General features: G+C 61.9%; 49 protein-coding genes (2 of these 49 only partly in view). 28 read left to right on the forward strand and 21 right to left on the reverse strand.

Going from position 1 to position 57,218, the window contains the following annotated elements:
- On the forward strand, window positions 1–595 hold the 3' portion of the coding sequence (truC, locus tag I6L48_RS09185) for a tRNA pseudouridine(65) synthase TruC (protein ID WP_010673393.1). 185 nt of this gene lie to the left of the window's left edge; only the last 595 of its 780 coding nucleotides appear in the window; its start codon lies off the left edge, out of view; it ends in the stop codon at window positions 593–595.
- 184 nt (window positions 596–779) lie between these two features.
- Window positions 780–1,220 (forward strand): flavodoxin, encoded by a 441-nt coding sequence (locus I6L48_RS09190; RefSeq protein WP_039039423.1) that lies wholly within the window; start codon window positions 780–782, stop codon window positions 1,218–1,220.
- Window positions 1,221–1,291: 71 nt separating this feature from the next.
- Here I6L48_RS09190 and I6L48_RS09195 read toward each other — a convergent pair whose 3' ends face one another.
- The gene (locus I6L48_RS09195) at window positions 1,292–1,432 is read right to left on the reverse strand and encodes a hypothetical protein (RefSeq protein ID WP_010673395.1); all 141 of its coding nucleotides are present in this window, start codon (window positions 1,430–1,432) and stop codon (window positions 1,292–1,294) included.
- A gap of 315 nt (window positions 1,433–1,747) precedes the next feature.
- Between I6L48_RS09195 and I6L48_RS09200 the strand changes: the two genes are divergently transcribed.
- From I6L48_RS09200 to ptsG, 3 genes are all read left to right on the forward strand, one after another.
- Window positions 1,748–3,070 carry a maltoporin gene (locus tag I6L48_RS09200; RefSeq protein WP_119197404.1) on the forward strand — a complete coding sequence of 441 codons (1,323 nt, stop codon included), beginning with the start codon at window positions 1,748–1,750 and terminating at the stop codon, window positions 3,068–3,070.
- A 90-nt stretch (window positions 3,071–3,160) separates the two neighbouring features.
- Window positions 3,161–4,135, forward strand: a complete 975-nt coding sequence (locus I6L48_RS09205; RefSeq protein WP_042015533.1) for a MalM family protein — start codon at window positions 3,161–3,163, stop codon at window positions 4,133–4,135.
- A gap of 430 nt (window positions 4,136–4,565) precedes the next feature.
- Window positions 4,566–5,999 (forward strand): PTS glucose transporter subunit IIBC, encoded by a 1,434-nt coding sequence (gene ptsG, locus I6L48_RS09210; RefSeq protein ID WP_010673398.1) that lies wholly within the window; start codon window positions 4,566–4,568, stop codon window positions 5,997–5,999.
- A gap of 163 nt (window positions 6,000–6,162) precedes the next feature.
- Here the strand turns inward: ptsG and I6L48_RS09215 are convergent, their stop codons facing one another.
- The 4 genes from I6L48_RS09215 to map all read right to left on the reverse strand — a co-directional run bounded on the left by I6L48_RS09215 (window position 6,163) and on the right by map (window position 11,323).
- On the reverse strand, window positions 6,163–6,546 hold the full coding sequence (locus I6L48_RS09215; protein WP_039039426.1) for a DUF3461 family protein: 384 nt from the start codon (window positions 6,544–6,546) through the stop codon (window positions 6,163–6,165).
- A gap of 275 nt (window positions 6,547–6,821) precedes the next feature.
- On the reverse strand, window positions 6,822–7,649 hold the full coding sequence (gene dapD, locus I6L48_RS09220; RefSeq protein ID WP_010673400.1) for a 2,3,4,5-tetrahydropyridine-2,6-dicarboxylate N-succinyltransferase: 828 nt from the start codon (window positions 7,647–7,649) through the stop codon (window positions 6,822–6,824).
- 178 nt (window positions 7,650–7,827) lie between these two features.
- Window positions 7,828–10,470 carry a bifunctional uridylyltransferase/uridylyl-removing protein GlnD gene (gene glnD, locus I6L48_RS09225; protein WP_042015535.1) on the reverse strand — a complete coding sequence of 881 codons (2,643 nt, stop codon included), beginning with the start codon at window positions 10,468–10,470 and terminating at the stop codon, window positions 7,828–7,830.
- Between the two features lie 64 nt (window positions 10,471–10,534).
- Window positions 10,535–11,323: a type I methionyl aminopeptidase gene (gene map, locus I6L48_RS09230; protein ID WP_010673402.1), complete on the reverse strand. Its 789-nt coding sequence runs from the start codon at window positions 11,321–11,323 to the stop codon at window positions 10,535–10,537.
- A 358-nt stretch (window positions 11,324–11,681) separates the two neighbouring features.
- Between map and rpsB the strand changes: the two genes are divergently transcribed.
- From rpsB to accA, 17 genes are all read left to right on the forward strand, one after another.
- On the forward strand, window positions 11,682–12,410 hold the full coding sequence (gene rpsB, locus I6L48_RS09235) for a 30S ribosomal protein S2 (RefSeq protein ID WP_010673403.1): 729 nt from the start codon (window positions 11,682–11,684) through the stop codon (window positions 12,408–12,410).
- A gap of 104 nt (window positions 12,411–12,514) precedes the next feature.
- On the forward strand, window positions 12,515–13,396 hold the full coding sequence (gene tsf / locus I6L48_RS09240) for a translation elongation factor Ts (protein WP_010673404.1): 882 nt from the start codon (window positions 12,515–12,517) through the stop codon (window positions 13,394–13,396).
- Between the two features lie 71 nt (window positions 13,397–13,467).
- Window positions 13,468–14,202 (forward strand): UMP kinase, encoded by a 735-nt coding sequence (gene pyrH, locus I6L48_RS09245; protein ID WP_010673405.1) that lies wholly within the window; start codon window positions 13,468–13,470, stop codon window positions 14,200–14,202.
- A 95-nt stretch (window positions 14,203–14,297) separates the two neighbouring features.
- A complete protein-coding gene (gene frr / locus I6L48_RS09250; protein ID WP_010673406.1) occupies window positions 14,298–14,855 on the forward strand; it encodes a ribosome recycling factor in 558 nt (185 codons plus the stop codon).
- Window positions 14,856–14,927: 72 nt separating this feature from the next.
- Complete coding sequence (gene uppS, locus I6L48_RS09255; RefSeq protein ID WP_039039427.1) at window positions 14,928–15,704, forward strand: polyprenyl diphosphate synthase; 777 nt, start codon at window positions 14,928–14,930, stop codon at window positions 15,702–15,704.
- Between the two features lie 27 nt (window positions 15,705–15,731).
- Window positions 15,732–16,589: a phosphatidate cytidylyltransferase gene (locus I6L48_RS09260; protein ID WP_113069821.1), complete on the forward strand. Its 858-nt coding sequence runs from the start codon at window positions 15,732–15,734 to the stop codon at window positions 16,587–16,589.
- Window positions 16,590–16,656: 67 nt separating this feature from the next.
- A complete protein-coding gene (gene ispC, locus I6L48_RS09265; protein ID WP_041211293.1) occupies window positions 16,657–17,853 on the forward strand; it encodes a 1-deoxy-D-xylulose-5-phosphate reductoisomerase in 1,197 nt (398 codons plus the stop codon).
- A gap of 76 nt (window positions 17,854–17,929) precedes the next feature.
- On the forward strand, window positions 17,930–19,282 hold the full coding sequence (gene rseP, locus I6L48_RS09270; protein ID WP_113069822.1) for a sigma E protease regulator RseP: 1,353 nt from the start codon (window positions 17,930–17,932) through the stop codon (window positions 19,280–19,282).
- A gap of 34 nt (window positions 19,283–19,316) precedes the next feature.
- Complete coding sequence (gene bamA / locus I6L48_RS09275; RefSeq protein WP_029313941.1) at window positions 19,317–21,740, forward strand: outer membrane protein assembly factor BamA; 2,424 nt, start codon at window positions 19,317–19,319, stop codon at window positions 21,738–21,740.
- A 146-nt stretch (window positions 21,741–21,886) separates the two neighbouring features.
- The gene (locus I6L48_RS09280; protein ID WP_029313943.1) at window positions 21,887–22,399 is read left to right on the forward strand and encodes an OmpH family outer membrane protein; all 513 of its coding nucleotides are present in this window, start codon (window positions 21,887–21,889) and stop codon (window positions 22,397–22,399) included.
- A gap of 3 nt (window positions 22,400–22,402) precedes the next feature.
- Entirely contained in the window at window positions 22,403–23,422 is a 1,020-nt protein-coding gene (gene lpxD, locus I6L48_RS09285; protein WP_039039449.1) for a UDP-3-O-(3-hydroxymyristoyl)glucosamine N-acyltransferase, read from the forward strand.
- A gap of 63 nt (window positions 23,423–23,485) precedes the next feature.
- A complete protein-coding gene (gene fabZ, locus I6L48_RS09290; protein WP_223302594.1) occupies window positions 23,486–23,908 on the forward strand; it encodes a 3-hydroxyacyl-ACP dehydratase FabZ in 423 nt (140 codons plus the stop codon).
- A 2-nt stretch (window positions 23,909–23,910) separates the two neighbouring features.
- Entirely contained in the window at window positions 23,911–24,702 is a 792-nt protein-coding gene (gene lpxA / locus I6L48_RS09295) for an acyl-ACP--UDP-N-acetylglucosamine O-acyltransferase (RefSeq protein ID WP_010673415.1), read from the forward strand.
- On the forward strand, window positions 24,695–25,834 hold the full coding sequence (gene lpxB, locus I6L48_RS09300; protein WP_039039432.1) for a lipid-A-disaccharide synthase: 1,140 nt from the start codon (window positions 24,695–24,697) through the stop codon (window positions 25,832–25,834). Before lpxA ends, lpxB begins: the two co-directional genes overlap by 8 nt.
- Window positions 25,835–25,912: 78 nt before the next feature.
- Complete coding sequence (gene rnhB / locus I6L48_RS09305) at window positions 25,913–26,503, forward strand: ribonuclease HII (protein ID WP_039039433.1); 591 nt, start codon at window positions 25,913–25,915, stop codon at window positions 26,501–26,503.
- Between the two features lie 53 nt (window positions 26,504–26,556).
- Window positions 26,557–30,036: a DNA polymerase III subunit alpha gene (gene dnaE, locus I6L48_RS09310; RefSeq protein ID WP_216987993.1), complete on the forward strand. Its 3,480-nt coding sequence runs from the start codon at window positions 26,557–26,559 to the stop codon at window positions 30,034–30,036.
- Window positions 30,037–30,052: 16 nt separating this feature from the next.
- Window positions 30,053–31,003: an acetyl-CoA carboxylase carboxyl transferase subunit alpha gene (gene accA / locus I6L48_RS09315; protein ID WP_010673419.1), complete on the forward strand. Its 951-nt coding sequence runs from the start codon at window positions 30,053–30,055 to the stop codon at window positions 31,001–31,003.
- 80 nt (window positions 31,004–31,083) lie between these two features.
- Here accA and I6L48_RS09320 read toward each other — a convergent pair whose 3' ends face one another.
- Together I6L48_RS09320 and I6L48_RS09325 are read right to left on the reverse strand one after the other, a co-directional pair.
- Entirely contained in the window at window positions 31,084–32,475 is a 1,392-nt protein-coding gene (locus I6L48_RS09320) for an MATE family efflux transporter (protein ID WP_216987994.1), read from the reverse strand.
- Window positions 32,476–32,581: 106 nt separating this feature from the next.
- Window positions 32,582–33,487: a LysR family transcriptional regulator gene (locus tag I6L48_RS09325; RefSeq protein WP_010673421.1), complete on the reverse strand. Its 906-nt coding sequence runs from the start codon at window positions 33,485–33,487 to the stop codon at window positions 32,582–32,584.
- Window positions 33,488–33,983: 496 nt separating this feature from the next.
- Between I6L48_RS09325 and I6L48_RS09330 the strand changes: the two genes are divergently transcribed.
- Both I6L48_RS09330 and yjeH read left to right on the forward strand, forming a co-directional pair.
- Window positions 33,984–35,276, forward strand: a complete 1,293-nt coding sequence (locus I6L48_RS09330) for an HAAAP family serine/threonine permease (RefSeq protein ID WP_029313944.1) — start codon at window positions 33,984–33,986, stop codon at window positions 35,274–35,276.
- Between the two features lie 125 nt (window positions 35,277–35,401).
- Window positions 35,402–36,682 (forward strand): L-methionine/branched-chain amino acid transporter, encoded by a 1,281-nt coding sequence (gene yjeH / locus I6L48_RS09335; RefSeq protein ID WP_029313946.1) that lies wholly within the window; start codon window positions 35,402–35,404, stop codon window positions 36,680–36,682.
- A gap of 43 nt (window positions 36,683–36,725) precedes the next feature.
- On the opposite strand, the gene I6L48_RS09340 is transcribed toward yjeH, so the two are convergent.
- The 4 genes from I6L48_RS09340 to I6L48_RS09355 form a co-directional block, all read right to left on the reverse strand.
- Window positions 36,726–37,262, reverse strand: coding sequence for a GNAT family N-acetyltransferase (locus I6L48_RS09340; protein ID WP_216987995.1), 537 nt, complete (start codon window positions 37,260–37,262; stop codon window positions 36,726–36,728).
- 72 nt (window positions 37,263–37,334) lie between these two features.
- Window positions 37,335–39,062: an ABC-F family ATP-binding cassette domain-containing protein gene (locus I6L48_RS09345; protein WP_216987996.1), complete on the reverse strand. Its 1,728-nt coding sequence runs from the start codon at window positions 39,060–39,062 to the stop codon at window positions 37,335–37,337.
- Window positions 39,063–39,410: 348 nt separating this feature from the next.
- Window positions 39,411–39,848, reverse strand: coding sequence for a PliI family lysozyme inhibitor of I-type lysozyme (locus I6L48_RS09350; protein WP_216987997.1), 438 nt, complete (start codon window positions 39,846–39,848; stop codon window positions 39,411–39,413).
- A 112-nt stretch (window positions 39,849–39,960) separates the two neighbouring features.
- Complete coding sequence (locus tag I6L48_RS09355) at window positions 39,961–41,991, reverse strand: M13 family metallopeptidase (RefSeq protein ID WP_216987998.1); 2,031 nt, start codon at window positions 41,989–41,991, stop codon at window positions 39,961–39,963.
- 129 nt (window positions 41,992–42,120) lie between these two features.
- Between I6L48_RS09355 and tilS the strand changes: the two genes are divergently transcribed.
- Window positions 42,121–43,455, forward strand: a complete 1,335-nt coding sequence (tilS, locus tag I6L48_RS09360; RefSeq protein WP_128342573.1) for a tRNA lysidine(34) synthetase TilS — start codon at window positions 42,121–42,123, stop codon at window positions 43,453–43,455.
- A gap of 42 nt (window positions 43,456–43,497) precedes the next feature.
- Here tilS and I6L48_RS09365 read toward each other — a convergent pair whose 3' ends face one another.
- The gene (locus I6L48_RS09365) at window positions 43,498–44,424 is read right to left on the reverse strand and encodes a GGDEF domain-containing protein (protein ID WP_039039444.1); all 927 of its coding nucleotides are present in this window, start codon (window positions 44,422–44,424) and stop codon (window positions 43,498–43,500) included.
- A 187-nt stretch (window positions 44,425–44,611) separates the two neighbouring features.
- Here I6L48_RS09365 and I6L48_RS09370 point away from each other — a divergent pair, with 187 nt between their 5' ends.
- Window positions 44,612–46,564: a monovalent cation:proton antiporter family protein gene (locus tag I6L48_RS09370; RefSeq protein ID WP_042864254.1), complete on the forward strand. Its 1,953-nt coding sequence runs from the start codon at window positions 44,612–44,614 to the stop codon at window positions 46,562–46,564.
- Between the two features lie 27 nt (window positions 46,565–46,591).
- On the opposite strand, the gene I6L48_RS09375 is transcribed toward I6L48_RS09370, so the two are convergent.
- The 4 genes from I6L48_RS09375 to I6L48_RS09390 all read right to left on the reverse strand — a co-directional run bounded on the left by I6L48_RS09375 (window position 46,592) and on the right by I6L48_RS09390 (window position 50,290).
- Complete coding sequence (locus tag I6L48_RS09375; protein WP_042864253.1) at window positions 46,592–47,752, reverse strand: patatin-like phospholipase family protein; 1,161 nt, start codon at window positions 47,750–47,752, stop codon at window positions 46,592–46,594.
- A 117-nt stretch (window positions 47,753–47,869) separates the two neighbouring features.
- The gene (locus tag I6L48_RS09380; RefSeq protein WP_113069829.1) at window positions 47,870–48,727 is read right to left on the reverse strand and encodes an alpha/beta hydrolase; all 858 of its coding nucleotides are present in this window, start codon (window positions 48,725–48,727) and stop codon (window positions 47,870–47,872) included.
- 72 nt (window positions 48,728–48,799) lie between these two features.
- Window positions 48,800–49,381, reverse strand: coding sequence for a TetR/AcrR family transcriptional regulator (locus tag I6L48_RS09385; protein ID WP_042864251.1), 582 nt, complete (start codon window positions 49,379–49,381; stop codon window positions 48,800–48,802).
- A 264-nt stretch (window positions 49,382–49,645) separates the two neighbouring features.
- Complete coding sequence (locus tag I6L48_RS09390) at window positions 49,646–50,290, reverse strand: response regulator transcription factor (RefSeq protein WP_041214700.1); 645 nt, start codon at window positions 50,288–50,290, stop codon at window positions 49,646–49,648.
- Window positions 50,291–50,448: 158 nt separating this feature from the next.
- On the opposite strand from I6L48_RS09390, the gene I6L48_RS09395 reads away from it, so the two are divergent.
- On the forward strand, window positions 50,449–51,075 hold the full coding sequence (locus I6L48_RS09395) for a glutathione S-transferase (RefSeq protein WP_010673436.1): 627 nt from the start codon (window positions 50,449–50,451) through the stop codon (window positions 51,073–51,075).
- Window positions 51,076–51,138: 63 nt separating this feature from the next.
- Here I6L48_RS09395 and I6L48_RS09400 read toward each other — a convergent pair whose 3' ends face one another.
- The 5 genes from I6L48_RS09400 to I6L48_RS09420 form a co-directional block, all read right to left on the reverse strand.
- The gene (locus I6L48_RS09400; protein ID WP_216987999.1) at window positions 51,139–53,262 is read right to left on the reverse strand and encodes an alpha-amylase; all 2,124 of its coding nucleotides are present in this window, start codon (window positions 53,260–53,262) and stop codon (window positions 51,139–51,141) included.
- A 207-nt stretch (window positions 53,263–53,469) separates the two neighbouring features.
- Window positions 53,470–54,636, reverse strand: a complete 1,167-nt coding sequence (locus I6L48_RS09405; RefSeq protein ID WP_029313951.1) for a membrane protein — start codon at window positions 54,634–54,636, stop codon at window positions 53,470–53,472.
- Window positions 54,636–55,007 carry a GtrA family protein gene (locus I6L48_RS09410; protein WP_010673439.1) on the reverse strand — a complete coding sequence of 124 codons (372 nt, stop codon included), beginning with the start codon at window positions 55,005–55,007 and terminating at the stop codon, window positions 54,636–54,638. Before I6L48_RS09410 ends, I6L48_RS09405 begins: the two co-directional genes overlap by 1 nt.
- Entirely contained in the window at window positions 55,004–56,062 is a 1,059-nt protein-coding gene (locus tag I6L48_RS09415; RefSeq protein ID WP_010673440.1) for a glycosyltransferase family 2 protein, read from the reverse strand. The genes I6L48_RS09410 and I6L48_RS09415 overlap by 4 nt, the downstream gene beginning before the upstream one ends.
- Before the next feature lie 57 nt (window positions 56,063–56,119).
- Window positions 56,120–56,665, reverse strand: coding sequence for a hypothetical protein (locus I6L48_RS09420; protein WP_010673441.1), 546 nt, complete (start codon window positions 56,663–56,665; stop codon window positions 56,120–56,122).
- Window positions 56,666–56,974: 309 nt separating this feature from the next.
- On the opposite strand from I6L48_RS09420, the gene I6L48_RS09425 reads away from it, so the two are divergent.
- A protein-coding gene (locus I6L48_RS09425; protein WP_010673442.1) for an ABC transporter substrate-binding protein crosses the window boundary here: on the forward strand, window positions 56,975–57,218 show its 5' portion. The gene runs 524 nt beyond the window's last position; only the first 244 of its 768 coding nucleotides appear in the window; its start codon is at window positions 56,975–56,977; its stop codon lies beyond the right edge, outside the window.

Genomic DNA, 57,218 nt, shown 5'->3' on the forward strand with positions numbered 1-57,218 from the left:
CGTGCACCGACTGGACAGGCCCACTTCGGGTGTGCTGCTGTTTGCTCTCGATCCTGCCGTGGCCCGTACCCTGACCGAGGCCTTTGCTGCCCGTCAGGTCCACAAGGAGTACCTGGCACTGGTGCGGGGATGGGCCCCCGAAGAGGGGCTCATCGACTATCCGCTCAAGGAGCAGCTGGACAAGATTGCCGATGCCTTCAGCGACCCGGATCGCCCCGCCCAGGAGGCGGTGACCGCGTTTCGTCGTCTGCATCAGGTCGAGCTGCCCTTCGCCGTCTCCAAGAAGCATCCCACCAGTCGCTACAGCCTGGTCCGCCTCTTTCCCAAGACGGGGCGCAAGCACCAGCTGCGCCGCCATCTGGATCACCTGTTCCACCCCATCGTTGGTGATACCACCCACGGGGATGGCCGGCACAACCGGTTCTTTCGCGAGCACTATGGGTGCGACCGCCTGCTGTTGATCGCGCACCGTCTGAGCTTCGAGCATCCGGTGCTCAAGGTGCCGATGCGGATCCAGGCGCCCCTGGGCCCCGAGGTGCTGGGTCTGTTCGCCCGTCTGGGCTGGCCTGCCAGCGAGCAAGACTACGGCGCCTGAGCCTCTTTCCATCTGTTGCCTCTGACCGGGCTGTGGCATGCTGTAGCCCAGGTACGTCAGAGGAATGACTTATGGCTCAACGAGATATCGCCTGCGCAATCGCGTACCCCCCGTCTGTTCAAGGGGGCTCTTCCTACCCATCCCGGTCTTGCCGGGTCCAATATCTGTCCCTGAGGAGTCGCTGATGGCCGAGATCGACATCCTGGTCGGCACCGTCTACGGCTCTGCCATGCTGGTGGCCGAGACCCTCTGTGACCACCTGCAAGCCAATGGCCATGTCTGCCAGATCTTCGATGACGCGGCGTTGACCGACATCGATGCCTCACGCTTTCTGCTCATCGTGACCGCCACCACGGGGCAGGGGGATATACCGCCCAATTTGCAACCCTTTGCCAGTGCCCTGGCCGATCGTGCTCCTTATATGAAGGGATGGCGCTATGCCCTCATCGCCATGGGAGACAGCAGCTATGAACACTTCTGCGGAGCGGGGCGAACGCTGGATGCTCTGTTGCAGGAGCTGGCTGCCGAGCCACTGGTTGTGCGCCTGGAAATCGATGCGACGGTAGAAGATGAGCCTGAAGTGGCAGCGCTGGCCTGGTTGAAAACCTGGGAAAATAGACTGTAGCCAGACCCTTCTCCCCGAGAATAAATTCACCTCCGTGAGTGTGCTGACGGGGGTGTTTTATTTTTGGGGCGTCACGCCTCAGCCCCCAAATATATCCTCTCTTTCGTCCGGTTATTTTTCTCGCCAATGATGATAACCGGTTGGCCATATTCATCATCACCCACGACAAATTGAAAAATTAAAAGTTCCGCATTGAAAGCGATTTCAGTCATGTTTTTGCTACTGCGACACGGATTTATCACTTAACTCTCGTCGCGAATTAATATTTGAAAGCGCTTTCTTTGGTTGTTGTTTTTATTTTTTGTGCTTTTAATGGGTGATTTGAACCAACAAATGCAAATTTATTGATATTTTGTTGCCTTGGTTGTCGGTGGCGTGCGATTTGTCATCGTTTTGTGAATCAGCTCATGTTTGCAGGGAATTTGGGTACATATAATCGACCTCGGTTATCACCAAAACGTTTTTCCGGTGATAAGAACTTGAATATCAGGATCACACTCCTCTCAGCGGGAATAAGGAAAATGAAAATGAAAGCAAAGTGGCTCCCGATCGCTGCAGCAGTAACCGCAGCCCTGGCTTCCCAAGCCGCCTTCGCCGTTGATTTCCACGGCTACTTCCGTTCCGGTGTCGGTGTTTCCGGTGACGGGGACATGGTCAAATACAACGTCAACAAGGTTGGTCGTCTGGGTAACGAAAATGATACCTACGGCGAAGTCCAGCTGGGTCAGGAAGTCTTCAACAAAGATGGCAAGACTTTCTACGTAGACTCCATGTTCGCCATGGCGTCCAACGGCTCCAACGACTGGGAAGGTACCGGCACCGTCTGTAACTTCGATGCCAAGCAGTGCAACGGCGACTCCGACTTCGCCCTGCGTCAGTTCAACGTGCAAGCCAAGGGGCTGCTGGGCTTCGCGCCGGAAGCCACCCTGTGGGCCGGTAAGCGTTTCTACCAACGTCACGACATCCACATCTCTGACTTCTACTACTGGAACATCTCCGGTGCTGGCGCCGGTATCGAAGGCATCCAGGCTGGTCCTGGCAAGCTCTCCCTGGCCTGGGTCCGAAACGACCGCAGCGCGGGTGATGTCTTCGGTCAGTACACCCAGACTGGTGTAGATGGCAACGGTGATCCGGTTTACCAGAAGAACGAAGATCTGAACGTCAACACCCTGGACGTGCGTTATGCCGGCATCCCGCTGTGGCAGGACGGCTCTCTGGAAGTGGGCGCCATGTATGCCCTGGTCAATGAGACCGACGCCCAGAAAGATCTGAAGAACGACAACATGAAGAACGGCGTCATGCTGACCGCCGAACTGACTCAAGGCATCTTCGGTGGCTTCAACAAGACCGTGCTGCAGTACGGTACCGAAGGCTACTCCAAGACCATGGCCTTCTACGGTGACGGTTCTTGGTATGGTGCCGAAGCCAAAGCCGGTGCCGATGGCTACCGTATCATCAACTGGGGCGTCATCCCGATGGGCAACTCCTGGGAGATGGGTCACCAGCTGGTCTACGGGGTAGGCAACGAGATGTGGAACGGCAACGACAAGTACGAAACCATGTCTGTCGTCGCTCGCCCGATGTACAAGTGGGATGACTTCAACAAGACCATCTTCGAAGGCGGCTACTTCCAGGACAAGAGCAAGTCCACTTCCGGTACCACCGACAAAGATGGCGCTTACAAGCTGACCCTGGCTCAGGCCTGGTCTGCCGGCTCCAGCTTCTGGGCCCGTCCGGAAATCCGCGTGTTCGCCACCTACCTGAAGAACACCGAAGACCAGAACGCCTTTGAAGGCAACACCTCCAAAGACACCTATCAGGTTGGCGTACAAGCAGAAGCCTGGTGGTAAGCAATATCTTCAGTTAAGTTAGTCACTGCCCCCTTATGGGGGCAGTTTTGTTTCGCATGATGTGGCAACCGGGTTATGGAGATAAGAAGAATGAAACTGGTAAAGATGTCTATCGCGGCCATGGTTACCGCGCTGCTGGCCGGTTGTTCCGGTAGCATGGTGGTGCCCGTGCAGGAGCACGCCTCCATTCTGAGTAATGCCGATCAGGCCAAGCAGGCGCTCTCCCAGGCAACCAGTTGTTGCACAGGGTTCAACGAATTCAATTATGTCTCCCTGCCGGAAGGCGAGACGCTGCTGGCCATCGACGGCAAGCAGCCCAGTTATCAGTTTGACGAGGGCATGAGCTATTTTGCCGCCTATCGTCTGCCGGCCAATACCGGCAATCTGGCCATCACCCTGGCCTCCCAGGTCAGCAAGACGGTCCTGGTTCCCAAGGTGATCATGCTGGATGCCCAGTTCAAGGTGACTCGCGTGCTGGGTGAGTCGGTCTTTGCCTATCAACCAGCCCACCTGCTCGACAATGACAGGATTGAGGGGCGTGTGTTTGTGGACCGCAGCATGCCGGGCAATCCCGCCACTGAAACCTATATGGTGGTCTATGCGCCGGCCAACGAGACGGCGGGCAGCACCACCATCTTGCACCCCGCCAAGGCCTTTGCCCGTGCCAACGGCACGGTCGAGCCGGATATCAAGGACCCCGTGATCCCCCATTCGCCCTGGGGTCTGGTACAGATAAAGGTCACGGACATGGCCAAGGGACAAGGCCTGGAAGCCGTGTTCAAGCCTGAATACGCCGACAAGGTGGCGATGAGCCAGGCCAAGCCTGCTACCACTGCGGTGGCTGCGACGGCGGCCACCACGGCAGCCGTTGCCGCAGCGCCGAGCAAGCCGGCTCCCGCCATGCTGAGCGAGACCGAGAGCTTCTACAACGCCCAGATCGAGAAAGCGGTGAAGGCCGGTGACATCGACAAGGCGATGCAGCTCGTGAATGAAGCCGAGCGTGCCGGTTCAACCAAGGCGAAATCGGTCTTTATTGATGCAGTGAAACGTTCACAGAAGAACTAAATATCTCGGTTTATTAAAACCGATATTTATTGGAGGCCTCCCTTGTTGGAGGCCTTTTTAATCGGTAGACTGGATAATATAAATCCGCAATAAGTTACATTTAGTTACAGTGAGTATCGCTGGGTATTGTTTGGTTTCTTTGTGATTTATTTTGAAGTGGTTTATTTCTTTTTGCGGCGAAGCTATAACAATACGAAATAATATTCAAGATAGTCCCCTCTCTGCTTATTTATTATCTTGTGATCTCTCCTCCAAATTTATTATTCCCTTGTTTCCGACAGAGGCATTTCCACCCCCGCTGGGTTATATTCTGCTGGTCAAAATAAGCAACCCGGAAAACGCACTTGGCGCAGTGACGAATGAAGCACATCGTTATCAATAAACTGCCCTGAGTCGTTGTCGGAAAAAAAATCCATTCAGGAGCGCACACATGTTAAAAAATGCTTTCTCTAATCTGCAAAAGGTCGGTAAGGCGCTGATGCTGCCCGTATCGGTCTTGCCCGTTGCAGGTATTCTGCTGGGGGTGGGTGCTGCCCACTTCAGCTGGTTGCCGGAAATCGTCTCCCAACTGATGGAGCAGGCCGGTGGTTCCGTATTCGGCCAGATGGCTCTGCTGTTCGCCGTGGGCGTCGCCCTTGGCTTCACCAATAACGACGGTGTGTCCGGCCTGTCCGCCATCGTCGGCTACGGCATCATGACCGCCACCCTGACTGTGATGGCGCCTGTGATGGGTGTCGAGAAGATCGATACCGGTGTGCTGGGTGGTATCCTCGCCGGTGGCGTGGCTGCCTGGGCGTTCAACCGCTTCTACAAGATCCAGCTGCCAGAGTACCTCGGCTTCTTCGCTGGCAAGCGCGCCGTGCCCATCATCACCGGTTTTGTTTCCATCGGTCTGGGTGTCGTGCTCTCCTTCATCTGGCCGCCGATTGGTGGTGCCATCGGTGCCTTCTCCGACTGGGCTGCCAACCAGAACCCGGTCCTGGCCTTCGGTATCTACGGCGTGGTTGAGCGCTCCCTGATCCCGTTCGGTCTGCACCACATCTGGAACGTGCCGTTCTTCTATCAGGCTGGTACCTGCGTCAACGCCGCCGGTGAAACCGTACACGGCATCATGACCTGCTTCCTGACTGCTGATGACGCTTCCCGTGCTGCCGGCAACGGCTTCGGTCAGCTGGCGGGTGGCTACCTGTTCAAGATGTTCGGTCTGCCTGCTGCCGCGTTTGCCATTGCGCACTCCGCCAAGCCGGAAAACCGCGCCAAGATCGTAGGTATCATGGCTTCTGCTGCCCTGACCTCCTTCCTGACCGGTATCACCGAGCCTATCGAATTCTCCTTCCTGTTCGTGGCCCCGGTTCTGTACGCCATCCACGCCCTGCTGGCCGGTCTGGCATACGTGCTGACCAACATGCTGGGTGTCGTTCACGGTCACACCTTCTCCAACGGCTTCATCGACTTCGTGGTGCAATCTCCGCGTGCCGACAACATGCTGCTGCTGGTGGGTCTGGGTCTGGTCTACGCGGTCATCTACTACGTGGTCTTCACCGTGGTCATCCGTGCCATGAACCTGAAAACCCCGGGTCGTGAAGACGAAGCTGCCCAAGAGTCCTCTGCCGGTCAAAGCAAGGACGAGATGTCTGCTGCACTGGTCTCCGCCTTCGGTGGCAAAGAGAACATCGCCTCTCTGGACGCCTGCATCACCCGTCTGCGTGTCGGTGTGAAGGATGTGGCCAAGGTTGACCAGGCTGGTCTGAAGAAGCTGGGTGCCGCCGGTGTGGTGGTGGCGGGTTCCGGTGTACAAGCCATCTTCGGCACCAAGTCCGACAACCTGAAAACTGAAATGGACATCTGGATGAAGAGCAACTGATTGTCGCTCCGATATCCGAGTTCCGAAAAGGGAGGCGCAAGCCTCCCTTTTTGCTGGGTTGCGTTTGGTGGCGGGACATGTGCGGGGGCTTTCCTGACGGCGCCAGCATGGTGTGACCCAATGAAAAAGGCGCCCCTGGGCGCCTTTGCTGCATCAGACCGGCTTAAAGCTTTTCGAGGTCCCGTTCTATCTCGCTGATCTTGTTCTGCACCACCTTTTCCAGATGACGCAAGTCGCGCAGTATTTTCTGCTTGATGTCCGGATCGGCGGAAGGCTGGCCGCCCTGGGTCAGATTGTCCAGCTCATCCACCACGTATTTGAGGTTGGCGTTGATCTCGGTGACATCTTTGTACTCATGGGTCCCTGAGTCGACCAGCATGGTCTTGCGCTGGCGGGGGTATTTGAATTTGACGCTCTTGGCGAAGAATTCACCCTTCTGCTTCTTGAAATAGATCTTGAGGATGTCGTGGTTGGCTTCCTGGCGCAGGGTGTAGCTGTCCACCGAGGTGGGTTCCTGGATCCCCAGGCTCTTGAGATTCTCGTACATCGGGCTTCCTTGGTTTGAAACGATCCTGACCCCTCTATCTTACCCGAGTCCGGACGCCTTGCCTGTGACAGGCGCGCCAAATTCAAATTGGCGTCAAAAGGGTCTTCTTTAATCAACGAGCCAAGGGGGAGGGGTGAACGCCTTGTCAGCACTGCCATAAGCGGTATCGTCTCATGGGGGTGTGCAGTGATGGTGGGGCAGGGGAGTTGGTGCCCACCCATGAGAGCGGGCATGAAAAAGGGCACCAGAGGTGCCCTTGATGACATTGGCGTGGATTACTCGTCGATGGAGCGCAGCAGGGCGTTGATGCCGACCTTGGCGCGGGTCTTGGCATCCACCTTCTTGACGATGACGGCGGCGTAGAGGCTGTACTTGCCACACTTGGAGGGTAGGGAGCCGGAAACGACCACGGAGCCGGCCGGGACGCGGCCGTAGTGGATTTCACCGGTTTCGCGATCATAGATGCGGGTGGACTGGCCGATGAAGACGCCCATGGAGATGACGGAGCCCTCTTCCACGATCACCCCTTCCACCACTTCGGAACGGGCACCGATGAAGCAGTTGTCTTCGATGATGGTCGGGTTGGCCTGCAGTGGCTCCAGTACGCCGCCGATGCCGACGCCGCCGGAGAGGTGCACGTTCTTGCCTATCTGGGCGCAGGAGCCCACGGTGGCCCAGGTGTCGACCATGGTGCCTTCATCGACGAAGGCGCCGATGTTGACGTAGGAGGGCATCAGCACGGTGTTCGGGGCGATGAAGGAGCCTTTGCGCGCAGTCGCGGGCGGCACGACGCGAACACCGGCAGCCTTGAACTGCTCTTCGGTGTAGTTGGAGAACTTTAGGGGAACCTTGTCGTAGTACTGGGCATCGTCGCCCTTGATGATGCCGTTGTCGTTGATGCGGAAGGAGAGCAGCACGGCCTTCTTCAGCCACTGGTGGACGACCCACTCGCCGGCAATCTTCTCGGCAACCCGTGCTTTGCCGGAGTCCAGCAGGTCGATGGCTTCCAGAATGGCGGCCTTGGTGGCGGCATCGACGGAGCCGGGGGTGATGGAGTCACGGCGCTCGAAGGCCGCTTCGATGGTCTGTTGCAACTGGGTCATGACAGGTTTCCTTTATAAAATTCTGTTTGTTGTATCACACTTTTCCAATCGTTTTTAAGGGCTCTCGCCGATTTCTTCAGAATCAGGGCGATTTATTGTACTTGAGTGGTCCAACCATTTGTTCTGATTGAGGAATCAATACGTCAAAAAGCCTCTTTCGAGGCTTCATCCGAGCGTGTCAGGCACTCTCGCCAACGGGTTCCTGGGGGTTGAGCTGATTGACCAGCCTCTCCTCGAGGGCTTGCTGCTCCTCCGGGTTCAGCGGCTCTCCGGCCAGGGTGGTGAGGCTGAAGAAGTCCTCCACCCGCTCACCGATGGTGGTGATCTTGGCGGCATGGAGGGAGAGGCCGCACTGCTGGAACACGGCACCGATACGGGCCAATAGGCCCGGAGTGTCCAGGGCCGTCAGCTCCAGCAGGGTGTGGCGGTTTTCCCCCTTGTGGGGCAGGAAGACCACCCTGGTCGGCACGCTGAACTGGCGGTGGCGTCTGGACAGGGGTTTGCTGCGCAGTACCAGTTTGCCCGGCTCCTGAAGGGCTTTCTCCAGCGCCTTCTTGATGGTGGCGGTACGATTGGGGCTGATGGGCTCGCCGTTCGGTTCCAGCACGATGAAGGTATCGAGCACATAGTCGTTGCGCGAATTCATGATCTGGGCGTCGTGGATGCTGAGGTTCTTCTGATCCAGTGCCGAGGCCACGGTGGCAAAGAGGTTGGGGGTATCGCGACAATAGATGAACACCTCGCTACCGCCCCGTATGGGATGCTTGCCGATGAGCACCAGGGGGGCCGGGTTGTCACCGTGGGCGATGATCTTGCGGCAGTGCCAGGCGATCTGCTCCGGGCTGTGGCGCAGGAAGTAATCGGCCTTGAAGTCGTTCCAGAGGGCGGTGACAGCCTCCTGTGGCACCTCGCGCTGGGTCAGGATCTGCCTGGCCTGGCGCTGGTTTTCACGGATCTTGAGGCGCATGTCCGGCGGGTTTTCCAACCCCTGGCGCAGGGCCTTCTGGGTGGCGAAGTAGAGTTCGCGCAGCAGGGTGCCCTTCCAGTCGTTCCACAGACTGTCGTTGGTGGCACAGATGTCGGCCACGGTCAGGCAATAGAGCAGGTCGAGGTGCAATTCATCCCGCACCTTCTGGGCGAAGTCGGTGACCACATCCGGGTCGTAGATGTCGCGGCGCTGGGCGGTGACCGACATCAGCAGATGATGGCGCACCAGCCAGGCGACCAGTCGGCTCTCGTAGCGATCCAGCCCGTGCAACTGGCAGAATTCCAGCGCATCCACGGCCCCGAGTTCGGAATGATCGCCGCGCCTGCCCTTGGCGATGTCGTGGAAGAGGGCGGCGATGCTGAGCAGCTCGGGCTTGCGCAACTGGGTGAACACCTCGTGGCAGAGCGGGTGAGTCTGGCGGCTGGCCGGATTCGGGAAGCGATGGATGTTCTGCAGCAGCCTGTGGGTATGTTCGTCCACCGTGTAGGCGTGGAACATGTCGAACTGCATCTGGCCGACGATGAGGTTCCACTGGGGCAGGTAGGCCGCGAGGATCCCGTACTTGTGCATCAGGGTGAGCGGCTGGCCGATGCCGTTGGGGTGGCGCAGGAGCGCCATGAAGAGACGGCGGCACTCGGGTAGATCTTGCAGCCAGCAGTTGAGGGTGCGTCTGGCCTCGCGCAACTGGCGCAAGGTGGCGGAGTGGATGCCGGCAATCTCCGGGTGCTGGGCTATCTGGTAGAAGAGTCGCAGGATGGCGGCAGGATCCCGGCCGAACAGCTCGGAGTCCACCGCATCGATGAGGCGGCCGCGCAGCTGGAATTCGTCGCTGATGCGGCGCACGTCCATGGCGGTGTTGCCGAGAATGGCCTCGTCAAAGAGTTGCAGCAGCATCTCGTTGAGCTCGGCCACCCGCCGCACCGTCTGGTAGAAGCGCTTCATCATCTGCTCGACCGGGCCGTTGCCCTCGCCCTCGAACCCCAGCATCTGGGCCACGGTACGCTGGCGGTCGAACAAGAGGCGGTTGTCCCCCTTGTTGATGGCCATGTGCAGGGCGAAGCGCACCTTCCACAGGAAGTTCTGGCAGTCGAGCAGCTCCCGGTACTCGGCCCGGTTGAGAAAACCGTGGCTGGTCATCTCGAACAGGGTGGTGGCGCCGAAGTGGCGGCGGGCGACCCAGGCCAGGGTCTGGATGTCGCGAAGGCCCCCGGGATTGTTCTTGAGATCCGGCTCCAGCTTGTAGGCGGTGCCGAGAAACTGCTGGTGGCGCAGGGCCTGCTCTTCGCGTTTGGCACGAAAGAAGGCTTCGCTCGGCCAGAAGTGCTGGGGCTGGGTGGCCGCCTGCAACTGCTCGAATCCCGCCAGGCGACCCGTGATGTAACGGGCCTCGATGAGGTTGGTGGCAACCGTGATGTCGTTGCGGCCCTGCTCGATGCACTCGGCCACGTTGCGCACCGACTGCCCCACTTCCAGCTTGAGATCCCATAAGAGGGTGATGAACTCGCCGATGCGAAGCCCCAGCACCTCGTCCAGTTCATCTCCTTCGTAGAGGATCAGCAGGTCGATATCGGAGTGGGGATGGAGTTCGCCGCGGCCATAGCCGCCTACCGCGATCAGGGTGAGCTCGGTCCTGTCGAAGCCGAACTTGTGCCAGAGCCTGGTCAGCAGCGCGTCCATGTATTCGGAGCGGGTGGCCACCAGTTCGATGATGTTGTCACCGGCGTCGAAGCGCTCATGCAGCCAGGCGAGAAAGCGGCTCAGGTACTCCTTGCAGTTGTCACGGGTGAGCTGATCGTCTGGTAGCAGATGGGGAGAAAGCAGGCTGGCATCCATGGCATGTCACACTCTCGGTCGGGCCGGGTAAAGAGCAACCCCGGCGCGCGGCCGGGGTTGAATGTCAAACGTGGCGGATAAAACGCTCGATAGTGTCGTCGGGGCGCAGGGTCAGGACCTCGCAGCCATCCTCGGTCACCAGCAGGGTGTGCTCCCACTGGGCGGAGTCGCCGCCGTCCTTGGTGGTGACGGTCCAGCCATCCTTCGGATTGACCTTGCAGTGGTACTTCTTGCTGTTGACCATGGGCTCGATGGTGAAGCACATGCCCGCTTTCAGCTCCAGCTTGCCGCCGTTGCGGTAGTGGAGGATCTGCGGCTCTTCGTGGAACTCGGCACCGATGCCATGGCCGCAGTAGTCGCGTACCACGGAGAAGCCTGCCTGCTCGACGATGGGCTGGATGACGGCGCCGATCTCGGTGATGCACATGCCCGGGCGCACCCGCTTGATGGCGGCATAGAGGCTATCCTGGGCCACCTTGCAGAGCTGGCGGCGCAGGGGGGTGGTCTGGCCCACGATGAACATGGCGGAGGTATCGCCGTGATAGCCATCCTTGATGACGGTGATGTCCAGATTGATGATGTCCCCTTCCCGCAGCTTTTTGTGGTTCGGGATGCCATGGCAGATGACATCGTTCACCGAAGTACAGATGGACTTGGGGAAGCCGTGGTAATTGAGCGGCGCGGGGATGGCCTGTTGCACGTCGACGATGTAGTCGTGGCAGAGGGTATTCAGTTCGTCTGTGGTGACGCCCGCCTTGACGTGGGGGGCGATCATGACCAGCACGTCGGCGGCCAGCTGACCGGCGACACGCATTTTCTCAATCTCTTCCGGTGTCTTGATTTTAATGGACATGGGATCTCTCTTGGGGCCTGATTGCGCATCCTGCCGATGCCCAACAACCAGGTAATGAAAAATAGATGCGTTTGCAATCAGGGCGAAATTTTATCCCCAACCCCCGTTTACTTCCAGTGTGATCGTCATCGCAACGTCATCAGGCGGTCGCACCATGGTCCGGGATCCATTTTTAGCACCCGGGCTGGTGGTGTCATGACCAAAGTTATGGTATAAAGCGCGCCGGAATGGGGAACTCGTGTCCTCATGCCATCACCCTTACTCAACAACACACACACATCGACACATATGCCGGGGTGCCTTAACGGGTCGGTTATATGGGATGTGTGGAGGCCTAACCCCAATACAGAGGTATAAAATGGCTAAAGTTTCTATGCGCGACATGCTGCAAGCCGGCGTTCACTTCGGTCACCAGACTCGTTACTGGAACCCGAAAATGAAGTCCTACATCTTCGGCGCCCGCAGCAAAGTTCACATCATCAACCTGGAAAAAACCGTTCCGATGTTTGACGATGCCATGAACTTCATCAGCTCCGTAGCTGCCAAGAAAGGCAAGGTACTGTTCGTAGGTACCAAGCGTGCCGCGTCTGAAGCCGTCAAAGAAGCCGCTGAGCGTTGCGACCAGTTCTATGTTAACCACCGCTGGCTGGGCGGCATGCTGACCAACTGGAAAACCGTTCGTCAGTCCATCAAGCGCCTGAAAGATCTGGAAACCCAGAGCGAAGACGGTACCTTCGACAAGCTGACCAAGAAAGAGGCGCTGATGCGTACTCGCGAAATGGAAAAGCTGGAGAAGAGCCTGGGTGGTATCAAGAACATGGGCGGCCTGCCTGACGTTCTGTTCGTTGTCGATGCCGACCACGAGCACATCGCTATCAAAGAAGCCAACAACCTGGGTATCCCGGTAGTTTCCATCGTTGATACCAACTCCAACCCGGACGGCGTTGACTATGTCATCCCGGGTAACGACGACGCTATCCGTGCCGTACAGCTGTACCTGAACGCTGCTGCTGACACCGTTCTGGAAGCCCGCGAGCAGGACATCGTTGTTCAAGCCGAACAAGATGGCTTCGTTGAAGCTGAGTAATTGATAAGGACTGAAAAGCCCTTATTAACCAAGCTGATGTAATTGGTTAGCAGGGGCCCTTGTGGCCCCTGTTTCTTGTCAATTCAAGACCGAGGATACTGGACATGGCAAACATTTCTGCCGCCCTGGTAAAAGAACTGCGCGAGCGCACCGCCGCTGGCATGATGGATTGCAAAAAAGCGCTGGAAGAAGCCAACGGTGATATCGAGCTGGCTATCGAGAACATGCGTAAATCCGGTCAGGCCAAGGCCGCCAAGAAAGCTGGCCGTATCGCCGCTGAAGGTGTGATCTTCGCCCGTACCGAAGGCAACGTTGCCGTCATGATCGAGCTGAACTGCGAGACTGACTTCGTTTCCAAGGATGCCGGTTTCCTGGCCATGGGTCAGAAGATCGTCGAGATCGCTGCTACCCAGAAAATCGCTGACGTTGACGCGCTGAAAGCCGCCGACTTCGGTAACGGCGAGTCCGTCGAGCTGACCATCACCAACCTGATCGCCAAGATCGGTGAGAACATGAACCTGCGTCGCGTGATGCTGGTTGAAGGTGACAACCTGGGCACCTACGTTCACGGCTCCCGCATCGGTGTTATCACCAAGCTGGTTGGCGGTACCGACGAGCTGGCCAAAGATCTGGCCATGCACGTTGCTGCCAACAGCCCGCAATTCGTCAAACCGGAAGACGTGTCTGCTGAAGTCGTTGCCAAAGAGCGCGAAATCCAGATCGACATCGCCATCAACTCCGGCAAGCCGAAAGAGATCGCCGAGAAGATGGTTGAAGGCCGCATGAAGAAGTTCACCGGTGAGGTTTCCCTGACTGGTCAACCGTTCGTGAAAGATCCTTCCATGACCGTTGCCGAGCTGCTGAAGAAAGAAGGCGCTGACGTTGTTTCCTTCACCCGTTTCGAAGTGGGCGAAGGCATCGAGAAGCAAGAGACCGACTTCGCTGCTGAAGTAGCAGCCCAGATCGCGGCCGCTCAGAAGGCCTAATCGAACCGGTTTTTCCGTTTCCCCAGACCGCGACTTATGTCGCGGTCTTTATATGACCAGGAATCAGTGACATGAGTACCAATCCCAAGCCTGCATACAGACGTGTTCTTCTGAAGTTGAGTGGTGAAGCCCTGCAAGGATCCGAGGGTTTCGGCATTGATCCGGCGGTGCTGGAACGGATGGCCCAAGAGATCAAAGAGCTGGTTGAGCTGGGTGTTCAGGTCGGTCTGGTCATCGGTGGCGGCAACCTGTTCCGTGGTGCCGGCCTTGCCAAGGCAGGCATGAATCGCGTGGTGGGTGACCACATGGGCATGCTGGCGACCGTCATGAACGGCCTGGCCATGCGTGATGCCCTGCATCGTGCTTATGTGAATGCCCGCCTGATGTCGGCCATCTCCCTGCAAGGGGTCTGCGACTCCTACAGCTGGGCCGAAGCCATCAGCCAGCTGCGCGCCGGCAAGGTGGTGATCTTCTCTGCCGGTACCGGCAACCCCTTCTTTACCACCGACTCGGCAGCCTGCCTGCGCGGTATCGAGATCGAAGCCGACGTTGTGCTGAAAGCCACCAAGGTCGATGGCGTGTTCACCGATGACCCGGTCAAGAACCCGGATGCCGTGCTCTATCAGGAACTGAGTTATGATGAAGTTCTTGAAAAAGAACTCAAAGTGATGGATCTTGCTGCTTTTACCCTGGCCCGCGACCACGATCTGCCGATCCGGGTGTTCAACATGAACAAACCGGGCGCGCTGCGCCGCGTGATCATGGGTGAGCCGGAAGGTACCCTGATCCACCAGGCCAGCAAGTAAGGCAAGTGTGAGCCCCAGGCTCGCTTGTCCATTACGCCAGTCAACAAGATAGATACGAGCCGCCTGTCGGCTCGTTCGCCAAAAGGAAAACCACTGTGATCAACGAGATTAAAAACGACGCCAAGGACCGCATGGGCAAAAGCGTAGAGTCGCTGAAGACCCAGATGTCCAAGATCCGTACCGGCCGTGCTCACCCGAGCCTGCTCGACGGCATCCAGGTGGAGTATTACGGTGCTGCCACTCCTCTGAAGCAGTTGGCCAACGTGGTGGCAGAAGATGCCCGTACTCTCTCCATCTCCATCTTCGATCGCTCCATGATCCAGGCGGTGGAAAAAGCCATCCTGACCTCCGATCTGGGCCTGAACCCGTCCAGCAACGGCCAGACTCTGCGCGTGCCGCTGCCGCCGCTGACCGAAGAGCGTCGCCGTGATCTGACCAAGATCGTCCGTGCCGAAGCCGAAGGTGCCCGGGTTGCCATTCGCAACATCCGTCGCGATGCCAACGCCGATCTGAAAGCCCTGCTGAAAGAGAAAGAGATCTCCGAAGACGACGACCGTCGCGCCCAGGAAGAGATCCAGAAGCTGACCGATACCTTCATCAAGCTGGTGGATGACGCCCTGGTTGTGAAGGAAAAGGAGCTAATGGAAATCTAAGCCTCCGACAGGTATATTACGAGCGCCGTGTAGTGCCCCTGCACGGCGCTTTTGTCTTTGTGGGAGAAATGAATGTCGCTTTTGGCAGCGCTAGGCGATAGCGCCAGCTCGTCCTTGCCCCGTCACGTCGCCATCATCATGGATGGCAATGGTCGCTGGGCCCAGAACCGCGGCAAGATGCGGGTTTCCGGGCACAAGGCGGGCGTGAAATCCGTGCGTGAGGCCGTGGCCTTTGCCGCCCGTGCCAAGATGGAGGCGCTGACCCTGTTTGCGTTTTCCAGCGAGAACTGGCGCCGTCCGGAAGGGGAAGTAAACGCCCTGATGGAGTTGTTCATGACGGTGCTGGGTCGCGAGGTGAGCAAGTTGCACAGCAACGGCATTCGCCTTCGAGTGATTGGCGACACTGCCCGCTTCAGCGAGCGGCTGCAGGCCAAGATCGCCAAGGCCGAGGCCCTGACCGCCAACAATCAGGGATTGACCCTCAATATCGCCGCCAACTATGGCGGTCAGTGGGACATCGCCCAGGCGGCCCGGACCCTGGCACGGGCCGTGGCGGCGGGTGAACTGGATGCCGAGGCGGTCGATGAGGCGGCATTGGGTCGTCATGTCTGCATGGCTGATCTGCCCCCCGTGGATCTGTTGATCCGCACCGGCGGGGATCATCGCATCAGCAACTTTGTCCTGTGGCAGCTCGCCTATGCCGAACTCTATTTTACCCCGGTCCTGTGGCCCGATTTTGACGAGGCCGAGTTCAGTGGGGCAGTTGCCTCCTTCGTTGCTCGCGAGCGTCGCTTCGGGTGTACGGGTGAACAGATCCGGGAATTGATCGCCGCGCAACAGACCGGCTAAACCCCGCTCCCAAGAGAGAGGTTTCTTTTGCTAAAACAACGAATTATTACCGCATTACTGTTAGTACCCCTGGTGTTGGGGGCGCTGTTTTTTCTGCCGTTGAAATTCTTTGCCCTGCTCGCCGCCCTGGTCTTTCTGCTGGCCAGCCGTGAGTGGAGTGCCTTCGTCACTGCCCAGCCGCAACAGTGGTTGCCGCTGGTGTTCTGTCTGCTGCTGGGGGCCAGCCTGTTCTGGGTGCCCGTGGAGCAACTCTGGATCCCCCAACTGCATCCGCTGGTGATGGGCGTGCTCTGGACCGCTGTCAGCTGGTGGCTGCTGGGGCTGCTGCTGGTGCTGCGCTACCCGCAAAGCGCCAGGCTGTGGCGTGAATCCATCTGGCTCAAATCCCTGTTCGGTCTGGTGACCCTGGTTCCCTTCTTCTGGTCCCTGGTGGCCATTCGCGGTTACAACTTCTACCACGACCCCATGATGGGGGCCTGGATCCTGCTGTTCGTGATGGGACTGGTCTGGGCGGCAGATTCTGGCGCGTATTTTTTCGGCAAGGCGTTCGGCAAACACAAGCTGGCACCGGCCGTGAGCCCGGGTAAAACCATCGAAGGCATGCTGGGTGGGCTGTTTACCGCCAGCCTGCTGGCCATCGGCGTGACCTGGTTCATGGGCTTCGTGCCTGCCAAGATGGGCTCCGTGCTGCTCTGTTCCCTGCTGGCGGTGCTGGCCTCCGTGCTCGGCGATCTGGCCGAGAGCATGTTCAAGCGGGAAGCCGGCATCAAGGATTCCGGCACCCTGTTGCCGGGCCATGGGGGCATTCTCGATCGCATCGACAGCCTGACGGCGGCGCTGCCCGTCTTCCTGCTCAGCTACCTGTTGCTCGGTCCGGAGTTTTGATGTTTCGCGCACTGATGATCCCGGGAGCGTCCCGCTCCATCAGTCTGTTACCCAATCAGGAGTCTTGATGCAAAACCTGGTGATCCTGGGAGCGTCAGGCTCCATCGGTCAGAGCACCCTCAAGGTACTGCGCCACAACCCCGGGCGCTGGCAGGTGCTGGCGCTGACCGCTGCCCGCAGCGTGGACGCCATGCTGCGCGACTGTCTCGAATTCTCCCCCCGGTTCGCCGTCATGGTGGACGAAGGTGCCGCCAGCGATCTGGCGGGTCGGCTCAAGGCCCACGGCAGCACCACCCGGGTGTTGTCCGGTCAGGCAGCCCTGTGCGACGTGGCTGCTCACCCCGATGCCCACAGCGTGATGGCGGCCATTGTCGGTGCGGCGGGTCTGGCACCCACCATGGCTGCCGTGCGCGCCGGCAAGCGCATTCTGCTGGCCAACAAGGAAGCGCTGGTGATGTCCGGCGCCTTCTTCATGGAGGCGGTGCGCGAGCACGGCGCCGAGCTGCTGCCCATCGACAGCGAACACAACGCCATCTTCCAGTGCCTGCCGGTCGACGTGCAGCGCCAGCCCGGTTTCTGCGATCTGGCCGGGGCGGGGATCAGCAAGATCCTGCTGACCGGCTCCGGCGGACCTTTCCGCTATGCCGATGTGGGTGAACTGCACCATGTCACCCCGGCGCAAGCCATTGCCCATCCCAATTGGTCCATGGGGGCCAAGATCTCGGTGGACTCCGCAACCATGATGAACAAGGGGCTGGAGTACATCGAGGCGCGCTGGCTGTTCAATGCGGCCCCCGAGCAGATCCAGGTGGTGATCCACCCCCAGTCTGTCATTCACTCCATGGTGCAGTACAAGGATGGCTCCGTGCTGGCCCAGCTCGGCAACCCGGACATGTGCACTCCCATTGCCCACGCTCTGGCTTATCCGGAACGGATCGAGTCCGGTGTGGAACCTTTGGATTTCTTCAGTGTCGGAGAGTTCAGCTTTATCCGGCCCGACTATGAGCGCTATCCCTGTCTGGCGCTGGCCATGAGCGCGTGCCAGCAGGGGCAGGGGGCGACCACCTCCCTCAATGCCGCCAACGAGGAGGCCGTCGCGGCTTTTCTTGCAGAGCGGATCGGATTTATGGATATTGCCAGAGTCAACGAATCCGTCATGGCCGAGCTGGGCAGCAGTGCTGCCGGCTCTCTGGCGGATCTCATCGCCCTGGACGGTACGGCCCGAGCCCGTGCCCAGCAACTGATAAAGGAGCTTGCCGTATGAACGGACTGTGGTGGCAGCCAGCCCCTCTCCATGCTCTCGAGCGCAGGACTGGACATGACCGCGAGGTACGCGGCTGATGGGCGGGCTTCTGTGGAATATCGGCGCCTTCATCGTGGCCCTCGGGCTGCTGGTGGCGGTGCATGAATTTGGCCACTTCTGGGTGGCTCGTCGTTGCGGCGTCAAGGTGGAGCGCTTCTCCATCGGCTTTGGCAAGGCCATCTGGCGTCGCCTTGGCAAGGATGGCACCGAATACGTGCTGGCCCTGATCCCCCTTGGCGGTTACGTCAAGATGCTGGATGGCCGGGTCGATGAACTCAAACCGGGGGAGGAGGCGCAGGCCTTCAACCACAAGAGCGTCTGGGCCCGGATGGCCATCGTGGCGGCTGGCCCCATGGCGAACTTCGTGTTCGCCCTGTTCGCCTTCTGGCTGATGTTCATGATAGGGGTGCCGAGCGTCAAACCCGTGGTGGGCGAGGTGCGTCCCGCCTCCATCGTGGCAGAGGCCGGCATCCTGCCAGGCATGGAGATCGTCGGCGTCGGCGGCGAGGAGACCGGTGACTGGGAGAGCGTCACCTACGCCCTCATCAGCCACCTTGGCGATGACTCGGTCCAGCTCAAGCTCAAGGCGGCCAACACCAGCTATGCAGTGGACAAGACCCTGCAGCTGGCAGGCTGGAAATTCGATCCGGACAAAGAGTCACCCATCGGGAGCCTCGGGATAGTGCCCCTCGGTGGCAAGGTGCTGCCCGTGGTGGAGGCCGTGGTGCCGTCGAGCGCCAGCGAGAAGGCCGGCCTTCAGATAGGGGATCGCATCAAGGGAGTCGATGGAGAGGCCATCACCGAATGGGCCCAGTTTGTCGAGCGTGTCCAGCAGTCACCGGCGCAGCCGTTGCAGGTGACGGTGGAGCGCGGGGGCAGCGAGATGACCCTGACCCTGACCCCGAACGGGAAGAAAGTGAAGGGCCAGCTGGTCGGTTTTGTGGGCTTGTCGCCGCAACTGGTTCCATTACCGGATGAGTATCGAACTCTGTTACAGTATGGGCCTTTGCAAGCCCTGTGGCATGGGGTCCAGAAGACCTGGAGCCTGATCACCCTGACCTTCGACATGATAGGCAAGCTGATCGGTGGCATCGTCTCTTTGGACAACCTGAGCGGCCCCATCTCCATCGCCAAGGGGGCCGGCAGCAGCGCCGATTACGGGTTGGTCTATTTCCTCGGATTCCTGGCGCTCATCAGCGTCAACCTGGGGATCATCAACCTGTTCCCCCTGCCGGTGCTCGATGGTGGCCATCTGGTCTATTTCCTCATCGAGGCGATCACCGGCAAGCCGGTATCGGAAAAAATTCAGGAAGTTGGGTTCAGGATAGGCGCCGCCATTCTGATGTTACTGATGGGCATTGCGCTGTTTAATGATTTCGCTCGCCTCTGAGGCCAGAGCATCAACAAGGACACATAAGAACAAAATGGCTGTTAAAAAAGCATTGGTGTTGAGTTGCCTGCTGGGGGCCAGCTTCCTGGCTCAGGCTGCCCCGGCCTCTTTTGTGGTGCAAGACATTCAGGTCGAGGGCCTGCAGCGGGTGACCCTGGGTGCCGCCCTGTTGAATCTGCCGGTGCGGGTCGGTGATTCCGTCGACTCCGTGTCCCTGGCGAACGCCATCAAGAAGCTCTATGCCTCCGGCAACTTCGAGGACGTCAAGGTCTATCGCGACGGTCAGGTGCTGCAAGTGGTGGTCAAGGAGCGCCCGACCATCTCCAGCATCGAGTTCTCCGGCAACAAGGATATCAAGGAAGAGCAACTGACCCAGAGCCTGGAATCCTCCGGGATCCGCGTGGGTGATCCGCTGGATCGCACCGTGCTGAGTTCCCTCGAGAAAGGGCTGGAAGATTTCTACTACGGCGTGGGCAAGTACTCCGCCAAGGTCAAGGCCATCGTCACCCCGCTGCCGCGCAACCGGGTCGACCTCAAGTTCACCTTCGTGGAAGGGGAAGCGGCCAAGATCCAGCAGATCAACATCGTCGGCAACAACGTCTTTCCGGAAGAGAAGCTGCTGGCCCAGCTCTCCCTCAAGGACGACGTGCCCTGGTGGAACTTCACCGGCGATCAGCGCTACCAGAAGCAGAAGCTGGCCGGTGACATCGAAGTGCTGCGCTCCTACTACATGGACCGCGGCTACATCCGCTTCACCCAGGAGTCCACCCAGGTCTCCATGACCCCGGACAAGAAGGGGGTCTATGTCACCCTCAACGTCAAGGAAGGGGAGCAGTACAAGGTTTCCGGCATCCAGCTCAAGGGCGACCTCATCGACCGCGGCGGCGAGATGAAGGGCCTCATTCCCATCGAGGCGGGCAGCGTCTACTCCGCCAGTCAGGTAACCCATACCGAAGAGGTGCTCTCCAAGTTCCTCGGCCGTTACGGCTACGCCTATCCGAAAGTGGTCACCTTCCCCCAGATCAACGACCAGACCAAGGAAGTGGAGCTCATCGTCAACGTGGAGCCGGGTCCCCGGGTCTATGTGCGCAACATCAATTTCAGCGGCAACGTCACCACCAAGGACGAAGTGCTGCGTCGCGAGATGCGCCAGATGGAGGGCACCTGGCTCTCCTCCGACAACGTCGAGCAGTCCAAGACCCGTCTCAACCGCCTCGGCTTCTTCGAGACCGCGGAAGTGGACACCAAGCGGGTGCCGGGCAGCGATGACCAGGTCGATCTGGACTTCAAGGTCAAGGAGCAGCCGGCGGGGTCCATCAACGCCGGTATCGGCTACGGCACCGAGTCGGGTCTGAGCCTGCAGGCAGGTCTGCAGCAGGACAACTTCATGGGGACCGGCAAGAAGATCGGCATCAACGCCAGCACCAACGACTACTCCAAGAGCGTCGACCTGAGCTATAACGACCCCTACTTCACCGTGGACGGGGTGAGCCTGGGCGGCCGTCTCTACTACAACAAGTTCAGTGCGGCCGACGCCAACATCGTGGACTACGAGAACACCACCGTCGGTTTCCGTCTCTCCAGCGGCTTCCCGGTCAACGAGAACAACCGTCTCGACTTCAGCCTGGGCTACGAGAACAACAAGCTCTCCCAGCCCAACCCCTATGTACAGGTGGACGAGTTCTGGAAGGTCTACAACGGCAATCTGGATGGCGACAATCGCATGGTGTTCAACACCGTGGACGTCACCGCCGGCTGGACCCGCTCCACCCTCAACAAGGGTCAGTTCCCGACCTCCGGTGACCGCCAGCGGGTGAACGCCAAGGTGACGGTGCCCGGCATGGATCTGCAGTACTTCAAGCTCAACGCAGAAGATGCCCACTACTTCCCGTTTGATGCCGATCACAAATGGGTCATGCTGGCCAAGGCCCGTGCCTCCTACGGCGATGGCTACGGCACCAATGGCGATTACGAGCACGTCCTGCCGTTCTTCGAGAACTACTACGCCGGTGGTTTCGATACCCTGCGCGGTTTCAAGAGCAACACAGTCGGTCCGAAGGCGCTCTACTACTACAACTTGAGTGGTAACGACGTCATCCAGGGCACTGACAGCTCGGTCGGGGGCAACGCCCTGGCGGTGGCCTCGCTGGAAATGATCGTGCCGACGCCCTTTGCCTCCGAGACCTATCAGCCCCAGTTGCGGACCAGCTTCTTCATCGACGCCGGTTCCGTGTGGGATACCCACTTCGACTACAGCCAGTATCAGAACCGTTGCTTCAGTGGTTGCAACTATCTGATGGACTACTCCGACCCGAGCAACATCCGGATGTCGACCGGCCTGTCGCTGCAGTGGCTCTCTCCCATGGGCCCGCTGGTGTTCGTGCTGGCAAGACCAATCAAGAAATACGAAGGGGACGACACCGAAGTCTTCTCCTTCAACATCGGCCGTACCTTCTAAGGGGAGCGGACGCCCCCCCGCCATGGCGGGGGAAGCATGATGGGTCGCGCGTTTGCGTGCCTCACCAGGTAACAAGACGATCTCGTGGATCGCTTGCACAATCAGGTAAATCAGGTAGCCCTCGACCGAGGGACCAAGGAGTAAGTGTGAATAAAGCGTTGAAAGTAGCTGGTTTGAGCTTTGCACTGATGGCTGCCGGCATGGGTTCTGCCTTCGCTGAGACCAAGATTGCCGTGGTCGACATGGGCGAAGTCTTCCAAAAGCTGCCCCAGCGTGAAGCCGTTGCCAAGAAGCTGAAGGGCGAGTTCGAGCCGCGTATGCGTGAACTGCAGAAGCTGGAGTCCGACGGTCAGGCACTGGTCGAGAAGTTCAAGAAGGACGAAGCCTTCATGAGCGCCGAACAGAAGAAGCAGAGCCAGGAGAAGCTGGCCAAGCTGCAGATGGAATTCAACCAGAAGCGTCAGGCGTTTGAACAGGACAACGGTCGCCGTCAGTCCGAAGAGCGCAACAAGATCCTGACCAAGGTGCAGGCTGCCATTGACGCCATCGCCAAGAGCAATGGCTACGATCTGGTGCTGGAGCGCAACGCCGCCCCTTATGCAGCCAGCAAGCTGGACATCTCCGGCCAGGTTATTTCTCAGGTTAGCAAGAGCAACTAATTGATGGCATTCACTCTCGCACAGCTGGCCCAGCAACTGGGGGCCGAGGTCCATGGGGATGGGACCCGGGAAATTCGCAAGGTCGCGACACTGGAAAAAGCCGGGGAGGGGGAGATAGCCTTCCTGTCCAACAAGAAGTACCGGCATTTTCTGGAGCAGAGCAAGGCCACTGCCGTGCTCATCACCGAGGCAGACCTGCCGTTTTGCCCCACCAACGCCCTGGTGCTCAAGGACCCCTACGTGGGCTTTGCACGGGTTGCCCAACTGCTGGACACCACCCCGCAGCCGGCCATGGATATCCATCCGAGCGCCGTCATCGCGGCTGACGTGCAACTGGGCGAGAGAGTGGCCATCGGTGCCAATGCGGTGATCGAATCCGGCGTCGTGCTGGGTGACGATGTGCGCATCGGCCCGGGCTGTTTCGTTGGCAAGGATACCCGACTGGGAGCGCGCTCCCGGTTGTGGGCCAACGTCACCCTCTATCACAACGTGACCCTGGGCACGGACTGTCTGGTACAGGCCGGCACCGTGATCGGGGCAGACGGTTTCGGTTATGCCAACGAGCGCGGCGAGTGGATCAAGATCCCCCAGCTTGGTGGCGTGACCATCGGCAACCGGGTCGAGATCGGTGCCTGCACCACCATCGACCGCGGTGCGCTGGAAGATACCCGCATCGCTGACAACGTCATCATCGACAACCAGTGCCAGATCGCCCACAACGTCGAGATCGGCTACGGCACTGCCGTGGCGGGCTCCACCGTGATGGCCGGTAGTCTCAAGGTCGGCAAATACTGTATCATTGGTGGTGCCTCCGTCTTTAACGGGCACATGGAGATCTGCGACCAGGCCACCGTCACCGGCATGGCCATGGTGATGCGTCCCATCACCGAGCCCGGTATCTACTCTTCCGGCATCCCCCTGCAAACCAATAAAGAGTGGCGCAAGACCGCCGCCCGGGTGATGCGTATCGAAGAGATGCACAAGCGGTTGAGCAAGCTTGAGAAAAAGCTGGATCAAGAATAATCACGATTGGTATAGGGTACTGTTTTGACTACTGAAAAGAAGAGCCTGGGCATCCAGGAAATCATGGATCTGCTGCCCCACCGTTATCCGTTCCTGATGGTGGACAAGGTGGAAAACTACGAGATCAGCGATGAGCGCAAGACCCTGCGCGCCATCAAGAACGTTTCGTTCAACGAGCCGATCTTCCAGGGCCACTTCCCGGCCAAGCCGGTCTTCCCCGGCGTGCTGATCCTGGAAGCCATGGCCCAGGCCACCGGTATCCTGGCCTTCACCATGGTGGGCAAGCCGTCCCCCAACGAGCTTTATTACTTTGCCTCCATCGACAATGCCCGCTTCAAGCGCCCGGTGGGTCCCGGCGATCAGCTGGTGCTGGATGTGGAGTTCCTGAAGGAGCGTCGCGGCATCGCCAAGTTCACCGGTGTCGCCACCGTCGACGGTGAAGTGGTCTGTACTGCCGAACTGATGTGCGCCAAGCGCGAGGTATAACCGTGATCGATCAGACTGCCATCATCCACGACACCGCCATCGTCCATGAGTCTGCCGTCATCGGCAAAGGGGTTGAAATCGGCCCCTTCACCGTCATCGGCGCCGAGGTGGAAATCGGTGACAACACCTGGGTGAGCTCCCACGTGGTGATCAAGGGCCCGACCAAGATCGGTCGCGGCAACAAGATCTTCCAGCACACCTCCATCGGTGAGGATTGCCAGGACAAGAAGTACGCCGGCGAGCGCACCTTCCTCGAGATCGGCGACAACAACGTGTTTCGCGAGAACTGCACCGTGCACCGCGGCACCACCCAGGACCAGAGCCTGACCAAGGTGGGTAGCGGCAACCTGTTCATGGTCAACGTTCACGTGGCCCACGACTGCATCATCGGTGACAACTGCATCTTCGCCAACAACGCCACCCTGGCGGGCCATGTGCACATCGGTGACTTCGTGATCTTCGGCGGTCTGTCTGCCATTCACCAGTTCGGCCGCGTCGGCTCCCACGCCTTCGTCGGCGGCTGCGCTGCCCTGAACAAGGACGTGCCGCCCTACGTGATGGCCGCCGGCAACTACGCCAAGCCGTTCGGGGTCAACTCCGAAGGCCTGCGTCGTCGTGGCTTCAGCGCCGAGGCGATCTCTGCCGTCAAGCGCGCCTACAAGGAGATCTTCCGCTCCGGCAAGACCATTGAAGAGGTGTTGCCCGTGCTGAGCGAGATGGCCCAGAGCGAACCGGCCATCCAGCTCTATGTGGATTTCCTCAAGGACAACGAGCGCGGGATCATCCGTGCCTGATCCCATTCGCATCGGCATCGTCGCCGGAGAGACCTCCGGCGACATCCTGGCAGCAGGGCTGGTGCGCGAACTGCAAGCCCGCTACCCGGATGCGCAGTTCGAAGGGATCGCCGGGCCGCGGATGCAGGCTCTCGGCGTGAAGGCGCTGTTCGAGATGGAGGAGCTCTCCGTCATGGGCATCACCGAGGTGCTGGGCCGTCTGCCCCGCATCCTCCAGGTGCGCCGCGAACTGCTGCGCCACTTCATCGCCAATCCCCCCGACATCTTCGTCGGTGTGGATGCACCGGATTTCAATATCGGGGTGGAGCTGAAACTGCGCCGCGCCGGTATCAAGACGGTCCACTATGTCAGTCCCTCCGTCTGGGCCTGGCGTCAGGGCCGCATTCACAAGATCAAGGCCGCCACCGACATGGTGCTCGCCTTCCTGCCGTTCGAGAAAGCCTTCTACGACCGTTTCGATGCCCCCTGTCGCTTCGTCGGCCACACCATGGCGGACGACATTCCGCTGGTGCCGGATCAAGGGGCGGTGCGCGAGGCCCTCGGCATCGATCCCGCCCGTCGCTGGCTGGCGGTGCTGCCGGGGAGCCGCACGGCGGAAGTGGGCTTCATGGCGCCGGTCTTCCTCGAGGCGTGCAAGCACCTGACGGTGCACAACCCGGATCTCGGTTTCATCGTGCCTCTGGTCAACCAGAAACGGCGCGAGCAGTTCCTCGCCATCAAGGCCGAGGTGGCCCCGGAGCTCGACATGGTGCTGCTGGACGGCCAGGGCCGCGAGGCCATGATTGCCGCCGATGTGGTGATGCTCGCCTCCGGCACCGCGGCCCTCGAGGCCATGCTGGTGAAAAAGCCCATGGTGGTGGGTTACAAACTCAAACCCTTCAGCTACTTGCTGGCCCAGTGGCTGGTGAAGACGGATTATGTCTCCCTGCCGAACCTGCTGGCGGACAAGATGCTGGTGCCCGAGCTCATCCAGCACGAGTGCACCCCGGCCAACCTGGTGGAAGAGGTGAGCAAGCTGCTGGACCATGACAACAGCGAGCTCATCGCCACCTTCACCCGGTTGCACGAGAAGATCCGCTGCAATGCGGATGTGCAGGCAGCGGAAGCGGTTGCCGCGCTGCTGGAACGCTAGTGGGCTCTGCCTGTGTGTCAGGCGTGATGTTGTGCTGATACTGGCCCTGCGGGGCCGGTTTTGATTCAAGGCTATGAGATGACGATCGATATTCCCGAAGACAAGCTGATTGCCGGGGTGGACGAAGTGGGTCGCGGCCCCCTGGTGGGTGACGTGGTCACCGCCGCGGTGATCCTGGATCCTGCCAATCCCATCCTTGGCCTCGCCGACTCCAAGAAGCTCTCCGAGAAGAAGCGGCTCGCCCTGTTTGGCGAGATCAAAGAGAAGGCGCTGGCCTATGCCATCGGCCGCGCCAGCCCGGCGGAAATCGACGAGCTCAACATCCTGCACGCCACCATGCTGGCGATGCAGCGCGCCGTGGCGGGGCTCAAGGTGACGCCCGAGCTGGTCTTCATCGACGGCAACCGCTGCCCCAGATTGCCGATGGAGGCCCGCGCCGTGGTCAAGGGGGACAGCCTGGTGGCCGCCATCAGCGCCGCCTCCATCCTCGCCAAGGTGACCCGGGACGCCGAGATGACCGAGCTGGACAGCCGCCATCCCGAGTACGGTTTCGCCCGCCACAAGGGCTACCCGACGGCGGAGCACCTCGCCATTCTGGCCGAACGGGGCCCGCTGCCCGAATACCGGCAGAGCTTCAAGCCGGTGCGCCGCGCCCTGGGGATCGAATAACCGATGCCGATCTGTCTGAACGATTTCTGCTTGCGCAATGAGAGGGCGTGACCATGGCTGATCCCCGTTTCATCCACCTGAGGGTGCACTCCGACTTCTCCATGGTCGACGGCCTGCAGAAGATCGGTCCCATCGTCTCCGCTGCCGCCGCCAACAACATGCCGGCCCTGGCCCTGACGGACCAGATGAACATGTGCGGCCTGGTGCGCTTCTACGGCTCTGCCCACGGCAAGGGGATCAAGCCCCTGGTCGGGGCGGATTTCTGGGTGCAGAGCGACGAGCTTGGGGACGAGCAGTTTCGCCTCACCCTGCTCGCCATGGACAACGACGGCTACCAGAACATCACCCTGCTCATCTCCCGCGGCTATCAGCGCGGTCATGTGCAGGGGCGCCCCGTCATCGACAAGGCCTGGCTTGGCGAACATGCCAAGGGGGTGATCGTCCTCTCCGGCGGGCGCGAGGGGGATGTGGGCAAGTTCCTGCTCAAGGGCAACCGCCAGATGGTGGAGCATTGCCTCGCCTTCTACCAGACCCACTTCCCGGATGCCTACTACCTGGAGCTGCTGCGTACCGGCCGCCCGGACGAGGAGGTCTACCTCCACATGGCGGTGGCCATTGCCACCGAGTTCGAACTGCCGGTGGTTGCCACCAACGAGGTGGTGTTCCTCACCGCCGATGACTTCGATGCCCACGAGATCCGGGTCGCCATCCACGACGGCTACACCCTGATGGACAAGCGCCGACCGCGCCGCTACAGCCCCCAGCAGTACCTGCGCAGTCAGGAGGAGATGGCGGAGCTGTTTGCCGACATCCCGGAAGCCCTGGAAAACACGGTGGAGATCGCCAAGCGCTGCAACGTGACGGTGCGCCTCGGCGAGTATTTCCTGCCCAACTTCCCCACCGGCGACATGACCACCGAGGACTTCCTGGTCATGAAGTCGAAGGAAGGGCTGGAGGAGCGGCTGGAGTTCCTGTTCCCGGATCCGGCGGTGCGGGCCGAGCGTCGTCCCGAGTATGACGAGCGTCTCGACATCGAGCTCAAAGTGATCAACCAGATGGGCTTCCCGGGTTACTTCCTCATCGTGATGGAGTTTATCCAGTGGTCCAAGGACAACGGCATCCCCGTCGGTCCGGGCCGGGGCTCGGGGGCGGGGTCGCTGGTGGCCTACGCCCTCAAGATCACCGACCTGGATCCGCTGGAATTTGACCTGCTGTTCGAACGTTTCCTGAACCCCGAGCGGGTCTCCATGCCCGACTTCGACGTCGACTTCTGCATGGACAGGCGCGACGAGGTGATCGATCACGTCTCCGAGATGTACGGCCGGGAGGCGGTATCCCAGATCATCACCTTCGGCAGCATGGCGGCCAAGGCGGTGGTGCGGGACGTCGGCCGGGTGCTGGGCCACGCCTACGGCTTTGTCGATCGCATCTCCAAGCTGATCCCGCCCGACCCCGGCATGACCCTCGCCAAGGCGTTCGAAGCCGAGCCCAAGTTGCCGGAGCTCTACGAGCAGGACGAGGAGGTCAAGGACCTCATCGACATGGCCCGCCGCCTGGAAGGGGTGGTGCGCAACGCCGGCAAGCACGCCGGTGGCGTGGTGATCGCGCCCACCAAGATCACCGACTTCGCACCGCTCTATTGCGACGACGAGGGGCATCACCCGGTCACCCAGTTCGACAAGAACGACGTGGAGTACGCGGGCCTGGTGAAGTTCGACTTCCTGGGGCTGCGCACCCTCACCATCATCGATTGGGCCCTTGGCATGATAAACCCCCGTCTTGCCAAAGAGGGCAAGCCGCCGGTGGACATCGCCGCCATCCCCATCGACGACAAGAAGTCGTTCGCCCTCTTGCAGCGTTTCGAGACCACGGCGGTGTTCCAGCTCGAATCCCGCGGCATGAAGGATCTCATCAAGCGGCTGCAGCCCGACTGCTTCGAAGACATGATCGCGCTGGTGGCCCTGTTCCGCCCGGGCCCGCTCCAGTCGGGCATGGTGGACAACTTCATCGAGCGCAAGCACGGCAAGGAGGCCATCTCCTACCCGGACGAGAAGTGGCAGCACGAGAGCCTCAAGCCCATACTCGAGCCCACCTACGGCATCATCCTCTACCAGGAGCAGGTGATGCAGATCGCCCAGACCCTGGCGGGGTATACCCTGGGTGGCGCGGACATGCTGCGCCGGGCCATGGGCAAGAAAAAACCCGAAGAGATGGCCAAGCAGCGGGCGGGCTTCGAGGAGGGGGCGGTCAAGAACGGCGTCGACGGCGAACTGGCGATGAAGATCTTCGATCTGGTGGAGAAGTTTGCGGGCTACGGCTTCAACAAGTCCCACTCCGCTGCCTATGCGCTGGTCTCTTACCAGACCCTCTGGCTCAAGACCCATTTCCCGGCGGAGTTCATGGCGGCGGTGATGACCGCGGACATGGACAACACCGACAAGATAGTGACCCTGGTGGACGAGTGTCAGCGCATGGGGCTGACCGTGATCCCGCCGGACGTCAACACCGGCCGCTACCGCTTCAGCGTCAACGAGGAAGGCCACATCGTCTACGGCATCGGCGCGGTGAAGGGGGTAGGGGAAGGGCCCATCGAGGCGATTCTGGAGGCGCGGGATCGGGACGGTCCGTTCCGCGACCTGTTCGATTTCTGCAACCGGGTCGACATCAAGAAGCTCAACAAGCGGGTGATGGAGAAGCTCATCCTCTCCGGCGCCATGGACAGGCTCGGCCCCCACCGCGCCGCCCTGATGGCGACCCTGGAGGAGGCGATGCGCGCCGCCGAGCAGCACGCCAAGGCTCAGGCGGTGGGGCAGGTCGACATGTTCGGTGTGCTCACGGAGGAGATCGACGACGTCAAGAAGGCGTTCGCCAACGTGCCGCACTGGCCCGACAAGGTGTGGCTGGAAGGGGAGCGCGAGACCCTCGGGCTCTACCTCACCGGTCACCCCATCAACCAGTACAGCAGCGAGCTGCGGCGCTACACCTCGGGCCGACTGTGCGATCTGCATCCCACCTCCCGCGATACGGTGACCACGGCGGCGGGGTTGGTGATCGCGGCGCGCAGCATGGTGACCAAGCGCGGCAACAAGATGGGGATCTTCACCCTGGACGACAGATCCGGCCGTCTGGATGTGACCCTTTTCAGTGAAGCGCTGGAAAAATACGAAGAATTGATGCAAAAAGACCGTATTTTAGTGGTTTCTGGACAGGTCAGCTTTGATGACTTCTCCGGTGGCCTTAAAATGTCGGCCCGCGAGTTGCTGGATATCAACGATGCGAGGGAGCGTTTTGCCAGGGCAATCCGCATCTCCCTCGATGAACAACGCATTGACGAGCGCTTTTTCCCGCGTTTGTGCGAGATTTTGGAGCCCGCCCGTGCCGGAGTCTGTCCGGTTCAGGTAAACTATCGTCGCCCCGGTTCCCGGGTGCGATTGACGCTCGGTACCGAGTGGCGGGTGACGCCCACCGATCAACTGATAGATGACTTGCGAGTCCTGCTTGGACGAGAGCGGGTTGAATTGGTTTTTGATTAGAGGATCTATTGTCCCTATGAGTCTTTTTCTGGATTTTGAACAGCCGATCGCCGAGTTGCAGGCACAGATCGATGAACTGCGCCATGTGAGCGAGCACAACAGTGCCGTGGATCTCAGCGAAGACATTCGCCGGCTGGAGAAGAAAAACGAAGAGCTGACCAAGAAGATCTTCGGCGATCTGGGTGCCTGGCAGGTATCCCAGATGGCACGTCATCCCCAGCGCCCCTACACCCTCGACTACATCGAGCAGATCTTCACCGATTTCGACGAACTGGCCGGGGATCGCGCCTATGCCGATGACAAGGCCATTGTCGGCGGCATCGCCCGTCTCGACGGCGAGCCCGTGATGATCATCGGTCACCAGAAGGGGCGCGAGACCAAGGAGAAGATCAAGCGCAACTTCGGCATGCCGCGCCCGGAAGGGTACCGCAAGGCCCTGCGCCTGATGGAGATGGCCGAGCGCTTCAAGATGCCGATCATCACCTTCATCGACACCCCGGGTGCCTACCCCGGCGTGGGTGCCGAGGAGCGTGGCCAGTCCGAAGCCATCGCCCGCAACCTGAAAGTCATGGCCGGCCTGACCGTGCCGGTGGTCTGCACCGTGATCGGTGAAGGCGGTTCCGGCGGCGCTCTCGCCATCGGCGTGGGCGATCGGGTCAACATGCTGCAATACTCCACCTACTCCGTCATCTCCCCGGAAGGGTGCGCCTCCATCCTGTGGAAGAGCGCCGAGAAGGCCTCGGTGGCGGCGGATGCCATGGGCATCACCGCCCAGCGCCTGAAGGAGCTGAAGCTCATCGACAACATCGTCGAGGAGCCCCTCGGCGGTGCCCACCGCGACGTGGAGAAGATGGCCAAGCACCTGAAAGCGCGCATCAAGCAGGATCTGGATGCCCTGCGCCCCCTCGACAGCGAGCAACTGCTGGAGCAGCGCTACCAGCGTCTGCTGGGTTACGGCTACTGCTGATCTGCCGCTTCCAATAAAAAGTCCCCGCATGCGGGGACTTTTTTATGGGCGACGTTTGTGGGGGGACGCCGGGGCGGGCCTCAGGGGGCGGTCAGCGCCCGGTGCATGGGGATGGAAGCACGCCCTCCGGCAGGGCTCAGGGCCCGCCACTCCCGCCACAGCAGCCAGCACAGGGGGGGCGTCAGCAGCAGCACGGTGGCGGGCTGGGCCATCAAGACCCCGTCGCGCCCCCACCAGAGGGGCAGCAGGAAGATGAGGGGCAGCAGCAGCACCGTCTTGGCCACGGAGATGACGAGGGCCTGGCGGGTGCGGGCCATGGCCTGCAACAGCACGATGCCGAACATGACGATCCCCTCCAGGGGCAGGGCAGCGAGGTTGAGGGTCAGGCTGCTGATGGCGGCGGCGAGCAGCTCTGCGTCCTGATCCCCGGTGTAGAGCATGGCGACCGGCTGCGGCAGCAGCTGGACAATCAGCCAGACCCCCAGGCCATAGACCAGGGTGATCTTGAGCCCCATCGCCATCAGGAACTGGAGGTCGCGATGGCGCCCGGCCCCCGCTGCCTGGCTCACCAGGGGCTGGATGCCAAACGCCAGTCCCTGCAGGATGACGATGAAGACCGCCTCCGTGTATCCCGCCACGGTAAAGCCCGCCAGATCCTTGACCGTGCCGTGCACCATCAGCTGGCTGTTGTGCAGCAGCAACAGCAGCCCCAGATTGAACTGGGCGATGAGGCTCGGCAGCCCGGTGAAGAGCAGGCCGGGCATGGCCGGGAAGCGGGGCACCAGCTGGCGCCAGGTCAGCCGCAACCGGGCGTGGCGGGTGAAGAAGTACCCCAGGCCGAGCAGGCTGACCATGGCCTCCGAGAGGAGGGTGGCCTGGGCCGTGCCGGTGAGGCCGAGCCCGAGCCGGCCCACCATGATGTAGTTGAGCAGGATGTTGAGGAGGGCGCCGCCGCTCACCAGTACCATGGCGAGGCGAGGGCGGCCGTCGTTGCGAAGCAGGTAGGGCACCGCCAGGTTGCTGGCGAGCAGCAGGGTGCCACCGCCAATCCAGGTGAGGTAGTCGCTGGCCTGCTGCCAGGTGTCGGTGCCGGGGGCCATTCCCAGGGCCTGCAGGATATCGGTGTGCCAGTGGTGCAGCAGCAGCGGCGCTACCGTGCCCAGGATCAGCAGCAGCCAGAGGGCGCTGACCAGAGCCTGGCGGGCCAGAGCGAGGTTCCTGGCGCCCTGCTGGAAGGAGATGGCGGTGGCGGCCCCCATGGCGATCATGGCGGCGAGGCCGATGAGCACCATGATGACCGGATAGACCAGGTTGATGCCGGCAAGGCCGGCGGCCCCCACGTAGTGGCCGACGAAGATGCCGTCTACCAGGTAGTAGGCGCCGGAGACCAGCATGGCCATGACGGAGGGGAGGGCATAGCCCCAGAAACGGCGGGCCATGGCCCGTTGACGCAGGCGGAAGTAGGCGGACATATCTGTACTCGGGAAAAGGGCCGGAATCGAGCAGACAGTCTAGTTTCTTATGGATTAATTGATAATCAGGCTTTCATTTGATGAATTGCTGAATACAGCTCATCAATCAACGGATCCTGTGATACTCCTTCAGCATGTCGATCAGGGCTCGCAGCCCTTGCCCCAGCTGGTGCCGGCCCGGATAGAAGAGGTTGAACCCGGCAAAGCTGGGGCTCCAGTCATCCAGCACGCTTACCAGCCGCCCCGATGCCAGGGCGTCGAACACCTCCCCTTCATGGCAGTAGGCGAGCCCGAGCCCCGCCTCGGCCGCCCCCAGGTAGAGCGCGGGCGTGCTGGTGGTGAGCGGGCCCGTCACTTCGATCTCCAGCAGTTCCCCCTTGGCGGCAAAGGCCCAGCGATAGTGGTGATGGGGAGTGAGCCGATAACCGATGCAGTCGTGCTGGCGCAGATCCGAGGGGTGGCGAGGGGTGCCACGCCGTGCCAGATAGTCGGGGGAGCCCACCACCAGATAGCGCTGCTGCGGGCCCAGGGGAACCGAGATCATCTCCTGGGGCAGCAGGTCGCCATAGAAGAGGGCGGCGTCGTAGCCATCCTCGATGAGGCGGGGCATCAGCTCCAGCTCCTCCACCTCCACCTGCATGCGCGGGTAGCGTACCAGATAGTCGATGAGCACCGGGGCCAGCACCTCCTGGATGGCGGCTCGGGGGGCACAGAGCCTGAGCCTGCCCACGGGTTCGCCCGCGTGGCGCGTCAGCTCCGCCAGCGCCGCCTCCAGTTGCCCCAGGGTTGGCAGCACCTGGGCCAGCAGCCGTTCGCCCGCCTCGGTCGGCACCACGGCCCGGGTGCTGCGATTGAGCAGTCTGACGGCCAGGCGACTCTCCAGCCCTTTGAGGGCATGACTCAGGGCCGAGGCGGAGACCCCGAGCTCGAGGGCAGCCTTGCTGAAACTGCGGTGACGGGCGACGGCGGCAAACACGGCCAGCTCGGCGAGATCGGTGCGGGAGAGGGTCATGGTCGGTACGCAGAAAAGGGGCGGACACAAAGGGTACGCCATGGGGCGACGGGAGACAATCGGGGGGCAACGAGGGGGTTGTGACGAAATTGTTGCGCGCTTCAAGGGTGAGGTGGATCACACCAAAAAGTTTATATGTTAAAAAAAAATCGCAATATGGCGATTCAAGTGTGATCTGAAGCGACGGAAAGGCGATTCCAATCAAACTTTGGTTGATTAATTCAAAAAAACGCTGTGATTAATAGGGCCTTTTAACTAGAGTCATCTCATCGGATGAGGTGAGCGTTATCCCGTTGTTAACGAGCGAGCACGATCCCCTCTGTATTACGACTCCCCGCCCGTGTTTGTTGCAATCAGGTTGCCACAGGGAGTGGCGGCCGGATGGCCGGGGCGGAGGAACAAACAGGACGAATAGCTGGAGTTCCAGGGAAAGGAACCGGGCCCAGGCCCACTGACAAGTTAAGATCCCACTTTCCTTGATGACAGGAACACCCCTATGTCTGACATGAACATTGCAGTTGAAGGCAGCTTGAGCAAAGCCTCCTCCCGTGGCATCAACAAGGCCGACGTGGTCTGGATGCTGGGTCTGTACGGTACCGCCATCGGCGCCGGTGTCCTCTTCCTGCCGATCAATGCCGGTGTCGGTGGCCTGTGGCCGCTGGTCGCCATGCTGATCCTGGCCCTGCCGCTGACCTTCTTCGCCCACCGTGGCCTGACCCGCTTCGTGCTGTCCGGCTCCACCCGTGACGGCGACATCACCGAGGTGGTAGAAGAGCACTTCGGCAAGACCGCAGGCAAGTTCATCACCCTGCTCTACTTCTTCGCCATCTACCCCATCCTGCTGATGTACTCCGTGGCCATCACCAACACCGTCGAGAGCCTGATGGTGCACCAGCTGGGCATTACGGCACCTCCTCGTGCCATCCTCTCCCTGGTGCTGATCCTGGGTCTGATGGCGATCGTTCGCCTGGGCGGCCAGGTCATCGTCAAGGCGATGAGCGTGCTGGTCTTCCCGTTCGTGGTCACCCTGATGGGCCTGGCGCTCTACCTGATCCCGCACTGGAACGGTGCCATCATCACCGAAGCCCCTGCGCTGGGTGAGGCCTTCAATGGCGACTTCATCAAGACCCTGTGGCTGGCCATCCCGGTGATGGTGTTCTCCTTCAACCACTCCCCGATCATCTCCTCCTTCGCGGTGGACAACAAAGGCCGCTACGGCGCCAACGCCGAGAAGAAGTGCAGCAACATCCTGCTGGGCGCCCACGTCATGATGGTGATGACGGTAATGTTCTTCGTGTTCAGCTGCGTGCTGAGCCTCTCCCCGGCTGACCTGGCGGCGGCCAAGGAGCAGAACATCTCCATCCTCTCCTACCTGGCCAACCACTTCGACAACCCGGTGATCGCCACCGTGGCACCGCTCATCGCCATGGTTGCCATCAGCAAGTCCTTCCTGGGTCACTACCTGGGTGCGCAAGAGGGCATGAACGGCCTGATGGCCAAGTCCCTGCGCGAGAAGGGCAAGAACGTCGACGTCAAGCAGCTGAACAAGGTGACCGCGGTCTTCATGATCCTGACCACCTGGGCCGTGGCCACCATCAACCCGAGCATCCTCGGCATGATTGAAGATCTGGGCGGCCCCATCATCGCCATGCTGCTCTTCCTGATGCCGATGTACGCCATCGCCAAGGTACCGGCCATGCGCAAATATGCCGGCAACCTCAGCAACGGCTTCGTCACCCTCATCGGCCTCATCGCCATGTCCGGCATCATCTACAAGCTGATTGCCTGATGACAGCGTTCATCCCTGTGAGAAAGCCGCCCCCCGGGGCGGTTTTTTTATGGGCACAAATGCTTAACAAAGCGGTGGTGGCGGCCTAACATGGCGGGATGTTTTTCTAGACGGGACAACAGGATATGTCTGGGTTGAAAAAGGATCTCGGGCTCTGGCAGGGGATGGGGCTGCTCGCCACCTCCCTGCTCGGTACCGGGATCTTCGTGGTACCAGCCACCGCCGCCTCGCTGGCGGGAGGGGCGTCGCTGTGGGCCTGGTTGCTGCTGATTGCTCTGGTGCTGCCCATCGCCTTTACCTTCGCCCGCCTTGGGCGGCGATATCCCCACGCGGGTGGCGCCCCCCATCTGATTGGCCTCGCCTTTGGCAACGGCGCCGAGCGCTTCTCTGCTTTCCTGTTTCTGGCGGTGCTGCCGGTGGGCCTGCCTGCCGCCCTCACCATCGCCGCCGGTTTCTGGCACGCCCTGTTCGACATGGGGGAGTGGACCCTCTGGGGCATCCAGCTGCTCACCCTGCTCGGGGTCTTTCTGCTGGGGCTGCGGGGGGCGCGCTCCTCCGGCAATCTGCAACTGCTCATTGCCCTGGCTATCCTGGGGCTCACCCTGCTCATCTGGTTCAAGGGGGATCTCAGCTGGCGCGATGCCGCCCAGCCTCTGCCAACGGCGAGCGAGTGGCCCGCCATGGGATCGGCGCTGGCGGTGATGTTCTGGTGCTTCGTGGGGCTCGAGGCCTTCGCTCACATGGGGGAGGAGTTCAAGCGGCCAGAGCGGGACTACCCCCTTGCCCTGTTGGGGGGCGTGCTGCTGGCGGGGCTCATCTACTGGGTGCACTCGCTGGTGGTGCTCAAATATGACCTCTACGGGGACGAGGCGACCAATGCCATCGCCATTCCGGCCCTGCTCTCCCTGCTGTTCGGCCCCACCGCCAAGTGGCTGGTGGCGGTGCTGGGCTATCTCTCCTGCTTCGCCAGCATCAACATCTACCTGCAAGGTTTTGCGCGCCTTATCTGGAGCATGGCGCGGGAGGGTAAACTGCCGGTCTCCCTCTCTCGCCTCTCGGCCCGGGGCGCTCCCCTGCATGCCCTTGCCTGGGTGCTCGCCATCTGTTTCGTCTCCATCACCCTGATCCTCTGGCTGCGTCTGCCCCTTGATGCGCTGATCCGCTACGCCAACGGCAACTTCGTGCTGGTCTATCTGCTCTGCATGGCGGCGGGCTGGCGCTTGCTGTCGGGGACCGGCAAGGGGTTGGCGGGCCTCAGCGTGCTGCTCTGCACCCTGGTGCTGCTGGCCCTCGCCACCCAGGTGCTCTATGCCCTTGTGCTGAGCCTGGGGTATGGCGGCTTCTCCCTGTGGCGGCGCAGACGCCGCCGCTCGGCGTCCGATGAGGGTGTCTGCGCCATCAAGTAACTCCCGAAAAAAAGCCCCGCAGCGCGGGGCTTGTTGTTGCGGGTCACAGGCTGGCGGGCAGGTCGCTGCGCAAGATGGCGTAGTGGCGCAGGGAGATGAAGCCATCCCCCTTGCGCTCGCACTCCCGCGCCGTGCCCTCGTAGTGAAAACCGGCCCGCTCCAGCAGGCAGGCGGAGGGGCGGTTGGGCTCCTCCACTACTGCCAGCAGCCGGTGCAGGTCGGTGGTGCGGTAAGTGAGCGGGAGCCAGAGTTGCAGCGCCGCGCTCATCACCCCCTTGCCCCAGTGTTCGGGATAGAGCCAGTAGCCCAGCTCGGCACACCGGTGAGTCGGGTCGGCATCGTTGTAGCCGATGGCCCGCTGCGGCTCGCCCGAGAGTCGGTCGCGAATGAGATGCCAGGCGCCACGGCCGGTGCGGGTCAGCTCGGCATACCAATTCATCTGTGCCCGGCATGCCGCCAGGCTGTCGTAGCTGACGCCGTAGTAGGCGACGATCCGGGGATCGGAGAGGCCGCGGAAGATATGGGGCAGATCGGTGTCGGTGACGGGATCCAGCCTGATGTGGGGTGGTGCTGATGTCATGATGACTCCTTGCGGCCAGCCGTGGCTGGCCGCGTGTGTTGCGTAACAAGAGATGGATGATCCGGGCTGGCGTCAGGCAAACCCGAGCCGCTCGGCCAGGCGCGCCAGCTCGTCACGCCATTGCTGCTGCAGGCGCGGGGTCTGGTGCCTGGGCTTGCGGGCCAAATCGGCGGCGAGCAGGGCATCGAGCTCATACCAGCGCGCCAGCAGCGCCTCTTCGTCATCCCCCGTGGCGGCCGCAGTCTGCGGGTCACCTGATTGAGCCGGGCTGCCCGCCTGCAGCAAGGGGGCATCGCCCAGCAGCTCGGCATAGGCCCGTTCGGCACAGTGGGCCTCCTGGATGCGCCCGTCCTTTATCAGCCAGAAGCGGTTGCAACTGCGCTCGATCAGCTCCCGGTCGTGGGAGACCAGCAGCACACCCCCCGGGAAGGCGGCAATGGCGTCGGCCAGCTCCTCCTTGCCCGCCAGATCCAGGTGATTGGTGGGTTCGTCGAGCCAGATCATGTGGTGGCTGCCGAGGGACAGGGCGAGGAACAGCAACCGTGCCCGCTCGCCCCCGCTCAGGGTGTGCACCTGCTGGCCGTGGCGGACATAGGGGAAGCCCGCCCGGATCAGCGCCTGTCGCCGCGTCACCTCAGGCAGAGGGGCCAGGGGGTACAGCGCGTCGCTCAGGGTGGCGTCGTCAGCCAGCTGCTGCAGGGACTGATCGTAATAGGCGATGCTCGCGCCGGGGTGGCAGTACCAGCCCGCCTGCAGGCTCTGCGCGGCCAGTTCGCGCCAGCACTGGCGCAGCAGGGAGGACTTGCCGGTGCCGTTGGCACCGAGCAGGGCGACCCTGTCTCCCGCCCGCAGCCAGAGCCCCTCGGCACGCAGCAGCGGCGGCAGTGCCGGTGCCGGCGATACGTCGAGGGCCTCCAGCCGCAGCAGGGTGTCGGCGGGCAGGCTCACTCCGCGCAGCTCGAGCCGCCAGGGGGCCAGCGCCGCCACCTGGCTCTGCTCCTCCTGCAGGCGGGCGATGCGTTTTTCCATGGACTTGGCCTGGCGCACCAGCTTCTCGTTGTCATGCTCCCGCCCCCAGATGGCGAGGCGCTTGCTGCTGGCGCTCAGGCGGTCTATCTCCTTTTGCTCGTCCGCCCGGCGCAGGCGGGCCTGCTCATCCTCGGCAGCCAGCGCCGCCCTGGCCTGGCTGCAGGGCAGGGCGAAGCGGTGCAACTGGCCGTCTCGCAGGATCAGGGTCTGATCCGTGACGCTGTCCAGCAGGCGAGCGTCGTGGGAAACCAGCACGAAGGCGCCGCGCCAGCCCAGCAGAAACTGCTCGAGCCAGAGCAGGGCGGGCAAGTCCAGGTGGTTGCTGGGCTCATCGAGCAGCAGCAGGTTGGGTTGACGCAGCAGGGCGCGCCCTATCTGCAGCCGGCTGTGCTGGCCACCGCTCAGTGCACTGACCGGCAATGTGGCCTGGGCCTCCAGCTGCAGTTCGGCCAGCAGCTTGTCCACCTGCCATTCGGCGGCGGGGTCGTTGCCCAGTGCATCCAGCAGCACGGCGCGGGTGCTGAGGGTGGAAAGCCCGGCGGGCAGTTGCTGGGCCACGAACTCGCAGCGGCAGGCGGCGGCCTGCACGACCCGGCCGGCCTGGGGCGTGCGCTCGCCCGCCAGCAGCGCGAGCAATGTGCTCTTGCCGCAGCCGTTGGCGCCAATCAGGCCGAGTCGGTCGCCTGCGCGAATGCCGAGTTCGAGGTGATCAAATAAGGGAAGGTGCCCCGCACTCATCTGCAGGGAATGGGTACTCATCAGGGTTGTCATGCTCTTGCTCTCTTAAATCGCGGGATGGGAAATCCCTGTCATCAGGAGCGCTGGCGACAACGGCAGAGTCGAGAAAGGTCTCGGTATGGAAGGGAGTCGGCTTTGCTCGAACCCGCTATCGCAGCGCGATGGTATGCAGGCAAGAGCACTTGAATGTGCCGAACAGGCGAGCCGAGAACATCGGACACGCTTGGATAACCATTTTTTACCTCCTTGTGTTTCGTGATGGCACGGTGCGGCGATTATAGGCACAGAAAAAAACAGTCGTCTATCCGCCCTGTGGGGGCCGTGGGCACCGCATCGGGAGGTGCGGGGTAAAAAACGCCCCGTGATACGGGGCGTGGGGGGTCAGTCGCGGGGAGTCTTGAGGGCCTCAATCACATCGTCACTGGGGGCCAGTCCCTCCACGTGGTTGAAGCTCTCCAGCCCCTCCTGGGGATTGATGGTGAGGGCGTCGGCGCTCAGGTAGCTGCCGCTGCCGGCGCTCTCCACCACGACGATGACTTCAGGCTGCTTGTCGCCGTTGAGATCCAGCAGCTTGAGCTCCTTGATGCTGCCATCGCGCGGCAGCACCTTGCCGTCGATGAACTGATCCAGCGGAAACTGGGGGTTGGCACCGGAGTAGAAGCGCACGTCGTAGCTGCCGGTGGAGGCAGGCTCGCCGCGCCCTTCGCTGACGGTCACCACCTGGCCGGAGGGGAGTGTCAGCTGTTTGAAGAAGCCGTCCGCCGCCTGGCTGGCGAGGGGCAGGGTGAGCAGGCCGAGAGTAAGGAATAAGGCTTTCATGGAGAGGACCCTTGTTGCTGCTTGTGTGTCTGTGACGGGCAGGGGACGCTTCCCTGCCACGTCGGAAGCGGGCAGGGGGCCGCTGGTCGGCCGCCCCCTGCCCGGGTTGTCATCACCATATCTTGACCCGTTTGGCCGGGTCCAGATAGAGCTTGTCGTCGGGCTGGATCTTGAATGCCTCGTAGAAGGCGGGGATGTTCGGTACCACGCCGTTGACCCGGTATTCCGGCGGCGAGTGGGGATCCGAGGCGAGCAGCATCTGCATCAGCTCGGGGCGATACATGCCCTTCCACACTTGGGCCCAGCCGAGGAAGAAGCGCTGTTCGCCGGTAAAACCGTCCAGCACCGGGGCCTCCTTGCCATCCAGGGAGAGCAGGTAGGCCTTGTGGGCGATGGTGAGGCCGCCGAGATCGCCGATGTTCTCCCCCAGGGTAAACTGGCCGTTGACGTACTGGCCCTTGATGGGCTCGAAGCGGTTGTACTGGGCCACCAGCCGGCTGGTGCGGAAGCGAAACTCCTTGAGATCCGCCGGCGTCCACCAGTCGCGCATCACGCCGTCACCGTCGGATTTGGCCCCCTGATCATCAAAACCGTGGCCCATCTCGTGGCCGATCACCCCGCCGATGGCGCCGTAGTTGACTGCATCGTCCGCCGTCATGTCGAAGAAGGGGGGCTGCAAAATGGCGGCCGGGAAGACGATCTCGTTGTTGCTCGGGTTGTAGTAGGCGTTCACAGTCTGGGGCGACATGTGCCACTCGTCCCGATCGACCGGCTTGCCGAGGCGCGCCAGGTTGTCGGCGTATTCGAAGGCGCGGGCCCGCTGCAGGTTGCCCACCAGATCGTCGGGGCGAATGGTGATGGCGCTGTAGTCCTTCCACTTGTCCGGGTAGCCGATCTTGGGTCTGAACTTGGCGAGCTTCTCGAGGGCCTGGGTCTTGGTGGCCGGGGACATCCAGTCCAGCTCCTGGATGCTCTGGCCGTAGGCGGTGCGCAGGTTCTCCACCAGCTGCTCCATACGGGCCTTGGCCGCTGGCGGGAAGTAGCGCTCGACATAGAGCTTGCCCACCGCCTCCCCCAGGTTGTTGTCCAGCACCCCGAGGGCCCGCTCCCAGGGGGCGCGCTGCTTGGGAGTGCCGCTAAGAGCGGTGCCGAAGAAGGCAAAATTCTGGGCATCGGTCTGGCTGTCGAGGTAGGGGGCGTAATCGGTGATGAGCTGCCACTTGAGGTAGGCCTGCCAGTCAGCGACCGGGGTCTGCTGCATCACCTCGTTCAGGGCCGAGAGATAGGTGGGCTGGCCGATGACCAGGCTCTGCTGCCCCGCAAGGCCGGCCTGGGCCAGGTAGGCGTCCCAGTCGATGGCGGGGGCGAGGCGCCCCAGCTCGCTCACCGGTCCCTTGTTGTAGTTCTTCTCTCTGTCTCGCAGGGCCACATTGTCCCACTGGATCTGGGCGAGCCTGGTCTCGAGGGCCAGGATGCGTTTCGCCTTGGCCTGGGCATCCGTCTCACCGAAGCGGGTCAGCATGGCGGCGATGTGTTGCTCGTACTTGTGCAGCAGCGCCTGGCTGTTGGGGTCGCGCTTGAGGTAGTAGTCCCGATCCGGCAGGCCGAGGCCGGCCTGGTAGAGGTAGACGGCATAGCTGTCAGGGGCCTTGGCGTCGGCGTCTATCCAGAAACCGAAGGGGGAGCCGCCACCGGTGCGGGCGCTCTGGGCGAAGGCCCGGGCGAGATCCTGCGGCGTGCTGATCTGCTCTATCTTGCTCAGCATCGGCAGCAGGGGCGTGGTGCCCTTGGCGTTGCGGGCGGCCTGATCCAGATAGCTCTGGTAGAGGTCGTGGATCTGCTGGGCCGGGGTGCCGGCGGCGGCCTTGCCATCCAGCCCCTCCACCAGCACCCGCACGTCCGCCAGGGATTTGTCCCGCAGCAGGTAGAAGGCGCCGTCGGCGGGCCTGTCATCGGGGATCTTGGCGGTGGCGAGCCAGTGGCCGTTCACGTAGCGGAAGAAGTCGTCACCAGGCTTGACGCTGGTGTCCATGTTGGCCAGCGCAAGGCCGGAGTGTTTGTCCGGTTGGCTCGGTGCCTGACTGCAACCGGCCAGCAGGGCCAGCCCGACGAGGGTGGCCAGGATGTGTTTCTTGTTGTTCATTATGGTTTTATTCCAATTCGGGTTATATGGCTTCCTTGCCCACGCAGGGAGCGATTCACTCTAGCAGCCGGGTTAGCGCTTGATAAGCCCGACTCTGCTAAGATCGGCCTGGTCGTATTGGGGAAGCCTATGATTTCTCGTATTTATTCTCGTTTTTGTCAGACCCTGCCCGCGCCGGAAGGTTCCCGCGGTCTGCTGGTGGCTTTCAGCGGCGGGCTCGACTCCACCGTCTTGCTGGTGCTGGCGGCCCGTTTTGCCCGTGCCCACGGCCTCGCCCTGAACGCCCTGCACGTTCATCACGGCCTGAGCCCACATGCCGACCACTGGGTGGCTCACTGCGAAGGGGTGTGCCGGCAACTGGCGGTGCCCCTCATCGTGGAGCGGGTGCAGCTCTGTCGGGGCAACGGGGAGAGCCTGGAGGCCCAGGCGCGGGCGGCGCGTTATGAGCGACTCGCCGCCCACCTGGGGGAAGGGGAGTGGCTGCTCACCGCTCACCATCAGGATGATCAGCTGGAGACCCTGCTGCTGGCGCTCAAGCGGGGTGCCGGTCTGCGCGGACTGGCGGGCATGGTGGCGAGCCAGCCTTTTGCCGCAGGCCATCTGTTGCGCCCCTTGCTCGACATGAGCCGGGCCGAGCTGGCGCAAGCCGCGCAGTCACTTCCTTATGGCTGGGTTGAGGATGAGAGCAACGAGGACCCGAGCTATGACCGCAACTTCCTGCGCCAGCAGATCATTCCCCTGCTCAAGGACCGCTGGCCCGCCATGGCCCGGACGACGGCGCGCACCATGGCCCTGTGCGCCGAGCAGGAGGCGCTCATCAGCGAGCTGGCCGAGGCGGACTGGCAGGCGGTGGGTGAGGGAGAAGGGCTGCGCATTGACGGACTCCTCTCCCTCTCCCCCGTGCGGCGCAACAACCTGCTGCGCCACTGGATCCGCCGCCAGGGGGGAGAGATGCCCTCCCGCGAGCTGCTGGGCCTGCTGTGGCAGGAGGTGGCGCTGGCGCGCGATGACGCCAACCCCAGGCTGAGCCTGCAAGGGTTGGCGTGCCGCCGCTATCAGGGGCGTTTGTACCTGGTGGCGCCGGATCTCGCCCCCCGCGAGGAGGTGCTGCCCATCGGGATGGAAGAGACGCTCACCCTGCCGGACGGGCTCGGGCAGTTCAGGCTCTGGAGAACGGATGGCGAAGGGTTGCGGACACCGAGGGGGGACGAGCCGCTCTCGGTGCGTTTTCAGGTCGCCCCCGGCGTCATGCTGAAACCGGTGGGGCGGGTGGGCAGCCGGCGGCTCAAGAAGCTGCTGCAAGAGTACGGGGTGCCCTCCTGGCAGCGGGGGCGCATTCCCATCCTCTACTACGGTGAACAGGTGGCACTGGTGGCCGGGCTCTTTGTCTGCGACGGATTTCTGGCGCCAGAAGAGGGGGTGGCGTGGGAGTGGCGGCCCCCCGTCCCCCAGGATGCGGATTGACATCGCAGAGTGACAGGGGGCCGGGAGGGGAAGGGGGATGCCCTATTCGGGCAGGCCGGAGCCCCCGGCTTTCTTGCGGGCGTAGAGATGGGTATCGGCCGTCTCGTAGAGGCGCTGCACATCCATGCCCGACTGCCAGCTGGCGGCTCCCAGGCTGCACCCCACAGAGAAGGCGCTGAGCTCCTTGTGGCTGTGGAGCACATGTTGCAACCGCAGCCAGACCGGGCGCCAGGCCTCGGGGTCCGCGGGTTGCAGCAGCAGGGCAAACTCGTCACCGCCGAGGCGAAACGCCTGATCCGTCCCGCGAATGCACCCCTGCAGCAACTGGGCGAAGCGGCTTAGCACCAGGTCGCCCACCGGATGGCCCCAGGTGTCATTGACCTGCTTGAATCTGTCGAGATCCAGCAGCACCAGCACCAGGCCGTGGGGTTCCCGGCTGTGTTGCTCCACCGCCCGGCCGATGGCCTCGTCGAAGTAGGCGCGATTGCCAAGCCCGGTCAGGTGGTCGAGCCGCACCTGCTGCTCCAGCCGATCCAGCCGCAAGTAGAGGGGCAGGGGGAGGCTGAACAGCTGATGATATTGCTCAAGCAACCGCCTCTGGCCGTCGCTCAGAGGGTGCTCCAGCTCGTAGTGCAACTGGCCGAGCAACTGCTCGTGTCGTCCCCGCAGCTCGAAGCGATAGGCATGCAGGGTCAGCCTGGCCTGGGGCGGGTGCGAGATGAGGGGATGGGGCTGGCCACAGTCGAACTGGAGCGAGTGGATCCGGACAATGTTTGCCACCCGCTCGGCAAAGATTGCCAGCAGGGCGTCAAGATCCCGTTGCCCCAGCAACTGCTCGATCTGCTGATAGCGGTCCTGCCCGGTCAAGGGCGCAAGCCGCTCCATCTGCTGTACCCACTGCTCTATGCCATGTCCGAAGCCGTTCAATGACGATGTGTTTTCCACGTTACAGCCCTTACACCTCTCCATTCATTGCACAGGCTCTTGCAAGCCCTGTGCCTAAAATATGTCCGATGAAAAACAAGGGGGCTGGCTAGGCTTAACGGGATGAAACGGGAGGGGAAATCCCTGCCGCTGAGCGAGTGGCGTGCCATATGGGGAGCGGGCGCTGTGCTTCCGGGGAAGAGGGTGCCGGGCAGATGAAGGAGAGGGATGGGTGTACGCCGATGTGTTGATCCTGCTGATCTTCGCCGTTGTGCTGGTGGCCATTTTCCGGCGCCTCGGCCAGCCGGTGATCCTTGCCTATCTGTTTGCCGGCATGCTGCTCGGCCCCCATGGCGTGGCCATCGTCACGGGTCAGGCCATGATGCAGACCATAGGGGAGCTTGGCATCGTGTTCCTGATGTTCTCCCTCGGGCTCGAGTTCTCCCTGCCGCGTCTGCTCGCCATGCGCAAGCTGGTGCTGGGGGTCGGCAGCCTGCAGGTGCTGCTCACCTCACTGCTGTTTTTCGGGCTCGGCTGGTGGTGGGGGCTGAGCCTGGCCCAGGCGCTGGTGGTGTCAGGCACCCTGGCGCTCTCCTCCACCGCCGTGGTGATCAAGCAGCTCGGCGAGCTCAAGCAGCTCCATACCCGGCGAGCCCAGCTCGGGGTGAGCGTGCTGCTGTTCCAGGATCTTGCCGTGGTGCCCCTGCTGGTGATGATCCCCATCCTGGCCCAGCCCGAGGTGCAGGGCAGCGCCCTGCTGGCGGAGGTGGCCTGGGCCTCCCTCAAGGGGTTGTTTGCGCTCTCCGTGCTGCTGGCGGTGGGGAAGTGGCTGCTGCCCATGCTGTTTTTCGAGGTGGCGCGCGCACGTTCAGACGAGCTCTTCGTACTGAGTGCCCTGCTGGTTGCATTGCTGGCGGCCTCCCTGACCCAGTGGATGGGGCTCTCCATGGCGCTCGGTGCCTTTCTGGCGGGTATGATGCTGGGGGAGTCCCACTATCGTCATCAGCTCGAAGTGGACATCAAGCCGTTTCGCGACGTGTTGATGGGGCTCTTCTTCATTACCATCGGCATGACCATGGACTGGGCGCTGGTGGCGGACGCCTGGTGGCAGGTGCTGGCCTGTGTGACGGGGCTCATCCTGTGCAAGTCGCTGCTCATATTGCTGGCGGGCCGCCTGATGGGGGAGCGCAAGCGCGACGCCATGGCCGCCGGCATCATGTTGAGCCAGGTCGGGGAGTTCGGTTTTGTGCTGCTGGCGCTGGCGAGTCATCACGGCTTGCTGGATCACCAGCTGGTCTCTCTGCTCATCGGCATCGGTGTCATCTCCATCGCCCTCACCCCCTGGCTGGTGTTGCGGGCGCTGGGACTTGCCCACTCCCTCACCGACAGTGCCCTGCTCTCTCGCGCCGAGGTGGCCCAGTCGGGCCTGAGCAAACACCAGCACGTCATCATCGCCGGGTTCGGACGCACCGGCCAAACCTGTGCCCGCTTTCTCAAGCTCGAAGAGATCCCCTTCCTGGCCCTGGATCTCGATCCCGAGCGGGTGAGCGAGGCCAAGCTGGCGGGGGAGCAGGTGGCGTTCGGCGATGCCAGCCGGCGCGACATCCTGCTGGCGGCCGGTCTGTTGCGGGCGCGGCTGGTGATCATCACCTTCGACGATCGCAAGCGGGTCGATGCCATGCTGACGCTGATCCGGGAGCTGGCGGGGGAGATCAAGGTGCTGGTACGCACCCGGGATGACAGCTTCCTCGAACACTACAAGCAGGCCGGCGCCTTCGAGGTGATCCCCGAATCCCAGGAGGGAGCCCTGATGCTGGTCTCCCATCTGCTGCTCAACTGCGACATTCCCATCGGCCGGGTGATCCGGCGCATGGAGCACGAGCGCAGCAGCCAGTATCGCTTTCTGCACGGTTTCTACTGGGGCGGCAAGAGTGCGGGCAATCTGGAGACGGATCAACTGCTCGAGCGGCTGCATCCCGTGCTGCTGCACGACCAGGCCTGGGCGGTGGGACACAGGGTACGGGATCTCGCCCTGGGAGAGGTGCGCATCAAGGCGATTCATCGCGGGGAGCGCAGCCTGGATCCCAGGCGCGAGCTGGTGCTGGCGGCGGGAGATACCCTGGTGCTTTTCGGCACGGCCGTGGCCATGGAACAGGCCGAGCAGCGCCTGCTTGAGGGACGCTAGGATCTCCTTGCCATGGGATAAGGCCCCTCAGGCCTCTTCGCGAAACTGCTCCTGCCTCCCGCTGCCCGGCAGGTCGAGGAAGGCCTCGATGCGCTGGCGGTGATCCAGCGCGTCCTGGTATCCCAGCTTGATGAGCCGCTGGCAATAGCCGGGGTCAAACATCAGGAAGCTGGCCAGGCTGCTGCTCTCTTCGCCGTTGACCCCGAGCACCCGCAGCAGACGGCGCAGCTGGGTCGGCAACCGTGGGAGGTATTCGAGGGCGATGAGGTCGAGATCCTGGCTGGGGCGGATCACGCAGGTCTCCACCTGGCGCAGTTTCAGCCGACTGCGCTCCCGTGCCGGAATGAGGGAAAGGGTCTGGTTGATGCGCCCGAGCCGCTCCAGATCCGAATTGAGGGTGTCGGAGAAGACGGTGTTGAGCAGATGGCTCGCGATGTTGGAGCTGGTCAGGTGCCCCTGGCGGGGCGTCGGGTTCTCCCTGTGAGGGGAGTCCAGGGTCACCAGCAGGATCCGCTCCGCCCCCAGGTGGATGGCGGGGCTGAGCGGGCTTAGCTGGTGGATGGAACCATCCCCGTAGACGCGATCGCCGATGGGGGTGGCGGGAAAGACAAAGGGCAGCGCCGACGAAGCCAGCAGATGATCCGAGGTGAGCAGGGTTCGCAGGCCACGTCGTCTGGCGCGCTCCCAGGGCTGATGTTCGGCCCGCCCCTGGAAGAAGGTAGTGGAGAGGCCGTCATCGTAGTCGGAGGCCGTGATGGCGATGGCCTCCAGGCTGCCGTAGAGGATGTTGTCATCGATGCGGTGATAGTCGATGAGCTGATCCAGCAGACGGCGCAGGGGGGCGTTGTCGAACAGGTGGAAGGCTCGGTTGCTCTGGGGGGTGATGAGGCCGGCCGAGCCCTGATAGAGGGTGCGCCACAGCAGTTGGCAGGGGTGGAAGTCGAAGATGTGGTGGGTCTCGAAACGTCGCCAGACCCACTCTAGCTTGCGCACCCCCAGATGGAAACAGGAGGCGTAGCACGCCAGCGCCGTGATGTTGAGAGCCCCCGCCGAGGTGCCGCACAAAATGGGGAAGGGGATGCCGATGTTGCGGGGGTAGAGTTCGGCCACCGCCTTGAGTGCGCCGACCTGATAGGCGGCGCGGGCACCACCACCAGTCAGCAGAAGAGCAGTATTGGGTCTGGCCATGAGGGTGCGCCTTATCGTGATCGCCAGGGCGGGTTGCCACCGCGCAATTCAACTATAAGACGTTGTATACCGGATAAAAATGGGCCGCACGCTCAATTTTTGCGGCCCGTTTCATTTTCAGTTTGCCAAGGGCGTCTGGCTCAGTTGATCGAAGGCGGCGAAGGCTGGAGGGCTTGCCAGAATACGGCCATGGCCGAGCCCCCGGGTGCTGACCAGTCGGGTTCTGCCATCCTGGGCCGCGCGCAGGGAGTCGCCATGGGGAGCGAAGCGGTCTTCCTCATCGTGCACGATGAGGGCGGCGCCGCTGCGCCGGGCGAGCCGGCCAAGGGGGTCAACCGTGCTGAGCGGGTGCTGGTATTCGTGTTCTATCTCCTTGACCACCGCATCGAACAGCCGGATGGAGTAGCCGGAGCGCGCCACCATGCCATAGAGCTGGGGCACGTAGTCGAGCACCGGGGAGATGAGCAGCAGCGGCAGCGCATCGATTACCGGGTGACGGCTGCTGAGGGTGACGGCGCCCCCCATGCTGTGGGTGATGACGCCCTGGACGGGGCCGACCCGCTCGAGGATCTCGTCGAAAGCGCGCACGAAGCGGGGCAGGTGACCCCTGTTCCCTTCGCTCCGGCCGTGGGCAGGGTGATCGTAGGCGAGGGCCGTATAGCCCTGGGCGGCGATGTGACTCATCAGCGGATAGAACTGGCTGGCACTGCCTGACCAGCCGTGCATAAGCAGCCAGACCGGCCCCTGCCCGAGCCGGTAGCTCATCAGGGTCCCTTCACTGGTGTGGATGGCCTGCTCGACCAGGCCGGCCGGGGCTTCGACGTCCCGGGTCGCCCGCTGCGGGGTGAGCAACAGCTTGCTGGCGGTGCGCTTGGCGTGGGTGGGCGCGAGCACGTGATGCAGGCGGGTGCCGAGGCCCAGCAGCAACTTGCTCGGGCTGAAGCGGCGTGTGTTGAAGTAGATCTTGCTGCTCATGGTCATCCTGTGTCTTTTGTGTGCGAACGATCGTGCTTTTTTGCGGTTTTTTAAAATGAAGAGCCCGTCGGGTCAGCGCCAGCTGGCCAGCAATTGTTCCACCTCGGGCCAGAAGTGGCGGGCCGGATCCTCGCTGAGCCCCAGGGCATGGAACACCTGATCCCCGAGATAGAGGCCATAGAGGCGATAGACGGCGCGCCAGGGATCGAGATCGCTGCGCCACTCCCCTCTGGCCTGCCCCTGCACTACCTGGCGTGCCAGGTAGTCGAGCCAGAAACGGACCAGCTCGCGTGCCGCCTGCTGGACCTCACCCTCCTGGGCGGAGGTCCAGGCATCGAGGAACATGCAGCGGCCGGCAAAACTCTGGTTCCAGGCCAGCCAGGCCTGCAACAGGGCGAGCAGTTTCTCCTGCTGGGTGGCGTGCCCCTGTTGGCGCACCGGCTGGATCACCCGCTCCCGAAATACCTCGGCGGAATGGGTGAGCACGGCGATCTGCAGGTTGTCACGGGACTGGAAGTGGGCGAACAGACCGCTTTTTGACATCTCGCAGGCCGTTGCGAGGGAGCCTATGGTGAGGCTCTCCAGCCCCTGCTGGCTCGCCTGCTCGAATGCAGTCTGCAAAATGGTGTCGCGGGTCAGACGTCCCTTGCTCATCCGGCTCTCCTCTCTCTGGGCTGGCAGCATAAAGTACGACCGTGCTAATTGTCGAGCCGCAAATGGTGCAGGGAGGCCGTTTCCGGCTGCCGCGGGGGGCCAGAGAGTCTGTTGGAGGGGGGCTGGCTCGATACAAGCCAGCCGGGGACGAGCTCAGTCGTCCTTGATATCCATCAGCTGGAGGGCGATGACCGCCTGGGGGCAGTGCTTGACCCCGAGTTTGCGGAAGGCGGAGTGATATGGGCTCTGATGGTGGCAAGGGGCTCAACTGTCCTTGATATCCATCTGCTGGAGGGCGATGACCGCCTGGGTGCGGTTCTTGACCCCGAGTTTGCGGAAAATCGCGGTGATATGGGCCTTGATGGTCGCCTCGGAGACGTTGAGCTCCCAGGCGATCTGTTTGTTGAGGCTGCCATCCCGCAACATGATGAGCACCTTGTATTGCTGGGGGGTGAGGCTGGCCAGCTTGGTGGCGAAATCGGGCCCTTCGCCGGGCTCGGGATGGAGGGAGATGCCTTCCGGCACCCAGTTGTCCCCCCCGATCACCGTATTGAGGGCGCTGACCAGCTCTTTCATGGGGACGGACTTGGGAATGAAGCCGAGCGCGCCCAGGCGCAGCACCTGCTGGATGATGGCGGGATCCTCGGAGGCCGAGACCACGACGATGGGGAGATCCGGGTGATGTCCGCGCAGATAGGCCAGCCCCTCGAAGCCGTTGGCCCCCGGCATCTTGAGATCCAGCAGCAGCAGGTCGACGTCGGGATGTTCATCGAGCAGGTGGCTCAGGCTGTCGATGGAGTCAGCCTCCAGCAATCTGGCGTCGTCGATGGCCATGTGCACCGCTTGATAGAGGGCGCCCCGAAACAGGGGGTGGTCATCTGCGATGACGATGGTAAATTGGCTGTCCATAGCTCACATTGTTGCTAACTGATTGTTTTGAAAAATCAAACTAGCACTGCTACCCAAGTGGGTCAAACCCGCCAGTACGCAAATGTGAGGTGGTCATCGGATGTCGTGCCACGGGGCCGGCGGGATGGCCAGTAAACAACCCATGCAGGAGGCAATCGATGGGATCCCTGGTTTTGACGGTGGGCACGGGCTCCACCTGGGCAATGAGAACGGCGCTGGTGCTGGCCATGAGCGGGCTCAAGTGGCAGGAGCAGGTCTTCGATCTGGAAGATGCCAAGGAGCTGCAACGGCTCAAGCGCACGGCCCCCGCCGGCCTGGTGCCCTGGCTCGACGACGGTGAGCTGCGTATTCACGACTCTCTGGCCATCGCCGAATATCTCCACGAGTGCTGCCCGGAGCGTCACCTTTATCCGGTGGACAAGGCCGAACGGGCCCTGGCCCGCAGCCTGTGCGCCGAGCTGCACGCCGGTTTTCGCCAGATCCGCACCCTGCTGCCCTTCTTCCTGGGGGCGCCCACCCAGAGTGAACCGCCGGTGGAGGTCATTGACGAGCTGGCCCGGTTGCAGACCCTCTGGTCCCAGGCGCGGGGGCCCTTCTATTTCGACGAGGCGAGCATTCTGGATGCCTTCTATGCGGTGATGGCCTATCGACTGGCAAGCTATGGCATTTCGCTGCCCGGTCAGGCTGGCGCCTATCAGCAGGCCTTGCTGGCCTGGCCCCTGTGGCAGGAAACCCTGCTCAGGGCGAGGTTGCAGTGGCCAAAGGCGGCCCGCCAGTCTGATTGATGCGGGCGTCGGCAAGACAAAAAAGGGGAGCCATCGGCTCCCCTTTTTATTCAGGCCAGGTCGCTATTTCTGCCGACCTGCGAAGACCACGACCACTTTGTCTTCTCCTTTCTCCCGCACGAAGCCGTAGGGGGCATCGGAAATCTTCTTGTGGCTGCCCGCCGCGATGGCAGGGTGGGCGGCACGGAACTGGCCGAGCCGTTGCCAGTGCTTGACCAGCTCCGCCTTCTCGCCACTCGCCAGCTCCTGCCAGTTCATGTCCGAGCGCACGCTCTGATCGAACACGCCGCCATCCTTGGCAAGCCCCCGGCCGGACTCGTCGCCATAGTAGATCTGGATGCCCCCCGGCAGCAGCATGAAGCTGTTGGCCACCCGCCGTTGCAGCGCCACGTCCTGGTAGTCGCCGAAGAAGAGCTTGGTGTCGTGGGAGCTGATGTAGCTCAGCACGTTGAACTCGGGATCCTGGTTGATGCGGCTGGCATAGCTCGCATAGGTGGGCTCTGCCCCCGCCATGCACTGGGCCTGGGGCAGGGCGAATTCACGCTGGTAGTCGAAGTTGATCAGGGAATCGAAGCCGTGCTGGTACCAGAAGTCCTTGGCGACCCCGTGATCCCACACCTCGCCCACCATGTAGAAGGGAAGGTCATCGAGGGCCTTGCCCGGGTTGGCGGCCTTCCACTCCTTGAGCGCGTCGGTGCCCGCCTGCTTGAGCCTGGCCCAGACCGCGGGCTCCAGGTGCTTGACGGTGTCGGCACGGAAGCCGTCGATGCCGAAGCGGCGCACCCAGTCGGTGTGCCAGGCAATGAGGTAATCGCTCACGGTGGCGTTGGGCAGGGCCTTGGCCCTGGTGTCTTTTTTGGCAGCGAGCAGCGGTGGCAGCCCCACCGATCTGGTGGATTCGGTCAGGAAGTCCGGCAGTCCCGCCACCGAGCCGGTGACGTCGTCGGTGCCGGGTTGCGGGTAGCCGGGCAGGCCGGCCCGCACCCAGTCAGGGCCCCACCACTTGTCCCAGTGGGATGACTGGTAGTCGATGAACTGGTTGTAGCCATGCCAGTTGAGGCCGCCGCTCGGGCGCCATTCGTTCCAGCGACTCGGCAGTTTGCCGGTGTTCTGGGTGAGATCGGTGAGCCCCAGATCCTGCAGGTCGGCGAGGGTGGCGTAGCCTGCGTGGTTCATCACCACGTCGAGGATGATCCGCATGCCGCGCTTGTGGGCCTCGTCCACCAGGGTTTTCAGGCTCTCTTCGTCGCCGTAGTTGGGATCTATCTTGGTGAAGTCGAGCGCCCAGTAGCCGTGGTAGGCGTAGAAGGGGAAGTTCCCCTGTTCGCCACCGCCGATGAAGCCGTGGACCTGTTCCACCATGGGGGTGATCCAGATGGCGTTGATGCCGAGTTGCTTGATGTAGTCGAGCTTCTCGGTCAGCCCCTTGAAGTCACCGCCATGCCAGGTGGCCACTTCGTCCTGACCATCCTTCTGACGACCGAAGCTGTGATCATTGGCGGGATCGCCGTTGTGGAAGCGGTCGGTCAGCAGAAAATAGACGCTCGCCTGATCCCAGCTAAAGGGAGCAGGCTTGGCGGCCTTGACCGGCTCGAGCAGCAGCAGGCCGCCGCTCTCCTTGCTCGGTGTCAGGGTGATCTTGCCGCCCTTGACCACGGCTTCCTGTCCCGAGTAGGCATCCCGCAACCGGGTGCCGTCGGGCCAGACTCCCTTGAGTGATGTCGTGACCGGGCCGCCATCCCAGCTGATGCAGGGCTCTTCCGGAGGCTGGCGTTTGAACTCGCTCTTTTTGGTTGCCCGCAACACCTTGAGGCTGGGGGTATCGGGGTTGAAGGTGAACTCGTAGTCCCCCGCCAGCATCACCCTCAGATGGAAGTCTGTCCCCTTGTTGCACTTGTCCATGGGCTGGGCGGTGCCGAAGGGAAGGGGCCTGGCCTCGGTTGGCCCGAAGCTGGTGCCGCAGCTGTTGCCCGCATCGCTGATGCGGATCTGGTGGCTCCCCTTGTCCAGTCTGTGGGTCAGGGTGACGGTGCCCTTGTCCAGCGTCAGCGCCTCGGCCACCGGTTTGCCATCCACATGGAGATAGACCTCGGGGGCGGCCATCGCCTGACCGATGAACAGCGGTGTGGCGAGCACGGCCAGCCACAGGGGTGATGGGCGAAGAGCGGGGCGCGAAGAGAGACGCATAAGCCATTCCTTGAGCAGAGTGTGAGGAGCAGGGTCCGTTGAGGCACTCATTCTAGGGCGCGCTGGGGCAGGCTTGGACCGGTAAAATACCGATTTGTGACGTCAGTTCAAATGGTTACGTTTTCAAGAATGGAAAAGTGTGAACCGGGTGTCGCGGCCATGAAAAAAGCCGGTCAGTTGACCGGCTTGTAGGCATTCGGGGTGGCGTCACACGGTGAAGAACTTGAAGTTGACGAAGGCCACCGCGATGAAGGAGGCAACCATGCCGCTGATGCAGAGCACCGCAGGGCGGATGGCAGGCCAGCGATGGGCCAGCAGCACGATGGCCAGCAGAGTCGGATAGAGGCCGAACATGTAGCGGGGCATGGCGTTGAGACCGGTCATCAGGGGGATGGTGCAGCAGATGAACATCAGGGTCGCTTCGGCCCAGCGTTTCTGGCTGAACAGGTAGCCATTCAGGCACCAGCCGAAGATCACCATGATGGAGAGATAGGCCTTGCGCCCCCCCAGCTCGAAGCCGCTCAGCCACCAGTCCAGGGGGCTGTCCATATAGCGGCCCCAGGCCACCTGTATGTGCTTGAAGGCCAGGGCATCCCCGGTGAGGTGATAGAGATAGACCATGTAGGAGAAGAGGCCGAGGGGAATGAGCCAGAGGGTGAACACCACCTTGAAGGCGCGCTCGGTGAAGCGGAAGAACTCGCGCCAGCCGTAGGCCTGCAGGGCCAGGATCAGCACCGGGAACACCATCATCACCCCCAGGTTGCGGGTGGCGGAGATGAAGATGCCGAGGAAGGCGACCATGAGCCACTGTTCGCGGTAGGCGAACAGGAACATTCCCAGCATCAAGGCCATGAACATGGGCTCGGTATAGCCGGAGACGAAATAGGCGGAGAAGGGGGAGAAGGCCAGCAGCCAGACCCCGAAGCGGGCGGTGTCGTCCCCCAGCTTGAGCTGGCGCAGCACCAGCAGCATCAGGGGCAGGCTGATGAAGAAGGCGATGTTGGCTACCAGCATCAGGCCGATGAGGCTCTCCATGTCAAACAGGCTGGAGAGACCGCCGGCCAGCATGGGATAGAGTGGCATGAAGGCCCAGTTCGCCGCATTGCCCTTGCTCAACCAGCGTGGATAGAGGTCGTAACCATTCTCGATGATGCGCTGGAACCAGACGCAGTCGAACTGGCAGTAGGCCTGCAGCGGCCCGATGTCGGTGGCGCCATAGAGCTGGACGCCGAAATAGCCCATGCCATAGAGCGCCACCCGGCTCAGCACAAAGGCGGCGACAATCATCAGCCAGTCGCGGCCGCTGATGCGCAGTGACGGGCGATAGGGGAGTGCAGCCCCGGTTGACGGGGCGGTATTGGTCATATCATTCATCAGGCAAAAACCCAGATACGGGAGAGAACGTAGGTGAGCACGGTGACGGTCAGGGTGGCGATCACCACCGGCAACAGGCCGGAGAGACCGGCAAACAGCAAACCGCTCAGGATGAGGTTACGCACCGCCAGAGAGAAGAGGGCAACCAGCAGGAACTTGCTGGCGGCACCTTGTTTCTGAAAGGTGATGTAGCGATGGCCGAAGAACGAGAACCAGAACGCCACGGCAAAGGCCAGGGTCGTGACCAGGTGCTCGGAGATGGCCGGCCAGGTATGAAACAGGGCGATGGAGGTACCCAGATCGACGAGGGTGGCCCCCCCGCCGACAAAACCGAAGCGAACCAGCCGCCAGAATTCCTCGCGGGAGATCATTGAGACGCCTGCTCCTGCTGATCATCAGCGGCTTTCGCGGCGGCCTTCTTGCCAGCGCTCTTCTTGCTGGTGGTGGGCACTTCCTGCTTCTGCTCTTCATCCTGCTTGGCGTACTGGCCGTAGACCCCTTCGATGAGGTAGACGGGGCGCTGTTTCACCTCGACGAACATGCGGCCGATGTACTCGCCGATGATGCCCAGCGACAGCAGCTGGATGCCGCCGAGGAACAGCATAACCGACATCAGGGAGGCGTAACCGGGCACGTCGATGCCGAAGAAGAGCACCTGGGTGATGATCTTGAGGATATAGAGGAAGGCGATGAAGGAGACACCGACCCCGATGTAGCTCCACACCCGCAGCGGCCAGCTGGAGAAGCTCATCAGGCCGTCAAGGGCGAAGTTCCACAGCTTCCAGTAGTTGAACTTGGTTTCGCCGGCATGGCGGGCCGGGCGCTCGTAGGGGACGCCGACGGCGCGAAAACCGGCCCAGGCGAACAGCCCCTTCATGAAGCGGTTGCGCTCCGGCAACTGCTTGATGGCCTCGACCACCTTGCGATCGATGAGGCGGAAGTCACCGGCGTTCTCCGGCAGCTTGGTGCTGGTGGAGAGGGCGTTGAAGAAGCGGTAGAAGCCACCGGCGGTCAGGCGTTTCATCGGGGTATCGGCGCTGCGATCCACCCGGATGCCGTAGACGGTGTCATAGTCGCCGGTCTGCCACAGCTTGACGAACTCCAGAATGAGAGAGGGGGGATCCTGCAGGTCCACGTCCATGGGGACGATGGCGTCGCCCTTGGCCTGGTGCAGGCCGGCGGTCATGGCCGCTTCCTTGCCGAAGTTGCGGGCCAGGTTGACCAGGGTCACACGGGGATCCCGGGCGATGGCCTGCTCGACCACCTCACGGGTGCGGTCACGGCTGCCATCGTTGACGAACACGATTTCAAGCTGGTCTTTGAGCGGGGCCAGTTCGGTATCTATCGCGCTGATGAAGGCGTCTATGCTCTCTTCCTCGTTGTAAACGGGAACGACCAGAGAGAGTCGAAAATCGGCACGGGACATGGGAACTTCCTTATTGAAAGAATTATTTTACGGAACAGATGCTTGGGGCATTCCGCTTCACTGAGCCACGGTCAGTCGCACGGACTGGACGTTGAGCGGTGTCGGGGCGGAGAGCGCCAGGAAGTTGGGACGCTTGGGATCGGCGGTCAGGGAGTCGCCCGGCAGGCTGAGGCGGATCTCGTTGATGCCCGCCTTGGCCAGCTTGACCGTGGTGGTGAAATCATGACCCAGCGCCACCTTGAGCAGGGCACCAGCCTGGGGGCTGTTGATCCTGGCCTGGATGGTGAGCTGCTCCGGCTGGGCTTGCTGCTTGGGCAGCACGAAATAGAGACCGCCCTGACCGCTCAGCTCGGTGCCTTGCTCGCTGGGCTTCTTGGCCCAGCCTTCGCTTGAGAGGAAGCGGCTCGGCTTGGTCAGGTTGAGTTCGTTGCCGGGCTGGTAGGTCATGCTGGAGTTGTGCTCCCAGAAACGGGTCTTGCCTTCCAGGTAATAGAGCTTGTAAGCCAGGCTCACGTTGGGGTGAGCGGCCAGATAGAGGGTATAAAGGTAGAAACCGCTCAGTGCCAGGATGGCAGCCAGAAAACCGAACTTTTTGTAGGTCATATTACTCACTCGACGCCCGACAGATTGATAGGCAGATTTCGCGCATATGCTAATCCAATTGCAAAAAAAGCATAGTGGATCACAAAAATATATTTGCTCACATATTAACCCTCAATCACCCTGCTTACCAAGGGGCTTTGGGGTCGTTTGCTTCCTCTTCTTGATTGTGGCTTTTTCGGCGCCAACCTGTCTGCCGCCACCTGGGGCGCATCAGGCAAACGGCTGATATTGTGCTTTGTTGTGGCAGGATCTGTCGCCATTTCACCTGGGCAGAATTAAGATGGTCTGTCCCGTCGTCAAGGATGACCCATGAGACTCTTCTCTCTGTGTGTGCTCTGCTGTCTGCCCCTCCAACCGTTGTGGGCGCAATCGTTCTGCTCCTCCCCCCTTCGCGTCGGTTTCGATGACTGGCCCCCATACCACTATTACCAGCAAGAGGGAGCACGTCGGGAACTGCGTGGATTTGCGGTCGACTACCTCAATGCCGTGTCGAATCGGCTGGGTTGTCGTCTGGTCTATGTGGAGCGTCCCTGGAAGCGGGGGTTGCACGATC

The sequence above is a fragment of the Aeromonas sp. FDAARGOS 1418 genome (assembly GCF_019048585.1).
In the GTDB taxonomy this organism is placed as follows: Bacteria; Pseudomonadota; Gammaproteobacteria; order Enterobacterales; family Aeromonadaceae; genus Aeromonas; species Aeromonas caviae.

What these genes read in the sequence shown, in the direction of transcription:
- dapD (WP_010673400.1), bottom strand. Translation starts at nt 7,649, where the DNA reads ATGACCCAGTTGCAACAGACCATCGAAGCGGCCTTCGAGCGCCGTGAC.
- I6L48_RS09355 (WP_216987998.1), bottom strand. Translation starts at nt 41,991, where the DNA reads ATGAACAACAAGAAACACATCCTGGCCACCCTCGTCGGGCTGGCCCTG.
- I6L48_RS09390 (WP_041214700.1), bottom strand. Translation starts at nt 50,290, where the DNA reads ATGGACAGCCAATTTACCATCGTCATCGCAGATGACCACCCCCTGTTT.
- rseP (WP_113069822.1), top strand. Translation starts at nt 17,930, where the DNA reads ATGGGCGGGCTTCTGTGGAATATCGGCGCCTTCATCGTGGCCCTCGGG.
- I6L48_RS09205 (WP_042015533.1), top strand. Translation starts at nt 3,161, where the DNA reads ATGAAACTGGTAAAGATGTCTATCGCGGCCATGGTTACCGCGCTGCTG.
- rpsB (WP_010673403.1), top strand. Translation starts at nt 11,682, where the DNA reads ATGGCTAAAGTTTCTATGCGCGACATGCTGCAAGCCGGCGTTCACTTC.
- I6L48_RS09330 (WP_029313944.1), top strand. Translation starts at nt 33,984, where the DNA reads ATGTCTGACATGAACATTGCAGTTGAAGGCAGCTTGAGCAAAGCCTCC.
- glnD (WP_042015535.1), bottom strand. Translation starts at nt 10,470, where the DNA reads ATGGATGCCAGCCTGCTTTCTCCCCATCTGCTACCAGACGATCAGCTC.
- yjeH (WP_029313946.1), top strand. Translation starts at nt 35,402, where the DNA reads ATGTCTGGGTTGAAAAAGGATCTCGGGCTCTGGCAGGGGATGGGGCTG.
- accA (WP_010673419.1), top strand. Translation starts at nt 30,053, where the DNA reads ATGAGTCTTTTTCTGGATTTTGAACAGCCGATCGCCGAGTTGCAGGCA.
- ptsG (WP_010673398.1), top strand. Translation starts at nt 4,566, where the DNA reads ATGTTAAAAAATGCTTTCTCTAATCTGCAAAAGGTCGGTAAGGCGCTG.
- dnaE (WP_216987993.1), top strand. Translation starts at nt 26,557, where the DNA reads ATGGCTGATCCCCGTTTCATCCACCTGAGGGTGCACTCCGACTTCTCC.
- rnhB (WP_039039433.1), top strand. Translation starts at nt 25,913, where the DNA reads ATGACGATCGATATTCCCGAAGACAAGCTGATTGCCGGGGTGGACGAA.
- fabZ (WP_223302594.1), top strand. Translation starts at nt 23,486, where the DNA reads ATGGATCTGCTGCCCCACCGTTATCCGTTCCTGATGGTGGACAAGGTG.
- map (WP_010673402.1), bottom strand. Translation starts at nt 11,323, where the DNA reads ATGTCCATTAAAATCAAGACACCGGAAGAGATTGAGAAAATGCGTGTC.
- I6L48_RS09410 (WP_010673439.1), bottom strand. Translation starts at nt 55,007, where the DNA reads ATGATCTCCCGCGAGGAATTCTGGCGGCTGGTTCGCTTCGGTTTTGTC.
- I6L48_RS09350 (WP_216987997.1), bottom strand. Translation starts at nt 39,848, where the DNA reads ATGAAAGCCTTATTCCTTACTCTCGGCCTGCTCACCCTGCCCCTCGCC.
- pyrH (WP_010673405.1), top strand. Translation starts at nt 13,468, where the DNA reads ATGAGTACCAATCCCAAGCCTGCATACAGACGTGTTCTTCTGAAGTTG.
- I6L48_RS09405 (WP_029313951.1), bottom strand. Translation starts at nt 54,636, where the DNA reads ATGAATGATATGACCAATACCGCCCCGTCAACCGGGGCTGCACTCCCC.
- bamA (WP_029313941.1), top strand. Translation starts at nt 19,317, where the DNA reads ATGGCTGTTAAAAAAGCATTGGTGTTGAGTTGCCTGCTGGGGGCCAGC.
- I6L48_RS09340 (WP_216987995.1), bottom strand. Translation starts at nt 37,262, where the DNA reads ATGACATCAGCACCACCCCACATCAGGCTGGATCCCGTCACCGACACC.
- I6L48_RS09215 (WP_039039426.1), bottom strand. Translation starts at nt 6,546, where the DNA reads ATGTACGAGAATCTCAAGAGCCTGGGGATCCAGGAACCCACCTCGGTG.
- I6L48_RS09345 (WP_216987996.1), bottom strand. Translation starts at nt 39,062, where the DNA reads ATGACAACCCTGATGAGTACCCATTCCCTGCAGATGAGTGCGGGGCAC.
- lpxD (WP_039039449.1), top strand. Translation starts at nt 22,403, where the DNA reads ATGGCATTCACTCTCGCACAGCTGGCCCAGCAACTGGGGGCCGAGGTC.
- tilS (WP_128342573.1), top strand. Translation starts at nt 42,121, where the DNA reads ATGATTTCTCGTATTTATTCTCGTTTTTGTCAGACCCTGCCCGCGCCG.
- I6L48_RS09420 (WP_010673441.1), bottom strand. Translation starts at nt 56,665, where the DNA reads ATGACCTACAAAAAGTTCGGTTTTCTGGCTGCCATCCTGGCACTGAGC.
- tsf (WP_010673404.1), top strand. Translation starts at nt 12,515, where the DNA reads ATGGCAAACATTTCTGCCGCCCTGGTAAAAGAACTGCGCGAGCGCACC.
- I6L48_RS09320 (WP_216987994.1), bottom strand. Translation starts at nt 32,475, where the DNA reads ATGTCCGCCTACTTCCGCCTGCGTCAACGGGCCATGGCCCGCCGTTTC.
- I6L48_RS09365 (WP_039039444.1), bottom strand. Translation starts at nt 44,424, where the DNA reads ATGGAGAGGTGTAAGGGCTGTAACGTGGAAAACACATCGTCATTGAAC.
- ispC (WP_041211293.1), top strand. Translation starts at nt 16,657, where the DNA reads ATGCAAAACCTGGTGATCCTGGGAGCGTCAGGCTCCATCGGTCAGAGC.
- I6L48_RS09395 (WP_010673436.1), top strand. Translation starts at nt 50,449, where the DNA reads ATGGGATCCCTGGTTTTGACGGTGGGCACGGGCTCCACCTGGGCAATG.
- I6L48_RS09385 (WP_042864251.1), bottom strand. Translation starts at nt 49,381, where the DNA reads ATGAGCAAGGGACGTCTGACCCGCGACACCATTTTGCAGACTGCATTC.
- I6L48_RS09200 (WP_119197404.1), top strand. Translation starts at nt 1,748, where the DNA reads ATGAAAGCAAAGTGGCTCCCGATCGCTGCAGCAGTAACCGCAGCCCTG.
- I6L48_RS09415 (WP_010673440.1), bottom strand. Translation starts at nt 56,062, where the DNA reads ATGTCCCGTGCCGATTTTCGACTCTCTCTGGTCGTTCCCGTTTACAAC.
- I6L48_RS09375 (WP_042864253.1), bottom strand. Translation starts at nt 47,752, where the DNA reads ATGGCCAGACCCAATACTGCTCTTCTGCTGACTGGTGGTGGTGCCCGC.
- I6L48_RS09400 (WP_216987999.1), bottom strand. Translation starts at nt 53,262, where the DNA reads ATGCGTCTCTCTTCGCGCCCCGCTCTTCGCCCATCACCCCTGTGGCTG.
- uppS (WP_039039427.1), top strand. Translation starts at nt 14,928, where the DNA reads ATGTCGCTTTTGGCAGCGCTAGGCGATAGCGCCAGCTCGTCCTTGCCC.
- I6L48_RS09380 (WP_113069829.1), bottom strand. Translation starts at nt 48,727, where the DNA reads ATGAGCAGCAAGATCTACTTCAACACACGCCGCTTCAGCCCGAGCAAG.
- I6L48_RS09195 (WP_010673395.1), bottom strand. Translation starts at nt 1,432, where the DNA reads ATGACTGAAATCGCTTTCAATGCGGAACTTTTAATTTTTCAATTTGTC.
- I6L48_RS09190 (WP_039039423.1), top strand. Translation starts at nt 780, where the DNA reads ATGGCCGAGATCGACATCCTGGTCGGCACCGTCTACGGCTCTGCCATG.
- I6L48_RS09325 (WP_010673421.1), bottom strand. Translation starts at nt 33,487, where the DNA reads ATGACCCTCTCCCGCACCGATCTCGCCGAGCTGGCCGTGTTTGCCGCC.